Consider the following 54766-nt stretch of genomic DNA (forward strand, 5'->3'; position numbering starts at 1 on the left):
ATGCCGTGCACACGGTGCTTGCCGGAGAAGTAGGGCCGGTCGGCGGCGATCCGGTCGATGTGGATCAGGGTGCCGTCCAGCACCAGGTAGTGCAGGCCGTCCTGCTTGGCCCGGCGCAGCGCCTGCCTGAGTTTGGGCGAGCGTGCCGACAGCAGCGTCACTGTCTCCTCCACATACCGCCAGGCCGTCGCGGTGGAGATCCCGAACCCGGCTCCGAGTTCGGGGAACGTCTCGCCTTTGCGCAGGTAGACCAGTACAAGCAGGGCCTGTTGTTCGGGGTTGAGCAGTCGCCAGGTCGATCCGATGGACTTGCGGTGACGGCGGATGAGGCCGGCGACGTAGTTCAGGGTTCGGCGCGACAAATCGACGGCAGCGCGGTAGAACAGCATCTGAGGCCCCTGGTGGTGGCGGACGTGATTGTGGTGATCAACCCGTCTACCAGGGGTTTCGCCATGTCATCAGGCGAACGTCAACCTCGCGATGATGCTGTGATCAGCAACTCACCGCACGGGGATGAAAACGGCTCACTGAGCCGCGCGGCCAGAAAGTCGATGTCGGTCTGGGTCTGCTCGTCGTCGCGCCATCCCAGCACAACTGGACCCGCTGACTGGCGGTAACACTAAAAATTCACACGATCACATGAACGACATCACGGATGGAGGCTCACGTAGGCACTCTCAGGGACTCGAGGGCGGCTAGGACGAGGTCGAGGCCGAAGGTGAACTCCTCCGCCGGGTCGTAGCCCGCAGCGGCGAGCACCGCGGCGGACTCGTTGAGGTAGGGGAACTCGTCAGGAGGAAGCTGGGGCAGGAAGACGTCCTCGGCCATGTCCGCGAACTCACCGGCGGTGTCGAACGGCAGGCTGGCTTCCTGCAGGGCGAAACCGTAGACATAGCTGTCGAGCAACCAGTGGGCGTGCGTCGCCATCAAGACCGGGAAGCCGGCCCTCCGCAGGCAGGCGGTGACCGCTTCGCGGTGGCGGAGGTTCGCGGGCCCCGGCGATCTACGGCCTCTCCATCGGAATCGAGGTGCTGCTCCTGGCCTTCGTCCTGCGTTCCGCCTGGGCATGGCCTCGAATCCCGCCGTCCCAGCCGCTCCCGCGACGGCCGACCTTCGACAGTAGGCGTCCGTGTAAGGCTCTACGGCGTGCAGCCCGCCGCCACGCACTCTCAGCGGGTGGCACAGTGGGAATCATTGATCGAGGAGGAGTTGAAGGACCATGGGTGACTACTTCGAGCGGATCGTCGATGTCGAGGTGACCGGCCAAGAGGCTGAGTCGCTCGCGCAGCGGGTGGTCGACTGGATGGTCGGCGAAGGGCTGATCACGCGCGAAAGGTCCAGCGACGGCATGTACAGCATGCAAGTGGACGACGGATACGAGCCCGGCCCCAACTGGGAACGGGCAGTGGCCGACTCATCGGACCCGTCGTGGATACCGGGCCCGGTGGCGGTCATCGTCGGGCGGGACTACCACGTCGGAGGCCAGGGGACGAGCGAGGCGGACTGCGCGATCTGCCCGCGATGCGACACGACCACCGTGATCATCGACTACCCGAACGCGTGGGAGGCGGACCAGGCGGCCTGGCAGCCGTTCAGCGACGGCATCGGCACCTGGAAGGAGACCGGTGAAGGGAGTGTCACCTGCTCCTCGTGCGGAGCCTCCGTCCCGGTCACCGAGTGGCAGTTCGGGTCCGGTTTCGACCTCGGGGCCCTCGCCTTCGACTTCTGGGGATGGCCACCTCTCAGCGTCAGCTTCCACACGGAGCTGAGCAGGCAACTGGGACACCGCATAGAGGTACAGACGGGCAAGTTCTGACCCCCACCACAAGCGACGAACCGGGCGACGACGCGAGCAGCCGTGAGCGACCGCGCCCCCGCCCGTCCTGGCACAGATCTGCACAGCTCATACGGAAACCTGCACCGGCCCGAAGTCGCCGCTCGTGGCCTTACGAGCCTCGGCGTAGTGGGCAGGATCCGCCTTGATCCTCGCAGTGGCTCGCCAGCCCGCTATGACCTCTTGGCTGGTGGCGTCGACATCCAGTTCAGCCGCATCCGAGAGCGCCTCGGCCAATTCCAGCGTGAAGGCACGCAGTTCGGTGGACGACAGGTGGCGAACCCACGGGAAGACCTCTGGCATGGCGATGACCAGGGCGCTCGCGGTGGGATCGTGCTTGATCAACGCAAGGAACAAGCGCGAGGCGGTGGCGAGCGTCCGTTCCCTCTCTTCTTCACGACCAGCTGCGGTGAGGTAGAAGTCCGGAGCGTCTCGATGCGTGACACGTACCCGTCCAAGACGTGCGGCCCGTTCCGCGACCGCTCGCGGATTCCTCGACAGATCGGAGAAGGTCACTGCGTCGGAATGACTGGTGCTCACTCCCGCAGTCTATGTCAGAACACAATCTGATGTCCGCGTCGGTCCCGAATATACGCCGGCCAGCCAGCCGCGGCGTCCCTCGGATGAGCGTGATGCTCGACGGTCAGAGAGTGCGCAGGTCGAGGGGGCCGAGGTCGCGGACGGTCTGGGCGAGGGCGCGAATCTGGTCGTTCTCCGCTTCGGTCGACCACACCAGCGCGAACCTCAGCGGATCGTCGTCCCGGAGCGGCAGGTAGGTGATGTCCGGCCGCAGGTAGTACCGCCTCATGTGGTGGGCGACGAGGCTGACCGTCTCTCCGGTGGTGACCAGGGAAAGGATCTCCTCGGTGGTACGCGCCAGAGGGCCGCGCTCGATCCGCTGGCTCACCGGAGTCCGGGCCGGGAGGAAGCCGTTCGCCCAGTAGTCGGGCCTGGACGGAGCGTCCACGTGCGGGAAGTCGGCGAGCATGTCCAGCAGGCCGGCGGTGTGCCGGGTGAGCTCGTGGTCGGCGGCCACGGCCAGCAGGCGCGGGTCCGTGAACAGGACCGGCCCCGTGGTCAGGTCGGGTTCTTCGACGGGCAGCCACGCGACGAGGACGTCGATGTCGCCGCGCCGCAACCCGGCGAACGGATCGGCGAAGGGGGAGATGCGGATCTGCAGCTTCCACTGGGGATGGTTGCTGCGGAACGCGTCCCAGTAGGGCCGCAGGTCGTGCGAATTGTGCGGGATCATGCCGACGCGCAGCACGCCGGTGATGCCCTCGGCGGCCAGCCTGGCCCGGCGCATGCTCTCCTGGAGGCCGCTGTAGATCGGCCAGAGATCGTCGCGGAGCTGCCTGCCGAGTGGCGTGAGTCGTACCGACCGCGGGGTCCGTTCGAAGAGCAGGCCGCCGATCTGACGTTCCTGCTTCTGGATCGCCTTGGTGATCCGGGCCGGGGTGACGTGCAGCCGTTCGGCGGTGCGGGCGAAGTGGAGCTCTTCGGCCAGGGCCAGGAATATCTCGATGTCGCGAAGCTCCACAACGCCCCCTCACGTTGCCTTCGGGGTTAATTCTGCCTTGCGCATTTTGTCATTGTTTCGGGCTATTTAGTGCCCGGATCCTGGTCACCGGACAAGTCAGATGATTCAGGAGTGACGAAATGATGCACCTGGCAGGAAAGACGACGCTGGTGACCGGGGCTTCGCGGGGGATCGGCCGGGCCGTGGCGCGGCGGCTGGCCGCCGCGGGCGCGCTGGTCGCCGTGCACTACGGCAGCAACGAGAACGCGGCCCTGGAGGCCGTGCAGCTGATCGAGAAGGACGGCGGCCGGGCCTTCCCGGTGCGGGCCGAACTGGGCGCGCCCGGCGACGTCGACACCCTGTTCGCCGGACTGGAGGCGGGCCTCACCGCGCGGACCGGGCAGGCACGCCTGGACATCCTGGTCAACAACGCCGCCGTCAACACCGGCGGCCCGGTCGAGGCCATCACCCCCGAGGCGTTCGACCGGCTGATCGCGATCAACACCAAGGCGCCGCTGTTCATCATCCAGCGGGCGCTTCCCCTGCTGAACGACGGCGGCCGGATCGTCAACGTGACCACCGCGGCGACCAGGATCGCGATGCCCGAGGCGCCGTACGCGATGAGCAAGGTCGGCATCGAGGTGCTCAGCCGTTCGCTGGCGCAGCAGGTGGGCGCGCGGGGCATCACGGTCAACGCCGTCGCGCCCGGCCCGACGGTCACCGACATGAACCCGTGGATGCTCGGCAAGCCCGAGGTCCAGCAGATGGTCGGCACCGGCAACGCCATCCCGCGCGTCGGTCAGCCCGACGACATCGCCGACGTGGTCGCCTTCCTCGCCTCCGAGGCCGGGCGGTGGGTGACCGGCCAGGTCATCGACGCCTCCGGCGGCTGCTTCCTCGGCCCCCGGATCTGAGCTGACAACGCCCCGGGCCGCCGTCAGCCGACCTTCAACCGGCTGTCAGCGCTGCCCGGCAGATTCGGACCTGCCCCAACAATCCCCTTCACATATCAGGAAACGTCATGAAGATTCTTGCCCTCAGCTGCCTGGCCGCCGTGACCCTCGCCGGGACCGCCACCCCGGCGTCGGCCGACACCGGCGTGGTGTCCGCGCTCGACAGCGTGGCCAAGCCGCTGGTCTCCACCTCCCCGGGCGCCCGGGGACACGACCTGGACGCCTTCGGCGCCATGGTGGGCCAGGCCGAGGTGGTCGGCGTGGGCGAGGCCACCCACAGCACCGCCGAGTTCTACACCCTCAACCAGCGGCTGTTCCGCTACCTGGTGAGGGAGAAAGGATTCACCACGTTCGCCCGCGAGCTGAGCTGGAGCACCGGCCTGCGCCTGAATGATTATGTTCTGTACGGCCAGGGCGACCCGCAGGCGATCTTCCACGACGAGGTCAAGGGCCCCTACGACCTGTTCGACAACCGCGAGTTCCTCGACCTGGTCCGGTGGATGCGCGCCTACAACGCCGGCCACACCAAGAAGGTCCAGTTCATGGGCGCCGACCTGCTCTACCCCGGCGACGTCCTCTTCGACAAGGTGCTGGCCTACGCCAAGCAGCACCGACCCGCCCTGCTGCCCCAGCTCACCCAGTTGTACGACGGGCTGCGCCCCACCACGAAGAACGCCGGCGAGTACATGGCGCAGGCGCTGGCCGTGCCGCTGGAGACCCGGCAGGACAAGGCCGAGCGGGCCACCCAGGCCCTGAAGCTCCTCCAGAAGGAGGGCGCCGACCGATGGACGGTCCAGCACGCCCGCGCGCTGTCGCAGACCTTCACCGACTTCGCCTTCGACCAGGCCACCGCGGACGGCCGCCGCCAGGCGGCGATCTACCGGGACCAGGTGCTGGCCGACAACGTCACCTGGTGGAACCGTACGACGGGCGCCAAGATCCAGGTGTCCGGGCTGAACGCGCACCTGAGCTACACCGCGATCGACACCACGTTCGTGCCGGCCCCGATGGGCGGCGAGCTGCGCAAGCGGCTCGGCGACCGCTTCGTCACCGTCGGCACCAGCTTCGACCAGGGCGGCTACAACTTCTCCAGCTCCGAGACCGGCTGCCCCGACGACGTCAAGCCCGCCGAACGGCCGGGGACGTGCAAGGGCTGGGTCCCCGCCGCGGGCCCCGACTACAACGAGTACGTCCTGGACCAGGTGCGCTACCGCGACTTCATGCTGGACACGCGTACGGCTCCGCGGACGGCACGGACGTGGCTGGCGCAGGCCCGGCCCACCCGGCTCATCGGCGGCGGCTTCTGGTCACCCGACCAGGCCGTCCAGGCGTCCCTGAGCCGCTCCTTCGACGTGGTGATCCACCTCCACCAGGTCAAGGCCGCCACCCTCACCCGCTGACTGCCCCCGGCCCATGATCGCCCCGGACGTACCAGCCGACCATGGGCCGGCCTCCACCTCGCCAGATGTCGCCCCGACCGGACAAGTAGCCGTTGGGGGCCCTGTACCGCCGCTGCTGGTGGCAGCCGTTCACTTCGTGCTGCAGAACCAGCCCGAAGAGGCTTCATCCAGCTCGCAGGGCAGCGACAGCCTCAACGAGGCCGGCCGCCTCCAAGGCATCGAGGACATCCTCAACGGTCTCCGGCGGGCTGATCCGTGAGTCCGCAATCTGCTGCACACACGCCCAGACGACCCTTCCGTCCAAGTCGATCTGGTCGAGGACGAAGTCGTCGGGCGACTTCGCCTCGATGTCCCATGGAGCCAAGTATTCGGCAGGGAAGTCCTTGAGATTCGACGTGACGATGGCCTTCGCGCCCACCTTGATCGCTGCGGCCAGCACATGTCGATCGTCAGCGTCGGGAAGCTTCAGCCCTTCGATCAGTGGCTCATACCCCTCGACGAGGCAGTCGCGGACAGCGGAGTTCATCAGCCGGCGGAGCTTGTCGAGCTTTTCCGCAGGAATGTCGGGGCGGTTGGCGGCGAGGTTGCGCTGCATCTCGTCGAGGATGCCGTTGGTCCACCTGGCTTGCACCCGTGCTGTCATGGCGAGGCGAATGAGCAGGTCACGGGGGGTGGTTGCCGTACAACACGTTTGCGTCGTAGACCACCACGAATGTCATGGCTCAGATGCCCAACTCTTGCCCCAGCGCAGCGAGTTCGTCGGCCGCGGTCCGGCGCTTGGCGTCATCGCGACGCCTGTACTCCTGGAGGTCCTCGTACTTGATTCGACGGTGCTTGCCAATCAACCGGAACGGAATCTCTCCCGCTTCCAGAAGTTTGATGACGTACGGGCGTGAGACGTTCAGCATGTCCGCCGCTTGCTGTGTCGTCAGCTCAGCATGGGACGGAATCACCGTGACTCCGCGCCCCTCAGCTGCTTGGGCAAGGATGAAGGCGAGCAGCGTCACTGCTTCACGAGGCAGGATCAAGGGGTCCTCTCCCCCGTGCTCACCGACGACCTGCACGGTCGGCTGCTCGGGATATCGCATGAGGTAATCCTTGATCCGGCGGACCGCCCGAGCGGCCACCTCGGCATCGATGCTTCCCGGCTGAACTCGCTTGGCCTGCACGTCAGTCATGACGTCACCCCCACTTCGCAGTATCCGCAACAAACGAAATAAACGCAAGCAGGATCACCTGCATCGAACGGGCGCACATGGCCGAAGGCGGCCCTCATCAGGACCATGGATTCCACCGCTGCCCCAGAGGTCGGGATGAGCGAACGAGGTGCGGACCGCCGCGGCTCGCAAGATCGACCTACACCACAGCCGGCCTGGCGACTTCACGCGCGGGCGAGACGGCCTCCAACCGACGCTGGGAGCCGGCGATGCGGGCCAGCGTGGCGGCCGTGCCGAAATCTCTGCGCTTCGTCGGATCGTGATCCCCTCAGGCTCCCAGATCGGAGCAAGTGATGCGGCACCCCGATCTGGATAGATGTCTCCCGGACCTGGTCCACGTGAGCGGCTGACGACCACGCAACGCCTTGGACACCCAACTCTCCCCGGCTGGCAAATCATTGGGCTCAGGTCTTCTCAGCAGTTGTCACCGGGCGCTGTAGATGCGGATGCGCAACTCTCTTGGCTCACGAGGTCAAGGTGGGGCGCCCCCACTGGACGAACGACCTTGACCCCGTGGCTCTGATCTGCTCGGCTGTCCTGGGTCGATGGCGGGCGGGGCGATGAGGCTTCCACCTCGGCCACTCACCGCCTGACGCGCGGCACAGCGATCATCCTGGAGCGGGAGCACCCCACCGGAGGCATGAAAGGGATCACCCGTGCACCTGTTGAGGCTCTTTGTGAACTGGTACTGGCGAGTAGACGCGTTCCTGGGGGGCGATGTAAAGCCGAATCGAGGTCAGCGGTTCGCTGCGGCTCATCCTGTGCGCCTCGGCTTGATCGCGGGCTCTGCCTTCGGTGGGCTCATGGGCTTCTTCGTGTTGACGAGCGCCGCGCTCGGGGCGGGACACGCCTTGACGCTGACTTCCTTGCTCGCCTGCCTCGGCGGTGCCGTTTTCATGGGCGTCCTATTCGCGGGCCTGGGCTGCTACGGACGCCGGCAGCAGCGGCACTACGGGCATTACCCCCAAGATGCTCAGGATGAGCGCGGCAGCAGTGCATAGCGGCCCACGCAGCACCGCCTTGCCCCTGGGATGAAGGCTGTCGCCGAAAACGACGCTGACCCATGATCTACGCCGGACGTGCCGGCGACCATGGGCCACGATCTAGCCAATTCGGCCGGTCTACGCCTCGCCGGAAGTCAGGCCGACCGGACAAGCCGCGCCCGTGCCGCCGATGCCGCAGTAGCCGGTGGCGGCTTTGTACAGGGCATTGCCCTTGGTAGCGTTCCGCTCCCGGCAACGAATCCTCAGGACTGGAGGTCGTTGGAGAGGTTGATCCGGATCTCCGTGTTGCGGTACCCGGCGCGCAGGAACGCGGCCGCCATCGGCGCGTTGCCCACGTCGGTGGTGGCTGTGATGCGCGACTCTCCGTTGGCCGCATGCATGCGGGTGATCTCGGCGAGTACCTCGTCCACGTATCCGCGCCCCCGGAACTCCGGGACCACCCCGAGATATCCGACGTTCACGCTGTACGGCGTCGCCGAGGGAATCGCCATGCCTGCCACCTCGCCCTCGTACGTGTAGGCGATCCGCCACCACTCCCGCTTGCCCGGCGCGCCGAGATAGAAGTCCATCTCTTCGCGCGCGGTCGCGTCCACGCCTTTGGCCGCTACGTTCGTTCGGGTCTGAAAGTCCAGACTGCCCTCGGCGATTCTCCTGAACACCGCCAGGAACTCCTCATCGGACGCCTCGGCGAACCGCAGCGCCCCGGCCGCTGAGGGCACCCCGTCGGCCGGCGCCCACTCGAACTGCAGCCGCTCGACCTCCCGGGTGAGGCCGGCCGCGTGCGCTGCCGTTCGCCGCCATTCCACGGCCGCCGAGGTGACCGGATCGTCCCGCCAGCCGCCGGACGCCTTGATCGCGTACTGCACCGGCTGCGGGAACACTGCCAGTGCGGCCCTGATCAGTTCGGTGGCGACGACGATGCGATCGCCCACGGCGGGATCCACGTCGAGGCAGTCGAGCGCGACCGGGTGCGCGCCGTCCCTCGGACCCCACCACAGCGCACGTCCCACGACCCGGTCACCGACCTCGGCGATCCACGTCCACTCCGACCGGTACATGTTCTCGGCCAGTTCTGCGAGGTAACGGTCAGCGGAGATCCAACCGACGGGCTCCGTCACGACCCACGAGGTCACACGGTCCAGCTCCGCAGGGACGATCGCACGGCAGGAAATCACCAAATGAGCCTAGTGGACCTTTTGTCCACCCGTGGGCGACCCAGCATGGGGCAGGTCACGCCTCACCGGACGTCAGGCCAACCGGACAGACGACACCCACGCCGCCGATGCCGCAGTAGCCGGTGGTGACTGTGCACAGGCACTGCTGTGGGTAGCGCTTCGGTTCAGGCGTCGGCGCGTCCTGTGGCGTAAGACCGAAGCAGGCGGCACCTTTGACAGTGCTTCGGAGGAGGTTGGGGCGAACAGCTCGCAATCTTGTTCGGCGTCTCCTCCCGCACTTCTGACCGGAGGGGCCGGGCCTCGGCTCGGCAGATCAGCCAGACACCATGCGGCAGATCTGCCAAGATAGATACGGCAAATCTGCCAGCAGGCCATGGCGGCGCGGAGTATTCTCCGCTCCGTGGACACGGATGAACTCACGCTCTTCCCTCGTCGCGCGGAGGCCATGGCGATGGAAGCCCTCACCGACACCCGTGTAGTGGTGATCAATGGCGCCCGGCAGGTCGGCAAGAGCACTCTGGCCGAGGCCATCGTGCGTCAGACGGCAGGAGCCGGCGAGATCTACCTGGATCAGGCAGCCGTACGCGCGGCGGCGAGACAGGATCCCGATGGGGTCGTGCATCATGACGGACTTCTTCTCATCGATGAGATCCAGCGCGTACCGGATCTCCTTCTCTCCATAAAGCGGGAAGTAGACGCCGATCCACGGCCAGGGCGCTTCTTGCTGACGGGATCCGCCCGGCTTCTGGGCCTCCGGGACTTGCCGGACGCGCTTCCCGGTAGATCCGAGACAATCGAACTCTGGCCGCTCTCCCAGGGGGAGATCGAACGGAGCGACGACAGCTTCGTGGACGAGGCATTCCGGCAAGGTCCTGATCTCAAGGTCGCGGCTGCCGGGCTGCGTCGTCCGGACTACTTGCATCGCGCGCTACGCGGGGGCTACCCGGAGGCCGTCCACCGCCCGTCCCATCGCAGAAGAGCCCGTTTCTTCGAGTCCTACATCTCCGATCTGATCAACCGAGACGTCAAGCAGATGTCCGATATCGAGCGACCCGCCGATATGCGGCGTCTGCTCAACATCCTCGCTGGACGGATGGGCGGCTTGACTGTGATCGACAACATCAGCCGCGATCTCGGGCTACCTCGAAACACCGTGAAGCGCTATATCGACCTGCTCGACCTGGTGTACGTCATCAGACGGATTCCGGCCTGGTCATCCAACGCGACCACACGCGCGATCGCGACACCCAAACTGCTGCTGGTCGATTCTGGACTTGGCGCCCATCTGGCAGGCCTGACCCCGTCCCGCGTGTCCGACATAACGGCACCCGTGGGTCCGCTGATCGAGAACTTCGCCCTCGGCGAGCTGGCCCGCCAGCTCACGTGGTCTGAGGAGCCTGTACAGCTCTATCACTACCGAGATCGAGATGGGGTCGAAGTCGACGGCATACTCGAACGAGCCTCTGGCGAGATCATCGGCATCGAAGTCAAGGCGACCGAAACCGTACGTGCCGATGACTTCAGAGGCTTGCAGCATCTGGCCCGCAAACTGGGCGACCGGCTCATTGCCGGGTACGTCCTGTACGCGGGCCAGGAAACGCTTCCTTTCGGGGACCGCATGCGCGCTCTTCCACTATCCGCATTGTGGACCGCGTCTTCCACGACCTGATGGACGGGCTCATGTGTCCCCGAACGCGGGCCGCCCTGGCGGCACGGCCCGCGTTCGACAGGTCAGGCTTCGCCGGAGGTCAGACCGACGGGGCAAGCCACGCCCGTTCCGCCGATGCCGCAGTAGCCGTTGGGGACTTTGTACAGGTATTGCTGGTGATAGTCCTCGGCGTAGTAGAAAGGCTTGGCCTGGGCTATTTCGGTGGTTATGGTGCCGTAGCCGGCCTGGGTGAGGACCTGCTGGTAGGCGGCGCGGGACGTCTCCGCCGCCTTCTCCTGCTCCGGCGAGTGGTAGTAGATCGCCGACCGGTACTGGGTGCCCGTGTCGTTGCCCTGCCGCATGCCCTGGGTCGGGTCGTGGGCCTCCCAGAAGACCTTCAGGAGCTCCTCGTACGACACCTGGGCCGGGTCGAACACCACCCGGACGGCCTCGGTGTGCCCGGTGAGGCCGCTGCAGACCTCCTCGTACGTCGGGTTGGGGGTGTAGCCGCCCTGGTAGCCGACGGCGGTGGTGACCACCCCCGGCGTCTGCCAGAACTTGCGCTCGGCCCCCCAGAAGCAGCCCAGCCCGAAGTCGGCCACCTCCAGGCCCGAGGGGTACGGCGGGGCGAGCGGGGCGTCGAGAACCGCGTGCCGCGCGGGCACGGGCATCGCCTCCGAGCGGCCCGGCAGAGCGTCCTCGGGTCGGACCATCGATGTCTTGTTGCCGCCGAACAGCCAGCCCATCGTGCCACCTCCATCAGGTGTCTCCACCCTACGCAAGCGCCGCGGGCGGCGGCGTGGCGAGGGTGGCGGGATTGCGCCTACACAACGCCCGAACAGTTAAGGATGCCTAAACATTCCCGTATAGTGACACACATTTGTATTTAAGCTGGTAAGGCCCGAAAATAGGTTACATGCCTGACCTTCGGCGCGGTGTACTGTTCGGGATCGCCGCCTACACCATGTGGGGGCTCTTCCCCCTGTACTGGCCGCTGCTCAAACCGTCCGGAGCCGTGGAGATCCTGGCTCATCGGATGGTCTGGTCCCTGGTCGCCGTCGCCGTCGTGCTGGCCGTGCGCCGGCATTGGAGCTGGTTCAGGGAGCTGGCCCGGCAACCGCGCAAGCTCGTCCTGCTGACGATCGCCGCCATCGTCATCACCGTCAACTGGGGCACCTACATCTACGCGGTCAACACCGGCCACGTCGTCGAGAGCGCCCTCGGGTACTTCATCAACCCGCTGGTCAGCGTGCTGTTCGGGGTGCTGGTGCTGCGGGAGCGGCTGCGTCCGCTGCAGTGGACGGCGGTCGGGTTCGCGGCGCTGGCTGTCGTCGTGCTGACCCTGGACTACGGCAGGCTGCCCTGGATCGCGCTCACGCTCGCCGTCAGCTTCGGCGTGTACGGGCTGGTCAAGAAGCAGGCGAACGTGGCCGCCACCGAGAGCCTGGCCGTCGAGACGCTGGTGCTGCTGCTGCCCGCGCTCGGGTACCTGATCTATCTGGAGTTCGCCGGGCAGGCCACGTTCGGCCAGCAGGGCGTCGGGCACGCGCTGCTGCTGGTGGGGGCCGGGATCATCACGGCCGTGCCGCTCATCTTCTTCGGCGCGGCGGCGATCCGGGTGCCGCTGAGCACCGTCGGGGTGCTGCAGTACATCGCGCCGATCCTGCAGTTCGTGGTGGGGGTGACGATCGCCGGCGAGGTCATGCCGCCCAGCCGGTGGATCGGGTTCTCGATCGTGTGGCTGGCCCTGGCCATCTTCACCTACGACAGCTTCCGGGCGGCACGGACGGCCGCCCGGGTCAGGCGGTCAGCCCGAACGCTCGACCACGTAGTCGCAGAGAGCTAGGAACGCCGCCCTGGCCGGGATGTCGGGCAGGGCGGAGAGGTCGACGCGGGCCCGGTCGATCCAGGCGGTCAGCTCGGCGCGGGCCCGCTCCATGGCCGGGTGGGCCCGCAGCAGGGTGAGCGCCTCCTCCACGTGCTCCTCCGGCACCGGGCCGGACAGCAGCTCGGTCAGCCGCGACTGCTCGCCGCTGGTGAGCGCGTAGAGGACCGGCAGGGTACGGACACCCTCGCGCAGGTCCGTGCCGGGGGTCTTGCCCGACTGGGCGCCCGAGGAGGCCACGTCGAGCAGGTCGTCGCCGAGCTGCCAGGCCACGCCGACGGCCTCGCAGGCGCGGCTCAGCCGCTCCTCGACGTCGGCGGGGGCGCCGGACAGCAGCGCGCCGAACCGGCCGGAGGCGGCGATGAGGGAGCCCGTCTTGTCGGCCAGGACGCTCAGGTAGTGGCCGACGGGGTCCTCGCCGTCGCGCGGGCCGACCGTCTCGCGGATCTGCCCCTGGACGAGGCGGGAGAACGTCTGGGCCTGGATGCGGATCAGCTCGGGGCCGAGGTCGGCCAGGAGGTCCGAGGCCTGGGCGAACAGGTAGTCGCCGGTGAGGATCGCCACGGTGTTGTCCCACCGGGCGTTGGCCGAGGGCGATCCCCGGCGCACCGGGGCCTCGTCCATGACGTCGTCGTGGTAGAGCGAGCCCAGGTGGGTCAGTTCGATGACCACCGCGCCGGGCACGACACCCGGCGCGGAGGGATCGCCGAACTGGGCCGCGAGCAGCACCATCAGCGTGCGGAACCGCTTGCCGCCCGCCTCGATGAGGTGCTTGGACGCCTCCGTGACGAAGGCGTCCTCGCTCTCCACCGACGAGCGCAGGAGCTTCTCGACCGCGGCCAATCCGGTGGCCACGTCCTGCGCCAACCGTTCGTCCTCAATGGGAAGGTCAACCACGGGCGGCGCAGACATACGAGATCCCCTTATCTAATGAACAGAGCCGAAGCGGCGTCGTTGGCGACACCGAGGAGGGTCTCCGGGTAGAGCCCCACTCCTACGGTAACCAGCAGGGAAACGGCGATGACGGCCACGGTCCCCATACTGGGCACCGAGATCGCCGGGCCGTCGGCCGCGGGCTCGCTGAAGAACATCAGCACGATCACCCGGACGTAGAAGAACGCGGCGATGGCCGAGGCCACCACGCCCACCACGACCAGGCCGGCCATCCAGCCGCCCATCGAGTCGCCGGGCTGCGTGCCGCTGCTCAGCGCGGCCGCGAACACGGCGTACTTGCCGAAGAAGCCGCTGGTCAGCGGGATTCCGGCGAAGGCGAGCAGGAAGAAGGCGAACACCCCGGCGAGCACCGGCGATCGCTTGCCGAGCCCGGCCCAGCGCGACAGGTGTCCCGCCTCGCCGCCGGGGTCGCGCACGAGCGTGACCACCGCGAACGCGCCGACCGTGGTGATGCCGTAGACCGCCAGGTAGAACAGGATCGACTTGAGCGACTGGGCGTTCTGCCCGGCCGAGCCGAACGTCGCCATCACGCCGACGAGCAGGAAGCCCGCGTGCGCGATGGAGGAGTAGGCCAGCATGCGCTTGATGTCGGTCTGCGTGATCGCCAGGATCGAGCCGACGATCATCGTCAGGGCCGCGACGGCCCAGATGACCGGCCGCCAGTTCCAGTCCAGGTTGCCCAGGCCGACCCAGAACACCCGCAGCAGGGCGCCGACGGCCGCGACGAGCGTGCCGGAGGCCATGAGAGCGGTGATGGGGGTCGGGGCGCCCTGGTAGACGTCGGGCTTCCACGCCTGGAAGGGCGCGGCGCCGATCTTGAACAGCAGGCCGACGCCGAGCAGCGCGAGCCCGGCCATGAGCAGCGGGTCGAGCAGCGCGCCCTTGGCCAGGGCGGCGTTGATCCCGGGCAGCGAGACGGTGCCCGCGTAGCCGTAGATCATGGCGGTGCCGTACAGGAAGAACGCCGAGGAGAACGCGCCGAGCAGGAAGTACTTCATCGAAGCCTCCTGCGACAGCAGGCGGCGCCGGCGGGCCAGGCCGCACAGCAGGTACAGCGGCAGCGACATGACCTCAAGGGCCACGAACATCGTCAGCAGGTCGTGCGAGGCCGGGAAGAGCAGCATGCCGCCGACCGCGAACAGCACCAGCGGGTAGACCTCGGTCTGCCCGGCGCCGTTGTCGGCCGCCTCGGCCTCCTCCTCGTCCGCGCTGCCCGGCACGGCCGCCGCCGAGGCCACGAAGTGGCCCTCGTCGTTGATCAGCAGCACCGACACGAACGACAGGACGATGATCACGCCCCAGATGAACAGCGCGGGACCGTCCACCGCGACCGCGCCCATGGCGGCGGCCTGGGTGGGCACGCCGCGCATGACCTGCAGGATGACCAGCGCGAACGCGCCGATCAGGCTGAGCAGCGTGAGCGGGACGTGGATGGACTTGCGCAGGTAGCGGGGCGCGAACGCCTCGACGAGCACGCCGATGCAGGCAGCGCCGAAGATGATCAGCAACGGCGCCAGCGTGCCGTACTCGATCGTCGGCGCTGGGATGACGTCGTTCACTGACCTGTCCCCTTCTCAGCGATGGTGGCAGTGGGTACGTGCACGTTGGTCAGCGTCTGCTGCACGGACGGGTTGATCACGTCGAGCAGCGGCTTGGGGAAGAAGCCGAACCCGATGATCAGCGCGACCAGCGGCGCCAGCACCCAGATCTCCCGGGCGTTGAGGTCCTTGAACGCCTTGACCGGCTCGGCGGTCGGACCGTTCAGCGTGCGCTGGACCATCCACAGGATGTAGACGGCGGCCAGGATCACGGCCACCGCGGAGATGATCGCGGCCACCGTCAGCGCGCCGGAGCCGTGCGCCTCGCTGGAGTACGTGCCGATCATCACCATGAACTCGCTGACGAAGGACGACAGTCCGGGCAGCGAGAGACCGGCCAGACCGGCGACCAGGAAGAAGCCGGCGAGCACCGGGGCGACCTTCTGGACGCCGCCGTAGTCGGCGATGAACGGCGAGCCGCGCCGGGCGATGAGGAACCCGGCGGCGAGGAACAGCGCGCCCGTGGCGAAACCGTGGTTGACCATGTAGAGGGCCGCGCCGGACTGGGCGACCGACGACATGGCGAAGACGCCGAGCACGATGAAGCCGAAGTGCGAGATCGACGTGTAGGCGATGAGCCGCTTCATGTCGGTCTGGCCGATCGCCACGATCGCGCCGTAGATGATGCTGATGACCGCCAGGACGACGATCGGCATCGTGAACGCCTTGGCCGCGTCGGGGAACAGCTCCAGGCAGAAGCGGAGCATGCCGAACGTGCCGACCTTGTCGAGCACGCCCACGAGCAGCACGGCGGCGCCGGCCGGGGCCTGGGCCGCCGCGTCGGGCAGCCAGGTGTGCACCGGCCAGAGCGGCGCCTTGATGGCGAAGGCGATGAAGAAGCCGCCGAACAGCCACTTCTGCGTCGTCGGGTCCTTGATGGCCCCGACGAGCGGCTCGAACATGAACGTGCCCTTGTTCGCCAGCACGTACAGGCCGATGACCGCGACCAGCATGAGCAGGCCGCCGAAGAGCGAGTACAGCAGGAACTTGACGGCCGCGTACGACCGCTGGGCGCCGCCGTACGACCCGATCATGAAGTACATCGGGATCAGCATGGCTTCGAAGAACACGTAGAAGAGGAAGACGTCGGTCGCCGCGAAGACGCCGATCATCATCGTCTCAAGGACGAGCAGCAGCGAGAAGTACGTCTTGACCGACCGCTTGGGCGTGATCAGCGTGCCGTCCGCGGTCCTGACGCCGTCGGCGTCGTGCCAGGAGGCCAGGACGACGATCGGCACCAGCACGACCGACAGGGCGATCAGCACCAGGGCGACGCCGTCGACGCCGACCCCGAACTTCACGCCGAAGCTCGGGATCCAGTCGTACTCCGCCTTGAACTGGAAGCGCTCGCCACCGGGCTTGAACCCGGCGGCCATGACGCCCGTCAGCACCATCGTCAGCAGCGAGACCGCCAGCGTGACCTGCTTGGCCAGCTTGTCGCCGCCCTTGGGAAGCAGGGCCACCACGATGGCGCCCACAACGGGCACCGCCATGAGTATCGGGAGCCAGGGTGACATCAGATGTTCCCAACGAGGAGCAGGGCGCCGGTCAGCAGGGCGGCACCGATCAGGATGGACAGCGCGTACGTTCGCGCGAAGCCCGTCTGGAGCCTGCGCAGGCGACCCGAGCTCCCGCCGATGCCTGCCGCCAGACCGTTGACCAGCCCGTCGACGCCGCGGTTGTCGAAGAACACCGCGATGCGGGTCAGCCACTGGCCGGGACGCATGAACAGGGACTCGTTGAGGGCGTCGCCGTACAGGTCACGGCGGGCGAACGTGGTGAGGAAGGAGCCGCGCGGCTGCACCGAGGGCACCTCTGCCCGGCCGTACCTCATCCAGGCGAAGACCACACCGACGGCGACGAGCGCGAGGGTGGCCAGCCCCGACGGGGCTGTGGGCTGGAACTCCGGCAGCACTTCCGGCCTGCCGACGGCAGGGGCCAGGAACAGCAGCAGGCGGTTGCTCAGCACCAGGTAGGCACCCAGACCGAGCGCACCCAGCGACAGGATCATCAGCGGCACCGTCATGACGAGCGGCGACTCGTGCGGGTGGGCGTCGTCGGCCCAGCGCTTCTGGCCGAAGAAGGTCATGAAGACCATCCGCGACATGTAGAAGCCGGTGATGCCCGCGCCGAGCACGGCCAGCCAGCCCAGGATCGGCTGGTGGTGGACCGCGGTCTCGATGATGCCGTCCTTGGTGAAGTAGCCGGACAGCAGCGGGAACCCGATGATCGCCAGGTAGCCGATGAAGAACGTGACGAACGTGATCGGCATGTACTTGCGCAGGCCGCCGTACTTCCTCATGTTCACCTCGTCGTTCATGCCGTGCATGACCGATCCGGCGCCGAGGAACATGTCGGCCTTGAAGAAGCCGTGGGTGATCAGGTGGCCGATCGCGAAGGCGTAGCCCGCCGGGCCGAGGCCCGCGCCGAGCATCATGTAGCCGATCTGCGACATCGTCGAGCCGGCCAGGCCCTTCTTGATGTCGTCCTTCGCACAACCGATGATCGCACCGGCGAGCAGCGTGGCCGCGCCGACGATGGCGACGGCGAGCGCCGCGCCCGACCCTTCGGGGAAGAAGAACGCGCCCGAGCGGACGACCAGGTAGACGCCGGCGGTGACCATGGTCGCCGCGTGGATCAGGGCCGACACGGGCGTCGGGCCCTCCATGGCGTCGAGGAGCCAGGACTGCAGCGGGAGCTGCGCCGACTTGCCGCACGCGCCGAGGAGCAGCAGCAGGCCGATGGCGAGCATGGTGCCGTCGGAGGCGCCACCAGCGCCGATCTTCGCGCCGAGGTCCTTGAAGGCCAGGGTGCCGAACGACGTCCAGATGATGAACATGCCGACCAGCAGGCCGAAGTCACCGACGCGGTTGACGACGAACGCCTTCTTCGCCGCGACCGCCGCCGAGGGCTTGAACTGCCAGAACCCGATCAGCAGGTAGGAAGCGAGACCCACGCCCTCCCAGCCGATGAACAGGCCCACGTAGTTGTCGGCCAGCACCAGCAGGAGCATCGCGGCGACGAACAGGTTCAGGTACGCGAAGAACCTGCGCCGGTGCTCGTCGTGCGACATGTAGCCGATGGAGTAGATGTGGATCAGCGATCCGACACCCGTGATGAGCAGCGCGAAGCTGATCGACAGCGGGTCGATGAGCAGGCCCATGTCGACCATGTCCGGGATGAAGGTGTAGAGGTGCACCGCCCGGCGGCGCTCCTCCTCGCCGAACCCGATCAGCTCGAAGAACGCGAGCACCGCCACCACGAACGAGGCCAGCGACATGACCACGCCCAGCAGATGGCCCCAGCGGTTGGTGAACTTGTTGAACACCAGCAGGATGAACGCCCCCACGAGCGGAAGAGCGATCATCAGCCAGGCGTTCCCGATCACACCGCCGACGTGAGGGGTGATCTGAGCGATTTCAGATTGCATCAGTCACCTCTTAGTACTTCAGCAGGTTGGCGTCGTCGACGGACGCTGACCTGCGGGTTCGGAAGATCGTCACGATGATGGCCAGGCCGACGACGACCTCGGCCGCGGCCACCACCATCACGAAGAACGCGATGATCTGGCCCTCCAGGTTGCCGTTCTGCCTGGCGAAGGTGACGAACGCGAGGTTGCAGGCGTTGAGCATGAGCTCGACGCACATGAACACCACGATCGCGTTGCGCCTGATCAGCACGCCGAGCGCGCCGATCGCGAACAGCACACCCGACAGGATCAGGTAGTGGGTCGTCACTTGGTCACCTCGTTGGTCGTCTCCTCGGCGTCATCCTCGGCCGTGTGCTTGATGGCCTCGGCGAGCTTCGGGTCCTCGGGGAGGTGGCCGTGCTCGACGTCGTAGCGGGCGATGTAGCGGTTGACCGACGACTCCGCGACCGAGCCGTCGGGCAGCAGCGCCGGCATGTCGATGGCGTTGTTCCTGGCGTAGGTGCCGGGGCCGGGCAGCGGCGAGGGACGCTCGCCGAGGAACCGGGCGCGCGAGAGGTCCTTCTGCGTGGCCTTCTCGGTGAACTTCTCCCGGTGCGCCAGGACCATCGCGCCCAGGGCGGCGGTGATCAGCAGGGCCGAGGTGACCTCGAACGCGAAGACGTACTTGGTGAACAGCAGCAGCGCGATCGAGCGGACGTAGCCGCCCTGCGCCGTGGCCTGTGCCAGGCCCGCCTCACCGGAGAAGATCGCGTTGCCCACCGCCAGGATGATCAGGACGGCGAAGCCGAGGGCCGCGAGGGCGCCCCAGAAGCGCTGGCCCCTCAGCGTCTCCACGAAGGAGTCGGAGGAGTCCACGCCCACCAGCATGAGCACGAACAGGAACAGCATCATGATGGCGCCGGTGTAGACGATGATCTGCACCGCGGCGAGGAAGGGCGCGTCCTGGACGGCGTACAGCACCGCGAGGCAGAGCATCACGGTGCCGAGCATCAGCGCTGAGTAGACGGCCTTCCTGTTGAAGACCATGCCGAGCGCCGCGCCGACCGATACGACGGCGAGAACCCAGAATGTGATGGTCTCACCCATTGGTTCGTCCCAGCCGGTAGTAGTCCTCTTCGGTCTCGCCGAGACGCATCGGGTGGGGCGGCTGCTCCATGCCCGGCGTCAGGTCCGCGAGGAGCATCTCCTTGGTGTAGATGAGGCTCTCGCGGCTGCTGTCGGCGAGCTCGTACTCGTTGGTCATGGTGAGCGCGCGGGTCGGGCAGGCCTCGATGCACAGGCCGCACAGGATGCACCGCAGATAGTTGATCTGGTACGTGCGCCCGTAACGCTCACCCGGCGAGAAGCGCTCCTCGTCGGTGTTGTCCGCGCCCTCGACGTAGATCGCGTCCGCCGGACACGCCCACGCGCACAGCTCGCACCCGACGCACTTCTCCAGCCCGTCCGGCCAGCGGTTGAGCTGGTGACGACCGTGGAAGCGAGGAGCCGTCGGCTTCTTGACCTCCGGGTAGTTGGTCGTGACGGGCTTCTTGAACATCGTGTGGAAGGTGACCCCGAAGCCCTTGACGGGGTTCAGCCAATCAGTTAGTCCCACTGGGAATCTCCTTGTGCTGCACCCCGTGGTAGTGCGGCAGATCGAGCGGCGGCACAGGGAAGCCGCCGGCCGTCGGCTCGTCGGACAGTTGCTCGAACTCGGCCTCCACCTCGGCCTTGCGCGCCTCCTTGCGCCGCTGGTTGACGGTGTCGAACCGCATCCAGATGGCCAGCGCGCCGACCACGATGACCGCGCCGATCACGATGCCGACCGTCTTGTTGCCCTCGTTGACGACCACGTTGCGAGCCGCGGCGACGAGCAGGATCCAGGCCAGGTTCACCGGGATCAGCACCTTCCAGCCCAGGGACATGAGCTGGTCGTAGCGCACGCGCGGCAGCGAGGCACGCACCCACACGATGAAGCTGAAGGTCAGCACGAACTTGATGAAGAACCACAGCACCGGCCACCAGCCCGTGTTGGCGCCGTCCCACAGGGAGATCGGCCACGGGGCCCGCCAGCCGCCCAGGAACAGGGTGACCGCGATGCCCGAGGCGGTGAAGGTGTGCAGGTACTCGCCCATCATGATGAGGGCGAACTTCAGGGAGGAGGAGTACTCGGTCTGGAAGCCGCCGACCAGCTCGCCCTCGCCCTCGGGGAGGTCGAACGGGATTCGGGCGGCCTCGCCGAACATGCAGATCACGTAGATCACGAACGACGGGATCAGCAGGAAGACGAACCAGCCCTGCTCGCCCTGCGCCTTGACGATCTCGGAGGTGGACAGCGTCCCGGCGAACAGGAAGATCGCCACGAACGACAGGCCCATCGCGATCTCGTACGAGACCACCTGCGCCGCCGACCGCAGACCGCCCAGCAGCGCGTACGGCGAGCGCGACGACCAGCCGGCCAGCACCACGCCGTAGACCGAGATGGCGCCCATGGCCAGCATGAACAGCACCGCCACTGGCAGGTCGACGAGCTGCAGCGGCGTCTGGACGCCGAACAGGTTGACCATCGGCGCGAACGGCACGATCGAGAAGGCCAGGAACGCCGGCACGACCATGATCACGGGGGCCAGCAGGTAGAGCACCTTGTCCACGGTCCGCGGGAAGATGTCCTCCTTCAGACCCATCTTGATGCCGTCGGCCACCGACTGGAGCAGACCGAACTTGCCGGCCCGGTTGGGGCCGTAGCGGTGCTGCATCCGCGAGATCAGCTTGCGCTCGTACCAGACGCCGAACAGGATGCCCAGCATCAGGAAGGCGAACAGCATCACGGCCTTGATGATGGTGATCCACAGCGGGTCCTTGCCGAAGTCGGCAAGGGTGGGATCGGCCGCGAGAACGTGGGTCATGATGCGCTCCCGATCGTGACGATGTCGCCGGCCAGCGCGCGCAGGTCGCGCGTGACCGAGCAGCCGCCGGAGTTCGCCGGCACCCAGACCACCCGGTCGGGCAGGTCGGCGACGCGGACCGGCAGCGTGACCGCGTTGGGGCCGGGGCCGCCGACGACGAGCTTGTCGCCGTCGATGACGCCGATCTCGGCCGCCGTGGCCGCCGACACCAGCGCCTCGGTGGCGCGGGCGGTGCCGGCCAGGTACGGCTCGCCGTCCTGGAGCCTGCCCTCGTCGAGCAGCAGGTGCCAGGTCGCCAGCAGCGCCTCGCCGGCCGCCGGGGCGGCCTGGGCGCGGGTGGCGGTGCTCGGCGCGGCGACGCGGGCCCCGCGCCAGGCGCCGAGGCTGGCCAGCTCGCGCCGGACGGCCTTGGCGTCCGGCAGGCCGAGGTGCACGTCCATGCGGTCGGCCAGGTTGCCGATGACGGCCAGGTCGCTCTGGATGCCGGGCACGCGCAGCGGCGCCTCGAACGAGCGGCCCCTGCCCTCCCAGTTGACGAACGTGCCGCCCTTCTCCTGCACCGCCGCGACCGGCAGCACCACGTCGGCGCGGTCGGTGACGGCGCTGGCGCGGATCTCCAGGCTGACGATGAACGGCGTGTTCTCCAGCGCCTCCAGCGCGGCGGCCGGGTCGGCCAGGTCGTGCGGGTCGACGCCGGCCACGACCAGCGCGTCGATCTCGCCGGCGCGGGCGGCGGCGATGATGCCGTCGGTGTCGCGGCCGGGCACGGCGGGCAGCGAGCCCACGTTCCAGACCCTGGCGACCTCGGTCCTGGCGGCCTCGTCGTCCACGGGACGGCCGATCGGCAGCAGGTTGGGCAGCGCGCCGGCTTCGAGCGCGCCGCGCTCACCGGCCCTGCGCGGCACCCAGGCCACCCGCACGCCGGACCCGGCGCCGAGGCGGACCAGCGCCGACAGCGCGCCCGGCACGGTGGCCAGCCGCTCGCCGGCCAGCACGATCGTGCCCTCGGCCAGCGTGCCGACCAGGTCGCCGATCGCGTCGGCCTCGGCGCCCGGGGCGGTGGCGATGAGCGTGCCGCCCATCTTGGCCAGCCCGGCGGAGGCGAACGGCGCGATCGCGGTGACCTTCAGGCCCTTCTTCTGCCACGCCTTGCGCAGGCGCAGGAAGACGATCGGCGACTCCTCCTCGGGCTCGAACCCGACGAGCAGCACGGCCGGAGCCTTCTCAAGGTCGCTGTAGCTGATCTCGATGCCCTTGCCGGCGACCGCGTGCGCCAGGAACTGCGCCTCCTCGGCGGAGTGCGGGCGGGCGCGGAAGTCGATGTCGTTGCTGCCCAGCGCGACCCGGGCGAACTTGCTGTAGGCGTAGGCGTCCTCGACCGTGACCCGGCCGCCGACCAGCACGCCGGCCCGGCCGCGGGCGGCGGCCAGACCCTCGGCGGCGACCGCCAGCGCCTCCGGCCACGAGGCGGGCACGAGCACGCCTTCCTCGTTGCGCACCAGAGGCGTCTTGAGCCGGTCGGGCTGGGTGGCGTAGGAGAAGGCCCAGCGGCCCTTGTCGCAGTTCCACTCCTCGTTCACCTGCGGGTCGTTGCCCGCCAGGCGGCGGGTCACCCGGCCGCGCCGGTGGTCGGTGCGCAGGGAGCAGCCCGACGCGCAGTGCTCGCACGCGCTGGGCGTGGAGACCAGGTCGAACGGACGCGCCCGGAACCGGTAGGCCGCGCCGGTGAGCGCGCCGACCGGGCAGATCTGCACCGTGTTGCCGGAGAAGTAGGAGTTGAACGGCTTGCCGTCGGCGACCCGGACCTGCTCCTTGGCGCCGCGCTCGAAGAACTCGATGAGCGGGTCGCCGGCGATCTGGTCGGAGAAGCGGATGCAGCGGGCGCACTGGACGCAGCGCTCACGGTCGAGCAGCACCTGCGTGGACAGCGGCAGCGGCTTGGGGAACGTGCGCTTCTGCTCCTGGAACCGCGACTCGCCCTGGCCGTTCGACATGGCCTGGTTCTGCAGGGGGCACTCGCCGCCCTTGTCGCAGACCGGGCAGTCGAGCGGGTGGTTCATCAGCAGCAGCTCCATGGCCCCGCGCTGCGCCTTCTCGGCGACCGGCGAGGTGAGCTGGGTCTGCACGACCATGCCCTCGGCGACCTCGATCGCGCAGGACGGCTGCGGCTTGGGGAAGCCGCGGCCGTTGCCCGCGTCGGGGATGTCGACGAGGCACTGGCGGCAGTTGGCCGCCGGGTCGAGCAGCGGGTGGTCGCAGAACCGGGGGATCTGGATGCCCAGCAGCTCGGCGGCCCTGATGATCAGGGTGCCCTTGGGGACACTGACCTGGAACCCGTCGATGGTGAGGGTCACCAGGGTGGTTTCTGTTTCTACGACGGTCACTGCTCACCCCAGAGAGTGGACTTCTTCGGGTCGAACGGGCAGCCGCCGATCTCGAAGTGCTTGAGGTACTCCTCGCGGAAGTACTTCACCGAGGAGTGGATCGGGCTGGTCGCGCCGTCACCGAGGGCGCAGAACGAGCGGCCGAGGATGTTGTCCGCGATGTCGGTGATCGTGGACAGGTCCTCCTCGTTGCCCTGGCCCTTCTCCAGGCGCTTGAGCACCTGCTTGAGCCAGTACGTGCCCTCGCGGCACGGCGTGCACTTGCCGCAGGACTCGTGGGCGTAGAACTCGGTCCAGCGCAGCACCGTGCGGACCACGCAGGTGGTCTCGTCGAAGATCTGCAGCGCGCGGGTGCCGAGCATCGAGCCCTTGGCGCCGACCGCCTCGAAGTCGAGCGGCACGTCGAGGTGCTCGTCGGTGAAGATCGGCGTGGACGAGCCGCCCGGGGTCCAGAACTTGATCTGGTGCCCCTCGCGGATGCCGCCGGCCATGTCGAGCAGCTCGCGCAGCGTGATGCCGAGCGGGGCCTCGTACTGGCCGGGCCTGGTGACGTGGCCGCTGAGGGAGAAGATGCCGAAGCCCTTGGACTTCTCGGTGCCCATCGAGGCGAACCAGTCGGCGCCGTTGCTGATGATCGAGGGAACACTGGCGATCGACTCGACGTTGTTCACGACAGTCGGCGAGGCGTACAGGCCCGCCACGGCCGGGAACGGGGGCTTGAGTCGCGGTTGACCTCTGAAGCCCTCCAGCGAGTCGAGCAGCGCCGTCTCCTCGCCGCAGATGTACGCGCCGGCGCCGCTGTGCACGACGAGCTCCAGGTTGTACCCGGAGCCGAAGATGTCCTCGCCCAGGAAGCCCTTCTCGTACGCCTCGCGCACGGCCGCGTGCAGCCGGCGGATGACGTGCAGCACCTCGCCGCGCACGTAGATGAAGGCGTAGTTGGCCCTGATCGCGAACGCGGTGATGATGACGCCCTCGACCAGCGAGTGCGGGTTGGCCATCATCAGCGGGATGTCCTTGCAGGTGCCCGGCTCCGACTCGTCGGCGTTGACGACGAGGTAGTGGGGCTTGCCGTCGCCCTGCGGGATGAATCCCCACTTCATGCCGGTGGGGAAGCCCGCGCCGCCGCGGCCGCGCAGGCCGGAGTCCTTGACCGCCTGGATGACGGCGTCGGGGTCCATGCCCAGCGCCTTCTTGGCCGCCTTGTAGTCACCGCCGTAGCCGTCGAGGGTGAAGGAGTCGGCCTGGTCCCAGTTGGCGGTCAGGACCGGGGTCAGTGTGGTGCTCATGCCTCGGGGGCCTTCCATCCGTTGGCCTTGGCCACCTTCAGGCCCTCCAGCGAGGGGCCGGCGGCCGACGGGCCGTCGCCCGCCAGGTCGTCGGGCAGGCCCGCGAGCACGCGCGAGGCCTCCTTGAAGGTGCAGAGCTTCTTCGGTCCGCGGGTCGGCCGCACGTCCTTGCCGTCACGCAGGTCGTCGACGAGCTGCTTGGCCGAGTCGGGGGTCTGGTTGTCGAAGAACTCCCAGTTGACCATCATGACCGGGGCGAAGTCGCAGGCCGCGTTGCACTCCAGGCGCTCCAGCGAGATCTTGCCGTCGCCGGTGGTCTCCTCGTGGCCGACGCCGACGTGCTCGGACAGCTCGTCCCAGATCTGGTCGCCGCCCATGACGGCGCACAGCGCGTTGATGCAGACGCCGACGTGGTAGTCGCCGGCCGGCTTGCGCTTGTACATCGTGTAGAAGGTGGCCACGCCGGTGACCTCGGCCTTGCTCAGGCCCAGCATCTCGGCGCAGAACTCCTTGCCGTCGTCGGAGACGTAGCCGTCGGCCGACTGCACGAGGTGGAGCAGCGGCAGCAGGGCGGACCGCGTCTTGGGGTAGCGGCCGATGATCTCCTTGGCGTCCTGTTCGAGACGCTCGCGGACTTCCGGTGAATAAGTCACCGGTCCACACCTCCCATGACGGGGTCGATAGAAGCCACCGCGGCGATCACGTCGGCGACCTGGCCGCCCTCCGCCATGGCGGGGAAGCCCTGCAGGTTGCAGAAGGAAGGCTCGCGGAAGTGCACGCGGTACGGGCGGGTGCCGCCGTCGCTGACGACGTGCGCCCCGAGCTCGCCCTTGGGCGACTCGATGCTCGCGTACGCCTGGCCGGCCGGGACCCGGAAGCCCTCGGTCACCAGCTTGAAGTGGTGGATCAGGGCCTCCATCGAGCTGCCCATGATGTGCGCGATGTGGTCGGGCGAGTTGCCGAAGCCGTCGGGGCCGAGCGCGAGCTGCGCGGGCCAGCCGATCTTCTTGTCCTCGATCATCACCGGGTCGCCCTTGAGCGGGCCGGCGATGCGGTCGAGAGCCTGCTCGATGATCTTGAGCGACTCCTCCATCTCCCGCATGCGCACGAGGTAGCGCGAGTAGACGTCGCAGCCGCGCTCGGTGGCGACCTCGAACTCGTACGTCTCGTAGCCGGAGTAGGGCTGCGACTTGCGCAGGTCCCAGGGCAGCCCGGCGGCGCGCAGGATCGGGCCGGTGATGCCGAGCGCCATGCAGCCGGTCAGGTCGAGGTAGCCGACGTCCCTGGTGCGGCGCACGTAGACAGGGTTCTCGTCGAGGAGCTTGCGGATGTCCTTGATCCGCTTGGGCATCTCCTTGAGGAACTCGCCCACCTTGTCGACCGCGCCCGCGGGCAGGTCGACGCTGACGCCGCCCGGCCTGACGTAGGCGTGGTTCATGCGCAGACCCGTGATGTACTCGAACAGGTCCATGATCATTTCACGGTCGCGGTAGCCGAACAGGAACGGCGTGGTCGCGCCCAGCTCCATGCCGAACGTGCCCATCGCGACCAGGTGCGAGGCGATGCGGTTGAGCTCCATCATCATCACGCGGATGGCCTGCGCCCGCTCGGGCACGCGGTCGGTGATGCCGAGCAGCTTCTCCACGCCCATGCAGTACGCGGTCTCGTTGAAGATCGGCGAGAGGTAGTCCATGCGGGTCACGAACGTGGTCCCCTGGGTCCACGTCCGGTACTCCATGTTCTTCTCGATGCCGGTGTGCAGGTAGCCGATGACGCTGCGCGCCTCGGTGACCGTCTCACCGTCGAGGGTCAGGACCAGGCGGAGCACGCCGTGCGTGGACGGGTGCTGCGGGCCCATGTTGACGACCAGGCGCTCTTCCTCGGTGTCGCGCGCGCCGCCGACGACCTCGTCCCAGTCTCCGCCGGTGACCGAGTAGACCTTGCCCTCTGTCGCCTCGTCATAAGCGGTGCTCATGAGTAAGACCTCCTCTGGTCCGGCGAGGGGATGGTGGCGCCCCGGTACTCGACCGGGATGCCGCCGAGCGGGTAGTCCTTGCGCTGCGGGTGACCGTCCCAGTCATCCGGCATCATGATCCGGGTGAGCGACGGATGGCCGTCGAAGACGATTCCGAAGAAGTCGTACGTCTCCCGCTCATGCCAGTCATGACCAGGGTAAACGCCCACAGTTGATGGAATGTGCGGGTCGCTGTCCGGTGCGCTGACCTCCAGGCGCACGCGCCTGTTGTGGGTGATCGAGCACAGGTGGTAGACGGCGTGCAGCTCCTCGCCCTTCAGGTGCGGGTAGTGCACCCCGGAGACGCCGAGCGACAGCTCGAACCGCAGGGCCGGGTCGTCGCGCAGCTTCTGGGCGACCTCCACCAGGCGCTCGCGGCGGACGTGCAGGGTCAGCTCGCCGCGGTCGACCACGACGCGCTCGATGGCGTCGTCGAGGGCGAGGGCGTCGACCAGCTCGTCGAAGTAGCCGCCGTACGGGCGGGGCGTGGAGATCTGCGGCGCCCGGCGGACGACGAGACCGCCGTAGCCGGAGGTGTCGCCGGAGTCGTGCGCGCCGAACATGCCGTGCCGGGCGACGGGCGCCTCGGGGACGGCCGGGACCGAGGCGGCCTCGGGGGCCTCCCCGCTCTCCGGGCTCCCGGGAAGGTGGTCGGGCGAGGTCACTTTCCGGCCCCCTGGTCGATCAGCGGCAGCGTGCGCAGCGCCCGCAGTTCGAGGTCCTCGATCTGCTTGGCGCGGTGAGCGCCGAACTTCATGTTCTGGATCTTGTCGTGCAGCTTCACGATCGCGTCGATCAGCATCTCGGGCCGCGGCGGGCAGCCGGGCAGGTAGATGTCGACCGGCACGACGTGGTCGACGCCCTGCACGATGGCGTAGTTGTTGAACATGCCGCCGCTGGAGGCGCACACGCCCATGGCGATGACCCACTTGGGCTCGGCCATCTGGTCGTAGATCTGCCGCAGGACGGGCGCCATCTTCTGCGACACGCGCCCGGCGACGATCATGAGGTCGGCCTGGCGGGGAGACGCCGAAGCGCGCTCCATGCCGAAGCGCGCCAGGTCGTAGTGGGGGCCACCGGTGGCCATCAGCTCGATGGCGCAACATGCGAGGCCGAACGTGGCCGGCCACACCGAGCTCTTGCGCGCCCATCCTGCGGCGGCTTCGACCGTGCTGAGGATGAACCCGCTGGGGAGTTTCTCTTCAAGTCCCATTTTCAGTCCCAGTCCAGACCCTTGCGGCGCCACACGTACGCGTAGGCGACGAGCACGGTGACGATGAACAGCAGCATCTCGACCAGCGCGAACAGCCCGAGGCCGGACGCGATGGTGGTGCCCGCGTCGTTCTTCAGCGGCGCGAAGGAGACCGCCCACGGGTAGAGGAAGATGATCTCGATGTCGAACACGATGAAGAGCATCGCGGTGATCATGTATTTGAGCGGGAACCGTCCGCCACCGACCGGCTGGGGCGTCGGCTCGATGCCGCATTCATAGGCGTCAAGCTTGGCGCGGTTCCAGCGCTTGGGTCCGGTGAAGGGAGCGATGGCGACCGAGAAGATCGCGAAGCCCCCCGCGAGAACGGCGAGCACCAGGATGGGCACGTAAAGGTCCATCGCTACGCCTCCTCTGGAGTCGCCGCGCGCGCGGGCGCGCAGCTTGATGTGTCTGTCGTGGGAATCATGCTGGTGGGGCGACCTTCGAGAGAGCGTTGATGATCATGTCGGACGCATCGCCTCGCCGGTCGGTGAGATTACCAAGGAGCTTGAGCGCGAAGCGCATCAGCCTCGGGTGTGGCAGGCCGTGCCTGGTCCCGAAGCTCATCACACCCGGCTTCCCAATCGCCTCGACGAACAACCTCCCTAGTGTGAAGTAGCCGCCGTAGGCGTCCTTCATCACCTGGGGGTAGGTCCTCAGGATCCGCTCGCGCTGTGCGGGAGTGGTGTCCTTGAGTGCCTTCGCGATGATCTCGGCGGCGATCTCGCCGGTCTCCATGGCGTAGGCGATGCCCTCGCCGTTGAACGGGTTGATGGACCCGCCGGAGTCACCCACGAGGATAAGACCCCGGGTGTAGTGCGGCTGCCTGTTGAAGGCCATCGGGAGAGCGGCGCCGCGGATGGGGGCCGTCATGTTCTCCTCGGTGAAGCCCCAGTCGGCCGGCATGGCCCTGCACCAGCGCTTCAACAGGTCGCGGTAGTCGATGTTGCCGAACTGGGCGCTGGTGTTGAGCAGCCCGAGCCCGACGTTGGCGGTGCCGTCGCCGACCCCGAACACCCAGCCGTAGCCGGGCAGCAGGGTGTCGCCGTCCCACAGCTCCAGCCAGGTCTCCAGGTAGTCGTCGTCGTGGCGGGGGCTCTCGAAGTAGGTGCGGACGGCCACGCCCATGGGCCGGTCCTCCCGCTTGTGCAGGCCCATGCCGATCGCCAGGCGGGTGCTGTTGCCGTCGGCCGCCACGACCACCCGGCTGCGGTACGTCGCGCCGTCCTTGGTGCGCACGCCGACGATGTGCCCGCTGCGGTCGTCGAGCACCGGCCCGGTCACGGTGACGCCCTCCATGAGGCGCACGCCGTTCTTGACCGCGTTGGCCGCGACGATCTGGTCGAAGTCCTTGCGGGTGCGGACCAGGCCGAAGTCGGGGAAGCGCTCCAACTGCGGCCAGTCGAGCTCGAAGCGGAGGCCGCCGCCGACGACGCGCAGGCCCTTGTTCCTGATCCAGCCGGGCGCGTCGATGTCGACGCCCATGTTGAGCAACTGCTTGACGGCACGTGGCGTCAGGCCGTCGCCGCAGACCTTCTCGCGGGGGAACCTGGTCTTCTCCAGGAGCAGCACGTCGAGACCGGCCTGAGCGAGGTAAAAGGCGGTTGCGGAACCGGCGGGACCGGCGCCGACGACGATGACGTCGGCGTCAGCCTGTATGGCTGGTGGCACGGTCACTGGACTGTCCTGTCCTACACGCTCGAAGGCCTCGGGGTGTTACGCCTTCGTTCCTTTGTGAACCCCTTCACAAACTTGTCGGCCCGCAGTCTACTGCTTTTCCTGTACATAGTGGCAGTCGGGGTACGGATCCTGGACACAAGAAGACCCTCCGTCGTCAACGAAGGGCCGGGCACGGGAACGTCAGACTTCGAACTCGGCGTTGCGCACTCCGCCCGAGGGGTCTTTCGAGTCACGCGACAGCACGTCGCCGGTCGTGCTCCGGGCGAACTCGACGCACTCGCCGGCGACCGCGCTGAGACTGCTCCCGCGCCGTCCGCCCGGCGAGACAGTGGGGCCGCTCATCGGACGGACCACCTCCCGAGTCTCATTGGTCTGGACCAATGACGGTAGCCAACAGAAGATCGCCCCAGCCTGCAAGACACGCCACGATAACCATGTCGTTACAATTGATCTGCCGACGACGCGCTGAAATCGCGCGATTCCTCCTCGCCCACGGCGCCGTCGGTGCGGACCGGGGCGAGCAGCAGGCCGCCGCGCCCGCCGCCGACCCCGTGGTGCCGCGGAAGCTTGGAGACGTCCTGCCCGGACGGCGCCTCCGATTTCTCGAAAAATCGAGAGATATGCCCACAAAGGGTGATGGCAATCCTCGCCGGGAAGACCGGGTTTCATCTGGAAAGAGTCCCTGTCGTCATCCCAGCGGGAATTGCACGGGGCTTCCCTCCGGCACATCCTCGGAGCCGCCCGCAAAGGCAAAAACCGGCGGAAGGCGGAAAACGATTCCAGGAACTTTCGCCATGGCCGCCCGCCCGCGGCTCAGGCGGGCTTGAACGCCCGGTGGACGGCGACGATGCCCATCGTCAGGTTGCGCCAGGCGACCCGCTCCCAGCCGGCGTCGCTGATCGTCCGGGCCAGCGTCCGCTGGTCGGGCCAGTCTCTGATGGACTCGGCCAGGTAGTCATAAGAGTCGTCGTTGGAGCCGAACACCTTGGCCACCTTGGGCAGGGCCCTCATCAGGTATTCGCGGTAGACCAGGTCGAACGGCCCGAACGTGACGTGCGAGAACTCCAGGATCACCAGCCGGCCGCCCGGCCTGGTCACGCGGAGCATCTCGCGCAGCGCCTGCGAGGTGTCGTGCACGTTGCGCAGCGCCACCGAGATCGTCACCGCGTCGAAGACGTCGTCGGCGAACGGCAGCCGCATCGCGTCGCCGGCCACGAACGGGATGCCCGGCCCGCTCAGCGCGTTGCCGCCGTGCCGCTGCACGCCCGTGCGCAACATGCCGAGGGAGAAGTCGGAGGCCACCGCGCGGGCGCCGAGCCCGGTGAAGCTGTCGGTGGAGGTGCCGGTGCCGGCCCCCAGGTCGAGCACGACCTCGCCGGGCCCCGCGTCGACGGCGGCGGCCACGGCCTTGCGCCAGAGCCTGACCTGCCACAGCGAGGCCACGTCGTTGACCAGGTCGTAGCGCCGGGCGGTGCGATCGAACATCGCGGCGACCTCGTCCGGCTGCTTGTCCAACTGAGCGCGCGTCATGCGGACAAGAGTACTCAGGCGGCCCGTGCGGTATTCGCCGGGCGTTACGGCCTTTGACCAGCCACCACCGGGCCGCCGGCGAGCCAGGCCCTTGCGGCAATTGACGCAAAGTAGCGGCACCGCTACCGAACGTCTGCTAGTTGTTGGTGAATGCTTGCCCGTGTCGCCCTTGCGGCGATCATCGCTTCGGCCCCCGTCGCGCACTCCCGCGTGGTCTCGGCCGACCCGGTCGACAACACCCCCCACGTCCTCGACGGCATCGTCAACGCCATCGCGCTGGTCGGTGGCACCGTCGTCGTCGGCGGCTCGTTCAGCGAGGTCAGCGACGCCGGGCGCACGTACACGCTGCGCCGGGCCAACCTGTTCGCCTACGACCTGGCGACCGGCCGCATCCTGCGCGGCTTCGCGCCGTCCGTCGCCGGGCCGGTCTACGGGCTGGCCGCCGGCGACCACGGCACGGTCTACGTGGGCGGCGCCTTCCCCGGCGTCAACAACGTCGGCGCCCGCGCGCTCGCCCGGCTCAACGTCGCCGACGGGCAGCTCGTCGACGGCTTCATGCCCCGGATCGAGGGGGGAATGGTCACCACCCTGGTCAGGAACGGCTCCAGGCTCTACGTCGGCGGCGACTTCGTCCGGCCGCGCGTCGCCCTGGCCGGGCTCGACGCCGCGACGGGCGTGGCCGACCCCGGCTTCGCCGTCACGCCGGGCGAGCCGCTGACGCCCAGGGTGAAGGTCCAGGCCCTCGCCCTGTCGGGCGGCCGGCTGGCGGTCGACGGCTCGTTCACCACGCTCGGCGGGCGGTCCCGGCCGCAGCTCGGGCTGATCGACGTCAGCGGGCCCGTGGCCAGGGTCGCCGACTGGCGTACCGAGGTCTACGCCCAGCGCTGCGCGGACGCGTTCCCCTCCTACGTGCGCGGCCTCGACTTCGCCCCCGACGGCCGCTCCTTCGTGGTGGTCACGACCGGGGGCCCGAAGGGCCGCATGTGCGACACGGCCGCCCGGTTCGAGACGTACGCCGCAGGCCCGGACGTCAGGCCGACCTGGACCAACGCCACCGGCGGCGACTCGCTCTACGCGGTGGCGGTCACCGGCTCAGCCGTGTACGTCGGCGGCCACCAGCGCTGGCTGGACAACCCCCAGGGCCGCGACTCGGCCGGCCCGGGAGCGGTGCCCCGCGAGGGCATCGGCGCCATTCATCCGCGCACGGGAAAGGCGCTCGCCTGGAATCCCGGCCGCGAGCGGGGCATCGGCGTGAAGGCATTTCTGGCGCACAAGACCGGCCTACTAGTCGGTAGTGACACAACGCGACTCGGACGGGAGTACCATGCCCGGATTGGCATGTTCCCCCTGCCCTAGTCGTCCTGCGGCTCAGGCCGGTCGATCCGGCCGCTGAGGCGTGCGCTGACGGCGTCACGCTGCCTCGACAGCAGCACGTAGCTGGCTATGCCGCTGATCACGAAAGCGGCAGCGAGCAGGAACAGCGGGTTTTGCAGGCCGACGAGGTACAGAACACCCAGGGTCACGACAAACAGGCCGATCCGCGACGCGGTGTAAACGAGAACGGGATGCACAGGTTCGAGGTTACTCGTCCCTGCGTAGCGGTCGCTCTTCGCATCGGACGCGAGCGCTGCTACTGTTCCCAGTAAGGGTGTTTCGTAAAGAAACACCCACGAGAGCCCCAAAGAGGCTCTATCATATAACAATCGGGCAGTCAGCTGATAACAACCCGTGATCTTTGTCGAAAACCACGGATAAATCAGGCTTCGCTCGACACACTGGTTACCTGTCCGCCCGCTGGCAGGAAGCGGGATGCGAGGGGGAGAGATTGGTGGAGAGTAGCAGCGAGCGTCTGCTGACCCCAGGAGAGGTTGCCGCCCTCTTCCGGGTAGACCCAAAGACGGTTACGCGCTGGGCTGCGGCAGGCCGCATCAGCAGTATCCGCACCCCCGGAGGGCACCGGCGCTTCCGCGAGTCGGAAGTGCACGCCCTTCTTCGAGGCGAGGACGTTCTCACGGCCGACAGGCCAGCAGGTGAGTCCCCGCGCGTCTGACGTTCCGTCTAGTCGGTGATCCTGAGATCCGCCAGGATCACCGCTGGCGGGACCTCAATCCGCCTCACGTCGTGAGGCCGTGGTCGAGCGTGCCTGCGGGCCACACTTCCCGAGGGCAGGCACGGGGCGGCGCCAACCGCCGACCGTGGCTGGCGCCTGTCCTTCTCAGGCGTCCTCCTCCTGGCTGGCCTTGAAGGCCAGGAACTCGCGTTCGAGGTCGTCGTTCTCCTCTTCCCAGCGACTGCGGCGCTCGGCCGCCTCCTCCTCGGTCAGCGACTCGGGCAGCCACTTGTCGTAGTCGGCATCGCCGGGCTGCACGTCCACGTACGCGTTGCCGATCAGACGCCCGTCTTCGCTGGTCAGGGTCTGCGGCACGCGCAGGGTCCCGTCAGCGAGCCGGATGACGTACATGGCTGATCACCTAGATTCCGTAGCGCCGGTTGAAGAAGAGCATGACGTCGAGCGCCATCCGTGTGTCGCCGCCGAGCATGTCGACCAGGGCCGGGCGCTGGCGGGCGGCGATGGCGGCGAAGGCGTCGGCGAAGAACTCCTTGCGGCCCAGGCCGTTGCCCTGCCGGTGGAAGGTCGAGGCCAGCTTCGGGAAGGCGTTCTCGTAGAGCCGGACGAACTCCGGCGAGTCCGACACCCATTCGCCGTGGAACGAGTCCAGGTCGTCGATGGCGTGGCCGACTTCGTGCATCATCACGTCCGGCGTGGGTGAGGGGCGGTCGCCCACCACGATCTTGCGGTCGCCGTACGCGCCGGCGCAGATGTCCCAGGTGGCCCGCCCGGACGGGAGCGGCGCGCCGCGTAAGTAGCCCATGTCGTCGAGGTCGGGGACGCCGCCGGGGCCGACGTAGATGCCTTCGAGGCCGGCGGCCAGCAGTTCCTTCAGCCGGTCGGGCAGCCGGGCCAGGCTTTCCACGGCGCGTACGGCGTCCTTGGAGGGCGGGCCGTGCCGGGCGTCCCACTGGCGGTGGAGGATCTTCTCCAGCTTGCCGCAGTGGCGTAGTCCGTCGCCGATGGAGGGGGCCTCCGGCCTGTTGGGCTGGGCCCTCGGCGGCGTGTCGTCGAGCTCGAAGTCGTACCAGGTGTAGCGGGGGCGTTCGGCGACGGCGGCGGGCAGGCGTGGCGCGCGCTCGCGCAGCGAGAGGCCGTCCCAGGTGACCTCGCGCCGCTGGGGGGCGCCGGGGCGGGCGAACCGCTCCGGCTGCTGCTCCCTGCGCCGCTCGGCGCCCTTGAGCTGCTCTCTCGGGGCCTCCGGGCGGCTCTCCCTCCGCCGGGACCAGAAGGAACGGTCCGCGTCCGGAGGAGCCTCGTCACGCCGCGAGAACAGGTACGACCCGCGGCGCCACCAACGGCCGCGCCGATGTCGGCCCTTGTCGTGAGAAAAGGCCATCGCACCCCTTCACGCCGCGTCCATGGCGAACCGGGTTCCACGGTACGACGCCGATCTTCCCGAGTCATCCGAAACGGGACATCGTCCGACACGATCACGTCGCGGATGGCTTACAGTTCGGGCATGGCAGGTGTTCTGATCGGCCTGGCGTTGCTGGCCTTCTGGCTCTTCTCACTCTTCGACGTCATCACCGCACCCGAGGAAGAGGTCAGGAACGTACCAAAGGCGCTGTGGGTCCTCATCGTCGTGCTGGTCCCGTTGCTCGGCGGCGTGATCTGGATGCTGCGCGGGCGGCCCAGGGCCGAGCGCGACCCGTGGCCGGTGCCGCCGGGCCCGGGCGCGCCGAAGGGCCCGGACGACGACCCCGACTTCCTGCGAGACCTCGACCGGCGGATGCGCGGCGAGGACTAACCGCTGACGTCGGCGTAGCTGTGCAGGCCGGAGATGAAGATGTTGACGCCGACCAGGTTGAAGATCAGGCACCCGAACGCCAGCAGCTGCACGATCATGGCGGCCCTGCCCCGCCAGCCGGCCGTCACCCTGGCGTGCAGGTAGGCCGCGTACGCCACCCAGGTGATGAACGACCAGACCTCCTTGGGGTCCCAGCCCCAGTAGCGGCCCCAGGCGCGGTCGGCCCAGAGCGCGCCGGCGATGACGGCGAACGTCCACAGCGGGAAGGCCAGCACGATCGCGCGGTGGGCCACCCGCTCCAGGTCGTCTCGGCTGGGCAGGCGGGAGAGCCCCTCGCCGCGCACCAGGAACAGCACGCCCGACACGCCGGCCAGCGTGAACAGCCCGCTGGCCAGGATCGCCGCGGTGACGTGGATCGCGATCCAGTACGAGTTCAGCGCCGGCACCACGGGCCCGGCCGCCGTGTAGAGCACCTTGACCGCGAACCCGAGCCCGAGCGTGGCGGCGATCATGACGAACGCGCCCAGGAACCGCACGTTCTGGCGGACCTGGGTGAACAGGAACGCGGTCACGGCGGCGAAGCAGATGGCCACCACGAACTCGTACATGTTGCCCCACGGCCACCGGCCGACCGCCAGGCCGCGGGTGATGATGGCGCCGAGGTTGGCGGCCCAGCCGATCCAGGCCAGCACGAGCGCGACCCGCCCGGCCCTGGCCCCGCCCGCCATGACGGGCGCGGGATCGGCGACGGGCGCCTCGGCCTCGGGCGCGGCGTCGCCCTCCGAGGGGGCGCCGACCGTGACGGGCTGCCGGGCGGCCCGCTTCACGGCCGCCTTGCCCAGGACGGCCCTTCCGAAGGCCAGCTCCATCGCGAAGCCCACCATGGCGATGATGTAGAGCAGGACGGCGCCGACGACGAAGTTGTCGCTCAGCCCGGCCAATTGCTCAGCGGACATGCTGTTCTCCTGCTGATAGAGCCTTGACGATCTCGGCGAACTCCTCGGCGAAGCCCGCCGCGGAGCCCTCGGTACGGGTCAGGCCGCCCACGTCGACCCGCCCTTCCCTGACCCGCACCCAGACCCGCCTGCGGCGGATCATCAATGACAGCGCGATGGCGACCACCGCGACGGCCGCGGCGATCAGCGCGGGCACGCGCCCGGGGTCGTAGGCGGTCTGGAGCGTGATCCACTCCTTGACGCCGGTGAACTCCAGCTTCCCCGCCCCGTCGGGCAGCTCGGTGGACTCCCCCACCGACAGCGGCTTGGTCGCGAACGATCCCCGCACCACGGGCACGACCTTGCCGTCGAGCTCGTCCGGCAGGATCTTGTAGACCGACTGCGGCTTGCCCGACCGCATGCCGAGGTCGCCCACGTAACCGCCGAGGAGCTGCACCTGCGGCTGGAGCTCGCCGGGGAAGGCCGAGGCGTAGGTGCCGTCGGTCAGCGGCACGCTGGTGGGCAGGAACCGCAGCAGGAACCCCAGCTGGGACGGCTGCGCGTCGGGCGCCTTGACGACGCACGACGAGGTCAGCGTGGCCTTCTGGTCGATCAGGCAGGCCACGGGCCCTTCGTAGGCGACCTGGCCCTTGCCGTCGGTGACCTTGAAGACGGGCGCGTAGCCGTGGCCGATCAGGTACGTCTGCGTCCCGTCGACCTCCAGCGGGTCGTTGACCTTGAGCTCGTAGTCGCGGGCGGGCGCGCCGGGCTCGTCGTGCACCTTCAGGTAGGCGGAGTAGTCGAGCTCCTGGCCCTTCTTGTCGCCCTCGACCTGGTAGGTGGCCTTGAAGTCGGTCAGCTCGAACGAGAACGGCTGGAGCGACTCGGCCGAGACCCGGCTGCCGGGGATGAACCTGTCGTAGGCGGCCACGGTGTTGGCGAAGCCGTCGCCCTCGACGACCAGGACGTTGCCGCGGTAGCCGTACAGGGAGCCGAAGCCGACCGCGAGCAGGATGCCGATCAGCGCGACGTGGAAGAACAGGTTGCCGGTCTCGCGCAGGTAGCCCTTCTCGGCGGCCACCCAGCCGTCGCCGGTGACGACGCGGAAGCGCATCTTGCGCAGCCGCCCGGCGGCCTCCTCCACGGTGAGGTCGCCCTCGAAGGAGTCGGAGTGGGGCAGCCGGGACAGGTTCTTGGGCGCGGCGGGCGGCTTGCGGCGCAGCTCGCGCAGGTAGGTGGCGGTGCGCGGGATGATGCAGCCGACGAGCGAGGTGAACAGCAGCAGGTAGACGGCGGCGAACCAGACCGAGGTGAACACCTCGAAGAGCTGGAAGCGGTCGTACCACTCGGCCAGGGTGGGGTTCTGCTGGTAGAGCTGGGCCACCTTGTCGGGTTCGACGCTGCGCTGGGGCACCAGCGAGCCCGGGATCGAGCCGAGCGCCAGCAGGAAGAGCAGGATCAGCGCGGTCTTCATCGAGGTGAGGGTGCGCCAGCCCCACCGGAGCCAGCCGACCGGCCCCATCCCGGCCTGCCGCGGCTCGCGCTGCTCGCGCACCAGCTCGTCGACGCTCATCAGATCACCGGCTCGAACGCGCCGATGAGCCCCTGCATGGCCGCGATCATCGCACCCCACAGTCCGGTGACGAGCAGCAGTCCGACGGCCACCATCATGCCCCCGCCGATCCTGGTGATCAGCCGGGTGTGCCGGCGCACGGCCTGGAACGTGCGCAGGGCCTTGCTGTAGGCCAGGGCGGCGGCCACGAACGGCAGCCCGAGGCCCAGCGCGTAGGCGACGGCCAGCAGCGCGCCGCGCGAGGCGCTGCCCTCGTTGAGCCCGAGCGTGAGCACGACGGCCAGCGTGGGGCCGATGCACGGTGTCCAGCCCAGGCCGAACACCACGCCGAGCAGCGGCGCGCCGGCCAGGCCCGCGGCCGGCAGCTTGTGGATGCGCACGTCGCGCATCAGGCCGGGCAGCACGCCGAGGAAGGCCAGCCCGAGCAGGATCGTCAGGACGCCGAGCACCCGCGTGATGACCTGGGCGTTGCCCAGCATGATCGAGCCGAGCCCGCCGAACAGCGCGCCGCTGAGCACGAACACCAGCGCGAACCCGGCCACGAACAGCACCGTGCCGAGCACCAGCCGCCCCCGCTTGGGGTCGGCGCTCATGCCCGTCACGTACGACAGATAGCCCGGCACCAGCGGCAGCACGCACGGCGACAGGAACGACACCACCCCGGCCAGCAGCGCGATCGGCACCGCGAGCAGCAGCGAGCCCGAGGCGACGACGTCACTCATCGCGCACCTTGGTCACCGTGTTCATCAGGTCGGTGTACTTGACCGCCCCGAGCGCCCTGGCCGCGATGCGGCCCTGCTTGTCGATGACCAGCGTGGACGGGATCGCCGCGGGCGGCACGGTGCCCTGGAAGGACAGCGCGACCTTGCCGGGCTGGTCGAAGATGTGGGAGTAGCCGGTCTGCTCGGTGCGCTCGAAGGCGAGGGCGTCGGCCTGCCGGTCCTTGAAGTCGATGCCGATGAACTGCACGTCGCCCTTGGTCTTGGCGGCGACCTCCTTGAGCACCGGCGCCTCGGCCCGGCACGGGCCGCACCACGAGGCCCAGAAGTTGATCACCACGACCTTGCCCTTGTGGGCGGCCAGCGAGGCCGTGCCGCCGTCGAGCGTGGGGCCCTCGACCGGCGGGGCCGCCTTGCGCTCGGCGGCGTCGAAGACCTGCATCTTGCCGTCGCCCGCGACGAACCGGGTGTCGCCCACCTGGGGCTGCCCGCTCTGGTTTGCCGCGCAGCCCGCGGCCAGCGCGGCCAGGAGAACGAGGGAGATGGACGTCGCGCGCACGGAGGATGATCTCCTTGTACTACAACCGGTAGAGCTTGCAACTCTACCGGCGGGCGGACCCGGCCCGGACATCAGGCCCCTGGTATCGACGGCCCCGAACTCAGCGACCCGGCCGGCTCGCTGTAGCCGACGCTGACCAGGCGGTCGCCCTCGAAGGTGAAGGTGGTGAGGCTGGCCAGCGCGCACTGCCTGCGGCGCGGGTCGTGCCAGAGCCGGCGGCCCTCGGCGGCCATCCTGATCGTCCAGATCGGCAGCTGGTGGCTGACCAGCACGGCCTCGTGCCCGCGCGCGGCCGCCCTGGCGTCGTCGACGGCCGACTTCATGCGCGCCACGATCGCCGGGTACGCCTCGCCCCACGACGGGCGCAGCGGGTTCCAGAAGTAGCGGTAGTTGCGCGGGTTGCGAAGGATGGCCAGCCCCTGGCCGACCGGCCGGCCCTGCAGCATGTTCGCCGCTTCGAGCAGGCGGTCGTCCTTGGTCACGTCGAGGCCGAGCTTGTCGGCGAGCGGGGCCGCGGTCTCCAGCGCGCGTTCGAGCGGCGAGCTGTGGATGGCGACGATGTCGCGGCCGCCGACGGCCTTGGCGACCGTCTCGGCCATGAGCCTGCCGGTGTCGGACAGGTGGTAGCCGGGCAGCCTGCCGTACAGGATGCCGCCGGGATTGTGCACCTCACCGTGGCGCAAAAGGTGGACGACGGTGGTTTCAGCCATGGTGTGCCACAGCCTATCCGTTTCGATGCCGGTCATAGTCAGGGGCTGCCTGGTCCGGCATTTCGCGCGGGGGTATGGTCGGGACGACTGCGCCTAGGGTTCCGCGTCCGGTCCGCCTCCCCCGTCACACAACCAGGGCCGGAAGACAGGTCCGAGCGGCGCCGCGGCCCGCCGGGCCGTACAGCTGACGGGACAAAAGCCTGGAGGCTCCTCTCCGTCACCCCTGGAAGGAGTCGCCCGGATGAGCCCTTGGGCGCTGGTCCTCATTCTCGTCGCCGCCGTCGCGCACGCCACCTGGAACCTGCTGAGCAAGAAGGCGTCCCAGGCGGACGGCATCGTCTTCCTCTGGCTGGTCGGGGTCGTGGCCACGGTGGTGTGGAGCCCGCTGTTCGCCGGGTTCCTGCTGGTCACGGGCGCCCGGCTGTCGTGGGGCGACCTGGCGGTGATCTGCGGCAGCACGGCCCTGCACCTGGGGTACTTCGTGCTGCTCCAGCGCGGCTACGGCGCGGGCGACCTGTCGCTGGTCTACCCCGTCGCCCGCGGGACGGGGCCGATGCTGGCCAGCCTGGTCGCCGTGTTGTTCCTGGACGAGCATCCGGCGCCGGCCGGCGTGGCCGGGATCGTGCTCGTCGGGGTCGGGGTGTTCATGATGAGCGGCGGCGCGGCCGGGCGGGGCGACCTGCGGGGGCTGGTATCGGGGCTGGTCGTGGGGCTGTTCATCGCCGGGTACACGGTGTGGGACTCGCAGGTGGTCAGCGCGTTCGCGGTGGCGCCGATCATGCTGAACTACCTCGGCGAGGTCGGGCGGGCGCTGGCGCTCACGCCGTTCGTCGCCGGGGCCAGGCGGCGGCTGGTCGGGGCCGTGTGGCGGGAGCACCGGTCGCGGATCGTGGGAGCGGCGTTCCTGATCTTCCTGTCGTACCTGCTGGTCCTGATCGCGTTCACGATGGCGCCGGTGAGCGTGGTGGCGCCGGCGCGCGAGGTGAGCGTGCTGATCGCGGTGCTGCTCGGCGGGCGGCTGCTGGCCGAGGGCGACCTGCGGCGGCGGCTGCTGGCGGCGGGCGTGATCCTCGGCGGCGTGGTGGCCATCGCGCTCAGCTGACCGCGGCCAGGTGCACGGCCGGGTGCTCAGCTGACCGCCCAGGCGTTCTCCTGCTCGCGGCTGACGCCGATCAGGGCCTCGACCGTGGCCCTGATCGCGGGACGGCGGGCCGCGTCGGTGCGCCACACCGCGTAGATGCGGCGCGTCTGCCGCGGCATGATCGGGACCAGCCGCACGCCGTCGGGCACGCAGTCGCGGCCCAGGCGCGGCACGATCGCGCAGCCGAGCCCGGCGGCGACCAGCGCCAGCTGGGTGGGGTACTCGTCGGCCATGCACGCGATCTCCGGCTCCAGCGAGGCGTTGCGCAGCGTGAAGACCAGCCAGTCGTGGCAGACCGTGCCGGGCGACGAGCTGATCCACCGCTCGCCGTGCAGCTCGGCCAGCCCCACCTCCCTGCGCCCGGCCAGCGGATGGTCGGCGGGGATGGCGACGTCGGCCACGTCGTCGAGCAGCGTGGCCCTGGACAGGCCCTCGGGCATGGCGATGGGCCGGTTGAGCCAGTCCTGCATCACGCCCAGGTCCAGCTCGCCCCTGGCCACCTCGCGCAGCACCCGTTCGGGCTCGCGCTCGTAGAGCTGCACGTGCAGGTCGGGGTGGTGCCTCTTGAGCTGGACGAGCGCGCCGGGCATCAGGCCGCGGGTCGCGGTGGCGAAGGCGGCGATGCTGAGCCGGCCGACGACCTCGCCGCGCAGCGCCTCGAAGTCCGCCTCCGCGGTCTCGACCAGGGCCAGGATGCGCTCGGCGTGCTCGGCGAGCAGGCCGGCGGCGTCGGTCAGCCGCACGCCCCGGCCGCTGCGCTCCATGAGCCGGGCGCCCGTCTCCCGCTCCAGCTTGGCGATCTGCTGACTGACGGCCGACGGCGTGACCATGAGCGCGTCGGCGGCCGCGCCGACCGACCCGTACACGTGCACGGCGTGAAGTGCCTTGAGCCGGTTCAGGTCCAACATGTAAGCCAGACTAAAGGGTTTAGCGTAGAAAGTCTCGCTTGTCCTTGTATCTGAAGCAGATGAAAATATATGCATGCGAATCATTAAGAGCAGGAAGCCCGAGATCCGTTCCACCTCGTACCTGAAGGTCCTCGCCGAGCAGGCTCGCGAGCAGCGCAACCGGTACCAGAAGACCCGCTCTGCGTGAGCCCCCGCCACCTCGCCCTCGCCGTCGGCCTCGCGGCCGTGTGGGGCTTCAACTTCGTCGTCATGCAGGTCGGCCTGAAGCACTTCCCTCCCCTGCTGTACGCGGGGATCAGGTTCACCCTGGCGGCGTTCCCCGCCCTGCTGCTCGCGGGGCGGCCGGGAGTCCCGTGGCGCTGGGTCGCCGGGGTGGCGGCCACTCTCGGAGTGGGTCAGTTCGGCCTGTTGCTGGTGGGCATGCGAGCGGGCATGCCGGCCGGACTGACCTCTCTCGTCCTGCAGATGCAGGCGTTGTTCACCGTGCTGTTCGCGGTGACGCTGCTCGGGGAGCGGCTCACCGCCCGCCGCGTCCTCGGCCTGGCGGTCGCCTTCGGCGGGCTGGCGCTGGTCGCGTTCGACTTCGGGGTGTCCGGCCCGCTGGGCGCCTTCGCCCTGTGCGTGGCCGCCGCCGCGGCCTGGGGGCTCGGCAACGTGGTGCAGCGCAGGGCCGCGCCGCCGGACTCGCTGCGGTTCATGGTCTGGGTGAGCGCCTTCTCCGCGCCGCCTCTCCTGCTGCTGTCGCTGCTGGTCGAGGGGCCGCCCGTGCTGACGGCCCCCGCCGAGGGCTGGTTGTCGCTGGCCTACGTGGCCTTCGTCTCGACGCTCGGCGGGTTCGGCGTGTGGGGCTGGCTGCTGCGCCGGTACGACGCCTCGACCGTGGCGCCGTACACGCTGCTGGTGCCGGTGTTCGGCATGTCGTCGGCCGCGCTGGTGACCGGCGAGCCCCTCTCCTGGACGAAGCTCCTGGCCGCGGCCCTCATCGTCGCCGGCGTGCTGTACGCCGGCACCAGGCCGCGCCGGGCTACAGAACCGCCGCGGCCGCCTTCGCCGCTGCCGGCAGGGCCTCGGCGATCCGGTTGAGCGCCTCGTCGTCGTGCGCGGCCGACAGGAACCACGCCTCGTACGCCGACGGCGGCAGGTAGACGCCCTGGTCGAGCATCGCGTGGAAGAACGCGGTGAAGGCCGCCGTGTTCTGGGCCTTGGCCTGGTCGAAGTTCGTCACCTCGGCGTCGGCGAAGAAGATGGAGAACAGGCTGCCGGCACGCTGCAACCGGTGGGGCACGCCCGCCTTCGCCAGCGCCTCGGCCGCCGCGTCGCCCACCGCGAGCGCCGCGGCGTCGATGCGCGCGTAGGCGTCGGCGTCGAGGGCACGCAGGGTGGCCAGGCCCGCGGCGCACGCCAGCGGATTGCCGGACAGCGTGCCCGCCTGGTAGACCGGCCCCTCCGGAGCCAGGAAGGCCATCACGTCGGCCCGGCCGCCGAACGCCGCCGCGGGCAGCCCGCCGCCCATGACCTTGCCGAACGTCATCAGGTCGGCGTCGACCGGGTCGAGGCCGTACCAGCCGGCGGACGAGACGCGGAAGCCGGTCAGCACCTCGTCGACGATGAGCAGCGCACCGTTGGCCGTGCACAGCTCGCGCAGCCGGGCGTTGAACCCGTCGAGCGGCGGGACGACCCCCATGTTCGCCGGGCACGCCTCGGTGATCACGCAGGCCACGTCGGCGGCCGCGAACGCCTCCGCCACCGCCTGGATGTCGTTGTACGGCAGCACGATCGTGTCGGCCGCCGACGCCCCGGTCACCCCGGGCGTGTCCGGCAGCCCGAACGTCACCACCCCTGACCCGGCCGAGGCCAGCAGGGCGTCGACGTGCCCGTGGTAGCAGCCGGCGAACTTGATCACCTTGGACCGCCCGGTGAAGCCGCGCGCCAGGCGCACCGCGCTCATCGTCGCCTCGGTGCCGGAGCTGACCAGGCGCACCTTCTCGACCGGCGCCATCCGGGAGACGATCTCCTCGGCCAGCTCGACCTCGCCCGGCGTGGCGGTGCCGTAGGAGAAGCCGTGCGCGACCGCGCCGGAGACGGCCTCGACGACCGCGGGATGCCGGTGGCCGAGGATCATCGGGCCCCAGGAGCAGACCAGGTCGACGTAGCGGTTGCCGTCGACGTCGGTGATGTACGGCCCCTGGCCCGAGGCCATGAAACGCGGCGTGCCGCCCACCGCGCCGAACGCGCGCACGGGCGAGTTGACGCCGCCGGGCACCACTTCCCTGGCGCGGGTGAAAAGGTCTTCGGAGTTCTGTGTACGGCTCACCCGACCCAGGTTAGTCCCGCAGGTCCGTGCCCCCGCCGCGGGGCGTGCTCAGTCGGCGAGCCATTCCAGGATGCGCAGCGGGTCGGGCAGCGGACGGCCGTCCGGGGGCCGCAGCCAGGACACCGGCTGGCCCGAGGGCAGCATGGAGGGCGGCGCGAGCACGTAGCTGTCGCGGCAGTGCCAGCGCAGGCCCGGCGTGTCGTCGATGGTGGCCGGGTCGCAGTCGAGCTGGCAGGACCACCACTCGTCCTCGTCCTCGGGGTTGCCGCGGGTGGCCACATAAAACAAGACCCGGTCGCCTTGAGCGGCGACCGGGCCTGGGTGGGCTCCGGCGGCGTCGATCCTGGTGAGGGCCGACAGGCCGGCGGCGAGCGGTACGTCGAACACGTCGAACACGCGCCCTGTGGGCAGGATCACGTTGGCCTCCGGCTCGCTCTCCCACCAGCGGGTCAGCAGCGTCGTGTCCGTCGTGGCCTGCATGTGCCAGGCGGGCGAGAGCGGATGGGCGCCGGGGTCGGGACAGCCGACGCGGTCGCACGAACACGCGCGCGGGCCGTGCCGCAGCGGAAAGGCTCCCGGCACCACGGGCCAGCCCAGGGACGCGTACTCCAGCACGGAATCGATGCGTGTCGGCCGCGACCGCTTTCTGGTACGCCGAGCCAGTGGTACCCCCACCATGGTGTCTCCCGTCGAGTCAGCGCCTGAGGAGGTCCCGGCTCCGGGCCGTTCGCACACCGCGGGACACACCAGCACTTGTCATCGCACTCTAACGCACACGCCTCAGGAGTTGACGGGAAACCCCTTGGTTAGAGCTGGCGCGCCACTTCCGTCGCCCAGTACGTGAGGATCATGTCGGCGCCGGCGCGCTTGATGGCGACCAGCGACTCCATGATCGTCCGGTCGCGGTCGATCCAGCCGTTGGCCGCCGCCGCCTCGACCATCGCGTACTCGCCGCTCACCTGGTAGGCCGCCACCGGCACGTCGACCGCGTCGCGCACCCGGGTGATGACGTCGAGGTAGGCCAGCGCCGGCTTGACCATGACGGCGTCGGCGCCCTCCGCCAGGTCGAGCCTGACCTCGCGCAGCGCCTCCTCCAGCGGACCGGCCGGGTCCTGCTGGTGGGTGCTGCGGTCGCCGAACTGCGGGGCGCACTCGGCGGCCTCGCGGAACGGGCCGAAGAAGGCGGAGGCGTACTTGACGGAGTAGGACAGGATCGGGACGTCGGCGTGGCCGGCCCCGTCGAGCGCGGCGCGGATGGCGCCGACCTGGCCGTCCATCATGCCGCTCGGCGCGATCATCTGGGAGCCGGCGGCGGCCTGGGCCAGCGCGATGGAGGCGTAACGCTCCAGCGTGGCGTCGTTGTCCACCTCGCCGGACGGCGTCAGGATCCCGCAGTGGCCGTGGTCGGTGAACTCGTCGAGGCAGGTGTCGGCCATGACCACGAGGGCGTCGCCGACCTCGGCGCTCACCTCGCGCAGCGCGACCTGGAGGATGCCGTCGGGGTCGTCGGCCGCCGACCCGGTCGCGTCCTTGACCGCGGGGATGCCGAACAGGATCAGGCCGCCCACGCCCGCCTCGGCCGCGTCGTGCGCGGCCTTGCGCAGCGAGTCGCGGGTGTGCTGGAGCACGCCCGGCATGGACGACACCGGCTGCGGCGCGTCGATGCCCTCCTTGACGAACAGCGGCAGGATCAGGTCCGCGGCGTGCAGCCGCGTGCCCGACACCATCCGGCGCAGCGCCTGGCTGCGACGCAGACGCCGGGGACGTGCGACGGGGTACTGGGCGCTCACTTGGCCCTCCTCCTGGCGCCACGGCGGTTCTGGGACGGCCTGCGCGGGCTGTCACCCGCGGCCACGGCCGCCTGGCGCTGCTTGGCACCGAACTCGGCCAGCGCTGCGGCCAGGGCTGATGCGGATGGCTTGTCGGACATGACGTCGACCCGGAGCCCGAACTCCTCGGCCGTCTTGGCCGTCTGCGGCCCGATCACCGCGATCACGGTGACGTTGTGCGGCTTGCCCGCGATGCCGACCAGGTTGCGCACGGTGGAGGACGAGGTGAACAGCACGGCGTCGAAGCCGCCGCCCTTGATCGCCTCGCGGATGGGCGCGGGCGGCGGCGCGGCGCGCACCGTCCGGTACGCCGTCACGTCGTCGCACTCCCAGCCCAGCTCGGTGAGCCCGGCCACCAGCGTGTCGGTCGAGATGTCGGCCCGGGGCAGCAGTACCCGGTTGATCGGGTCGAGCATCGAGTCGTAGGGCGGCCACTCGGCCACGAGCCCTTCTGAGGACTGCTCCCCCGAGGGCAGCAGGTCGGGCTTGACACCGAACTCGACCAGGGCCCGCGAGGTGGCCTCGCCCACGGCGGCCACCTTGAGCCCGGCGAACGCCCGCGCGTCGAGCCCGTACTCCTCGAACTTCTCGCGCACCGCCTTGACGGCGTTGGCGCTGGTGAAGGCCACCCACTCGTAGCGGCCGGTGACCAGGCCCTTGATGGCGCGGTCCATCTGCTGCGGCGTGCGCGGCGGCTCGACGGAGATGGTCGGCACCTCCTCGGGCACCGCGCCGTAGGCCACGAGCTGCTCGGACAGGCTGCGGGACTGCTCCTTCGTCCGCGGCACCAGCACCCGCCAGCCGAACAGCGGCTTGGTCTCGAACCACGACAGCCGCTCGCGCTGCCCCACGGCCTCGCCGACCACGATCAGCGCGGGCTCGGTGAACCCGGCGTGCTTCAGGTCGGCCTGCAGCCGGCCGAGCGAGGACACGACGGTGTACTGCTCGGTGGTGGTGCCGCCGCTGCTGACGGCGACCGGCGTGGTGTCGGGCTTGCCGCCGGCGATCAGCGCCTTGCCGATGGCGACGGCCTCGCTGATGCCGTTGTAGATCACCAGCGTGCCGCGGGTGGCGGCGTGGGACGACCAGTCCTGCTCCTGAGCGGCGTCGACGACGCGGAACTCGGGCACGGCCGTGGCCGCCGGGATGCCGGCGTAGGTGAGCACCGCGGTCGCGGGCGGCACGCCGGGCACGATCTCGAAGTCCACCTCCGCCGCCACGCAGGCCGCGACCTCGTCGTCGATCGAGGAGAACAACATGGGGTCGCCCGCGCACAGGCGCACCACGAGCTGGCCCGCCTTGGCCCGCTGGACGTAGTCGCCCTCGGCGACCTCGACGCCCTCGCGGCAGTGCTTGAGCAGCGGGCCGGACTGCTCGTCGTCGAGCACGACGGCGTCCGCCTTGCCGAGAAGTTCGGCGGCGCGGAGCGTCAGCAGGTTGGGGTCACCGGGACCCGCCCCCACGAAGGCGACGAATCCGGAGGTTGGACTATCGGAGCTCAATGGGATTGCTCCCCCATCAATCTGTCGGCCCCTTCGGCGATCATCTCGGCCGCCAGGAGGCGGCCCAGCTGTGCAGCCTCCGAAGGAGAACCGGCGGCGGACTTGCGGACCGCTTCGCGGCCGTCGATGGAGACGACCACGGCGGTCAGGTTCAGAGTGTGCCCGTGATCGGCCGCGAAAGCACCCACGGGTGCGGCGCAGCCTGCTTCCAGGGCGGACAGCACGGCGCGTTCGGCGGTCACCGCGCTGCGCGTGCACGGGTCGTCGAGCACGGACAGGGTCTCGATCAGGTCGGTGCGCGCGGCCAGGCACTCCACGGCGAGCGCGCCCTGGCCGGGGGCGGGCAGCAGCTCCTCGACCTCGAAGATCTGCGCGATCTCGCCGCCGCGGCCGAGCCTGGTGAGCCCGGCGCTGGCCAGCACGACGGCGTCGAGCTCGCCCGCGGCGACCTTGCCGATGCGCGTGTCGGCGTTGCCGCGGATCGGGACGTACTCCAGGTCGGGGCGGAGCGCGCTCAGCATGGCGACGCGGCGCGGCGAGCCCGTGCCGACCCTGGCCCCGGCGGGCAGGTCGGCGAACTTGTGCGGGCCGACCAGCGCGTCGCGGTGGTCGTGGCGCTCGGGGAGCGCGGCCAGCGTGAAGCGCGGGTCCTGCTTGGTCGGCAGGTCCTTCAACGAGTGGACGGCGAAGTCGATCTCGCCCTCGACCAGCTTGTCGCGCAACGCGCTGACGAACACGCCGGTGCCGCCGAGCTGCGCCAGGTGCGCCTTGGTCACGTCGCCGAAGGTCGTCACGCCCACCAGCTCGACCGGGTGCCCGGTGCGCGCCGTGAGGGCGTCGGCCACCATCTGGGACTGCGTGGTCGCCAGCAGGCTGCGGCGGGTGCCCAACCGCAGGTTCACAGCTCCACCTCCCTCACGGCCGCGGGCATCTTCGGATCGAGATTGAACAATTCACGCAGGGCTTCCGCATAATGATCGCCCCCTGGACCGGCGGCGAGCTGCTTGACACGCACAGTCGGCTCGTGAAGCAGTTTGTCAACGACCCTCTGCACGGTCATGGCGATTTCGTCCCTGGCCTTGTCGTCGAGATCGGGCATGCGCATCATCAGGCGGCCCAGCTCGGACTCCACCACGCCCGCCGCCTTGCTGCGCAGCGCCACCACGGTCGGGGTGACGCGGGCGGCGCGGGCGGCGTCGAGGTAGGCGTTCAGCTCCTCGGCGACGAGCGCGCGCACAGACTCTACGGCGTCGCCGCCGCGCGAGCCGACGCCGGACTCCTGGATCGTCTCCAGGTCGACCAGCGTGACGCCGGGCACCTCGCGCACGGCCGGGTCGATGTCGTGCGGCAGCGCCAGGTCGAGCAGGAACACGCCCCTGGTCAGCATGTCGGGGGTGATGACGTGCCGCCCGGCGCCGGTGCAGGTGATCACGATGTCGGCGTCCGCCAGCTCCTCGCGCACGGCGGCGAACGCGACGGCCCGGCCGCCGACCGATTCGGCCAGCCGCGCGCCCCGCTCGTACGTGCGGTTGGCCACGACGATGTCGGTGACCCCGGCGCGCTGCAGCGTGACGGCGGCCAGCGAGCTCATCGAGCCCGCGCCCACCACCAGCGCGCGCCGCCCGGCCAGGTCGCCGGCGAGCGCGAGGCCCGCCGAGACCAGCGAGGGGCCGGCCTGGTCGATGCCGGTGTCGGTGTGGGCGCGCTTGCCGACGCGCAGCGCCTGCTGCGTCAGCTCGTTGAGGGTCGCGCCGACCGTGCCGTGCTTCTGGGCGAGCTTGAGCGCCTGGCGGACCTGGCCCAGGATCTGGCCCTCGCCGACGGCCATGGAGTCGAGGCCGCACACCATCGAGAACAGGTGCTCGACGGCCCGCTCCTCGTAGTGCACGTAGAGATGCGGGGTCAGCTCGTCGGCCGGCACGCCGGAGTGGACGGCCAGCAGCCCGCTGATCGAGGTGACCGCGGCGTGGAAGCGGTCGACCGTGACGTAGATCTCGACCCTGTTGCAGGTCGAGATCACCATGGCCTCCGCGACGCTGGTGTCCTGCTGCACGTCGTGCAGCAGCTTGACCAGCGCGTCACCGGTCACCGAGACGCGTTCGAGCAGCGCCACCGGAGCGGTCCGGTGGCTGAGTCCGATCGCCAGAACGCTCATTGACCGTCCACCGCCATGAGTGGCCCCCCAGCCTTGCGCTGCTCGTGGAACGCGAGAATCTGCAGTTCGATTGACAGGTCGACCTTCCGGACGTCGACGGTGTCCGGAACGGTGAGAACGACTGGGGCGAAGTTCAGGATGCTGGTCACGCCCACGGCGACAACACGATCGCACACTTCCTGCGCCGCTGCCGCCGGTGTCGCCAGTACCACGATCGAGACTCCACGCCGCTTGATGACGGCTTCCAGTTCGTCGATGTGCTCCACATTCAACCCCGCGATGGTGTCGCCCACGACTTCGGGGTCGGCGTCGAAGAGCGCGGCCACGCGGAAGCCCCTGGAGACGAAGCCGCCGTAGTTCGCCAGGGCGCGGCCGAGGTTGCCGACCCCGACGATCGCGACCGCCCAGTCCTGGGTCAGGCCGAGTTCGCGGGAGATCTGGTAGACGAGGTACTCCACCTCGTAGCCTACGCCGCGGGTGCCGTACGAGCCGAGGTGCGAAAGGTCCTTGCGGAGCTTGGCCGAGTTCACGCCCGCGGCCACGGCCAGGTCCTCCGAGCTCACGGTCGCGACGCCGCGCTCCGCCATCCCGTGCAGCGCCCGCAGGTACAACGGAAGCCTGGCGACCGTCGCCTCGGGGATGCCGCGGTCACGGGACTGGGACGGGCTCTTCACGTGCCGGAGCTCCAGGGAACGGGCGGTGGGGACCGCTGAACGGATTAGAACCGTCTTTCAGGTTAATCCCTTTGTGAACCGATGCACAAAGTAGGGGCGCTACGGTTGGGGACATGCATCGCATCACCTTGCTCGGCAAACCCGGCTGCCACCTCTGTGACGACGCCCGCGCGGTCATCGCCAGGGTGGCCGGAGAGCTGGGCGTGCCGTGGGAGGAGGTCAGCATCGACTCCTCCGAGGAGCTCAGGGAGAAGTACTGGGAGATGATCCCGGTGACGCTGATCGACGGCGTGCAGCACGACTTCTGGCGGGTCGACGAGGCCCGCCTGCGCGCCGCCCTCGCCTCTAGGACGTGACGGTCAGAACATGACGGTGGGCAGCGGCACCACCTTCGCGGCGTTGACGTTGAGCTCGATGACGTTGGTGGCCAGCACCATCGCCTGACGCTCGCTCAGGAACCGCTCGACGTGCGGCTGGCGCTGGTGGTCGCGGTAGGCGACCTCGTCGCGGTAGAGCTCGTAGACGATGCGCTGCAGGGGGGCCGACTTGACGGCGTGGCAGGCGTAGACGAGCGTGTCGGGCTCGCCGCGGCGCACGGCCTCGACGGTGGCCTCGGCCAGGCGGTCGAACGCGTCGCCGGCGCCGTCCATGATGGTGAAGACGGTGAGCAGGCCGTAGATGCTGGGCGAGGGCCTGCCGCCGGCCTGCTGGGGCTGCGACGGGCTGAACAGCTCGGCGCCCGGGTAGGCCACGCCGGTGCCGGGCATCGCGTAGTCGGGCCGGGGCGGCTGGGCGTCCATGCGCGGGGAGGTGTCCATGCGCGGGGGCGGGGAGCCGTTCATGATGTAGCCGGTCGCGGGGCCCGATTCGGGCGCGGCCCCCATCCGGGCGGCGTAGTCGACCTGCTGGTCGCCCGCCCGGTATTCGGCCACCAGGTCGCCCAGGCCGGGCGAGCGGCGCGGGGGCGCCACGGGAGGCGGCTCGGCGGCCGGCACCGGGACCGGCATGGGCTCGGGCGCGACCCTGCGGCCCGGCCGGCGCTCCACGTCGTCGTGCGGCGTCTCCAGGTCGTCCTCGTCGTCCTCGTACGGCGCCAGCGGGCGCAGCACGGTGTACCAGATCGCCGCCGCGCCCACCGCGAGCAGCGCGGTGGTGAACAGCGGCGGCACCGAGAACCGCATGGCCCCCACCAGGGCGATGCTGGACGGCGCGATGACCAGGACCGCGTGGAGGTTGTCGGTGTCGTACTCGTCGCCGCCGCGCCACTTGAGCCCGGCCACCACCACGCACGCCAGCAGGACGAGCACGTCGATCGCGTGCACGCCGATGAGCAGCTTGTCCGGGATGAGCCCCCACATGGCCGAGCCGGACGGCAGCGTCTTGCCCAGGTCGGTGGACCTGAGCGGGTCGAAGGTCAGGATCGCGACGGAGACGACGGTGAGCGCGATGCCGAACAGCCAGGCCAGGAACCTCGGCGGCACCTTGTCGGACAGCAGCTGGATCAGGCCCACGGCCAGCCAGAGCGGCGCGAGCAGCGACCCGGTCACCTGGTAGAGGCGGAACGTGACCGGCCCGAACCCCAGGACGTGACCGACGCCGATCGCGGCCAGCGACAGGCACAGGGCTCCAGCTGCAACGGTCCAGGCGATCAACCACCCCTCGGGCTCGTCGCGCAGCCGGCGGATCAGGGCTCCGGTCGCGACGGCGGCCAGGAGCGCACCGGCAAGGGCTATGACAGCAACGAGGATCTCCATGGTGACTCCAATGCTGCCGGACGATGCCTCCCGGCCGGTAGCCGAAGAGGAAACAGGCGCTCCATGAGGGGCTTCGCCGCAGGCTGTGGGGTATGCGCCTATACGGTATAGGGCGAATACTCGTAGCCAGGCCAACAGGCGCGGATTGTGGAATTTCCAGTTGATTTCTAGAGTATTCGAGCACGCCGCACCCCTTACCCCTAGGGATACCGGATGCCTGATTCGTGGCCGTTCGCCGGGCTGCTTGCTCCAGCGGTCGCTGGACCTGCCCGGACGGGCGAGCTTGGCGTGCGCGAAGAAGTGCCCGACGACATCCGCACGCTGGTGCTGCACGCCAAGAACGGATGCACGGACTCCTTTGGCACGCTCTACGACCGCTATGTGGACCTCGTCTACCGCTACATCTATTTCCGGGTCGGCTCCCACCAGCTCGCCGAGGACCTGACCAGCGAGACCTTCCTGCGCGCTCTGCGCAGGATCGGCGACTTCACCTGGCAGGGCCGCGACTTCGGCGCCTGGCTCGTCACCATCGCGAGGAACCTGGTGGCCGACCACTTCAAGTCCGGCCGCTACCGACTGGAGATCCCGACGGGAGAGCTGATCGACGTGCCGCTCGAAGGCGCGCACATCCCGGAGAACGCGGTGGTCACGGCCATCATCAACGACCGGGTGCTGCGCGCCGTCCGCGATCTCAATCCCGACCAGCAGGAATGCGTGGTGCTGCGCTTCCTGCACGGCCTCTCGCTCGCGGAAACCGCGTTGATCATGGGGAAGAAGAGTGGAGCGATCAAAGCGCTGCAGTTTCGGGCCATTCGAACGCTTGCCAGGGCACTCAAGCACGACCTGGCGTAACCTCTCCCACCCGCACCTCGTTAGGCCAGTTGACACGGCTGGATCCCTCAGGGAGCTGTCATGAGTAGGGCGCGCAGGCGGCGGGAGCTCGTCATCGAGCGTCTCACGGAGCTGCACGGCCCGTCTCTGGGCGGCGGGCCCGGGCCGGCGTTCCGCGAGCGCCTGCGCGAGGACCTGGTCTCCGGCCGCCTGCTGCTGACGGCCCCCGACGAGGAGCGCGCGCCGGGCCCGGCCGTCCCGCCCGTCCCGTCCGTACGCCGCCGGCGCCGTCCGCTGCTGTCCCAGGTCGCCACGCTCGGCTTGGCGGCGGCCGTGATGGTGGCGTCGTTCGCCACGTACCAGGCGGTCCCGGGCGACACGCTCTACCCGCTCAAGAGGGCCGCGGAGAGCACGCTCGTGCACCTGAGCACCGACGACGCCCAGCGCGGCGAGCGCGAGCTGGCCTCGGCCGAGACCCGCGCCAAGGAGGTCGCCAGCCTGCTCGGCTCGTCCACCGACAGCCCGCTGGTCGGCCAGACGCTCAAGGACATGGAGGACTCCACCCGCTCCGGGATCAGCAGGCTGACGCGTACGCAGCCCCGCTCGTCCAAGATCAAGAAGTTCGCCCAGAAGCAGCGTGAGACGGTCGAGCCGATGCTGGACCACCTCAACGAGGCACAGAAGGGACAGGCCGCCGGCTACCTCGACTACATCGAGGGGCTCGTGGCACCGGCTAGGTAAGCTGAACCGCATGTGGCGGCTAATGCGACGACGACACGAGGTTGAGGCCGAGGCCGCCGGCGAGGCCGCGGCGCGGGCGGCGGTCACCGTCGCGCCTACCGAGCCGGTTGAGCCGGACCTGGAGGCGGCGGCCTTCTTCGACGTCGACAACACCATGATGCGCGGCGCGTCCATCTACCACTTCGCCCGCGGGCTGGCCACGCGCGGCATGTTCACCACATCCGATCTGCTGAAGTTCGCCGTCGGCCAGGCCGTGTTCCGGCTGCGCGGCAACGAGAACCCGGAGCACATCGCGGTCGCCAGGGAGACCGCGCTCGCCTTCGTCGCGGGCGCCAAGGTCGACGACGTCGTCCGCCTCGGCGAGGAGATCTACGACGAGGTCATGGCCGACCGCATCTGGGGCGGCACCCGCGCGCTCGCGCAGAGCCACCTCGACGCCGGCCAGCGCGTCTGGCTCGTCACGGCCACGCCCGTCGAGCTGGCCCGGGTCATCGCCCAGCGGCTCGGCCTCACCGGCGCGCTCGGCACGGTCGCCGAGACCGCCGGCGGCGTCTACACCGGCCACCTGGTGGGCGACCTGCTGCACGGCCCGGCCAAGGCGGAGGCGGTGCGCGCGCTGGCCCGCCGCGAAGGGCTCGACCTGACCCGCTGCACGGCCTACAGCGACTCGGCCAACGACCTGCCGATGTTGTCGCTGGTCGGCAGCGCGGTGGCGATCAACCCCGACAGCGAGCTGCGCGAGCACGCCAGGAAGCACGACTGGCCGGTCAAAGACTTCCGCACCGGCCGCAAGGCCACCTTGACCGCCCTGCCGATCGCGGCCGGGGTCGGCGCGATCGCGGGCGGCGTGGCGGCGGGCATCGCCCTGCGCAGGCACTACCGCTCCCACTAGCCGCCCGCGGACGAGGCC

Annotated in this window: 57 protein-coding genes and 1 pseudogene; 15 read left to right on the plus strand and 43 right to left on the minus strand. The window is 69.3% G+C overall.

Features of this window, described 5'->3' with window-relative positions:
- Together ABT158_RS25010 and ABT158_RS25015 are read right to left on the minus strand one after the other, a co-directional pair.
- Window positions 1-389 (minus strand): helix-turn-helix domain-containing protein (locus tag ABT158_RS25010; RefSeq protein ID WP_352357210.1); only part of this gene is annotated, 389 nt, incomplete at its 3' end.
- 274 nt (window positions 390-663) lie between these two features.
- A complete protein-coding gene (locus ABT158_RS25015) occupies window positions 664-1068 on the minus strand; it encodes a TetR/AcrR family transcriptional regulator C-terminal domain-containing protein (protein WP_352357212.1) in 405 nt (134 codons plus the stop codon).
- A 151-nt stretch (window positions 1069-1219) separates the two neighbouring features.
- On the opposite strand from ABT158_RS25015, the gene ABT158_RS25020 reads away from it, so the two are divergent.
- Window positions 1220-1816 carry a hypothetical protein gene (locus tag ABT158_RS25020; RefSeq protein WP_352357214.1) on the plus strand — a complete coding sequence of 199 codons (597 nt, stop codon included), beginning with the start codon at window positions 1220-1222 and terminating at the stop codon, window positions 1814-1816.
- 87 nt (window positions 1817-1903) lie between these two features.
- Here the strand turns inward: ABT158_RS25020 and ABT158_RS25025 are convergent, their stop codons facing one another.
- Window positions 1904-2374 carry a hypothetical protein gene (locus ABT158_RS25025; protein WP_352357216.1) on the minus strand — a complete coding sequence of 157 codons (471 nt, stop codon included), beginning with the start codon at window positions 2372-2374 and terminating at the stop codon, window positions 1904-1906.
- A 103-nt stretch (window positions 2375-2477) separates the two neighbouring features.
- Complete coding sequence (locus tag ABT158_RS25030; protein ID WP_352357218.1) at window positions 2478-3374, minus strand: LysR family transcriptional regulator; 897 nt, start codon at window positions 3372-3374, stop codon at window positions 2478-2480.
- 119 nt (window positions 3375-3493) lie between these two features.
- Between ABT158_RS25030 and ABT158_RS25035 the strand changes: the two genes are divergently transcribed.
- The gene (locus ABT158_RS25035) at window positions 3494-4267 is read left to right on the plus strand and encodes an SDR family oxidoreductase (RefSeq protein WP_352357220.1); all 774 of its coding nucleotides are present in this window, start codon (window positions 3494-3496) and stop codon (window positions 4265-4267) included.
- A gap of 107 nt (window positions 4268-4374) precedes the next feature.
- Window positions 4375-5706 (plus strand): erythromycin esterase family protein, encoded by a 1332-nt coding sequence (locus ABT158_RS25040; RefSeq protein WP_352357222.1) that lies wholly within the window; start codon window positions 4375-4377, stop codon window positions 5704-5706.
- A 163-nt stretch (window positions 5707-5869) separates the two neighbouring features.
- On the opposite strand, the gene ABT158_RS25045 is transcribed toward ABT158_RS25040, so the two are convergent.
- The 3 genes from ABT158_RS25045 to ABT158_RS25055 form a co-directional block, all read right to left on the minus strand.
- Window positions 5870-6349 carry a PIN domain-containing protein gene (locus tag ABT158_RS25045; protein ID WP_352357224.1) on the minus strand — a complete coding sequence of 160 codons (480 nt, stop codon included), beginning with the start codon at window positions 6347-6349 and terminating at the stop codon, window positions 5870-5872.
- Window positions 6350-6428: 79 nt separating this feature from the next.
- A complete protein-coding gene (locus tag ABT158_RS25050; RefSeq protein ID WP_352357226.1) occupies window positions 6429-6884 on the minus strand; it encodes a helix-turn-helix domain-containing protein in 456 nt (151 codons plus the stop codon).
- A 1285-nt stretch (window positions 6885-8169) separates the two neighbouring features.
- Window positions 8170-9045: a GNAT family N-acetyltransferase gene (locus tag ABT158_RS25055; RefSeq protein ID WP_352357228.1), complete on the minus strand. Its 876-nt coding sequence runs from the start codon at window positions 9043-9045 to the stop codon at window positions 8170-8172.
- A gap of 508 nt (window positions 9046-9553) precedes the next feature.
- On the opposite strand from ABT158_RS25055, the pseudogene ABT158_RS25060 reads away from it, so the two are divergent.
- Together ABT158_RS25060 and ABT158_RS51305 are read left to right on the plus strand one after the other, a co-directional pair.
- Window positions 9554-10396, plus strand: a pseudogene (locus tag ABT158_RS25060) (ATP-binding protein); the annotation flags it as partial.
- Between the two features lie 36 nt (window positions 10397-10432).
- Complete coding sequence (locus ABT158_RS51305) at window positions 10433-10771, plus strand: DUF4143 domain-containing protein (RefSeq protein ID WP_502911566.1); 339 nt, start codon at window positions 10433-10435, stop codon at window positions 10769-10771.
- 62 nt (window positions 10772-10833) lie between these two features.
- On the opposite strand, the gene msrA is transcribed toward ABT158_RS51305, so the two are convergent.
- Window positions 10834-11496, minus strand: a complete 663-nt coding sequence (gene msrA, locus ABT158_RS25065; protein ID WP_352357232.1) for a peptide-methionine (S)-S-oxide reductase MsrA — start codon at window positions 11494-11496, stop codon at window positions 10834-10836.
- A 170-nt stretch (window positions 11497-11666) separates the two neighbouring features.
- Between msrA and rarD the strand changes: the two genes are divergently transcribed.
- Entirely contained in the window at window positions 11667-12596 is a 930-nt protein-coding gene (rarD, locus tag ABT158_RS25070; RefSeq protein WP_352357234.1) for an EamA family transporter RarD, read from the plus strand.
- Here the strand turns inward: rarD and ABT158_RS25075 are convergent.
- From ABT158_RS25075 to ABT158_RS25160, 18 genes are all read right to left on the minus strand, one after another.
- Complete coding sequence (locus tag ABT158_RS25075; protein ID WP_352357236.1) at window positions 12558-13547, minus strand: polyprenyl synthetase family protein; 990 nt, start codon at window positions 13545-13547, stop codon at window positions 12558-12560. The genes rarD and ABT158_RS25075 overlap by 39 nt on opposite strands.
- Window positions 13548-13558: 11 nt before the next feature.
- Window positions 13559-15148, minus strand: a complete 1590-nt coding sequence (nuoN, locus tag ABT158_RS25080; RefSeq protein WP_352357238.1) for an NADH-quinone oxidoreductase subunit NuoN — start codon at window positions 15146-15148, stop codon at window positions 13559-13561.
- On the minus strand, window positions 15145-16704 hold the full coding sequence (locus ABT158_RS25085) for an NADH-quinone oxidoreductase subunit M (protein WP_352322502.1): 1560 nt from the start codon (window positions 16702-16704) through the stop codon (window positions 15145-15147). Before ABT158_RS25085 ends, nuoN begins: the two co-directional genes overlap by 4 nt.
- Window positions 16704-18617: an NADH-quinone oxidoreductase subunit L gene (nuoL, locus tag ABT158_RS25090; RefSeq protein WP_352357241.1), complete on the minus strand. Its 1914-nt coding sequence runs from the start codon at window positions 18615-18617 to the stop codon at window positions 16704-16706. Before nuoL ends, ABT158_RS25085 begins: the two co-directional genes overlap by 1 nt.
- 10 nt (window positions 18618-18627) lie before the next feature.
- Window positions 18628-18924: an NADH-quinone oxidoreductase subunit NuoK gene (nuoK, locus tag ABT158_RS25095; protein ID WP_352322504.1), complete on the minus strand. Its 297-nt coding sequence runs from the start codon at window positions 18922-18924 to the stop codon at window positions 18628-18630.
- Complete coding sequence (locus ABT158_RS25100; RefSeq protein WP_352357243.1) at window positions 18921-19703, minus strand: NADH-quinone oxidoreductase subunit J; 783 nt, start codon at window positions 19701-19703, stop codon at window positions 18921-18923. The genes nuoK and ABT158_RS25100 overlap by 4 nt, the downstream gene beginning before the upstream one ends.
- Window positions 19696-20211, minus strand: coding sequence for an NADH-quinone oxidoreductase subunit NuoI (nuoI, locus tag ABT158_RS25105; RefSeq protein ID WP_352357245.1), 516 nt, complete (start codon window positions 20209-20211; stop codon window positions 19696-19698). Before nuoI ends, ABT158_RS25100 begins: the two co-directional genes overlap by 8 nt.
- Window positions 20198-21502 (minus strand): NADH-quinone oxidoreductase subunit NuoH, encoded by a 1305-nt coding sequence (nuoH, locus tag ABT158_RS25110; RefSeq protein WP_352322507.1) that lies wholly within the window; start codon window positions 21500-21502, stop codon window positions 20198-20200. The genes nuoI and nuoH overlap by 14 nt, the downstream gene beginning before the upstream one ends.
- Entirely contained in the window at window positions 21499-23886 is a 2388-nt protein-coding gene (locus tag ABT158_RS25115) for an NADH-quinone oxidoreductase subunit G (protein WP_352357248.1), read from the minus strand. The genes nuoH and ABT158_RS25115 overlap by 4 nt, the downstream gene beginning before the upstream one ends.
- Window positions 23883-25175, minus strand: coding sequence for an NADH-quinone oxidoreductase subunit NuoF (gene nuoF, locus ABT158_RS25120; protein ID WP_352357250.1), 1293 nt, complete (start codon window positions 25173-25175; stop codon window positions 23883-23885). The genes ABT158_RS25115 and nuoF overlap by 4 nt, the downstream gene beginning before the upstream one ends.
- Entirely contained in the window at window positions 25172-25828 is a 657-nt protein-coding gene (nuoE, locus tag ABT158_RS25125) for an NADH-quinone oxidoreductase subunit NuoE (RefSeq protein WP_352357252.1), read from the minus strand. The genes nuoF and nuoE overlap by 4 nt, the downstream gene beginning before the upstream one ends.
- Complete coding sequence (locus ABT158_RS25130) at window positions 25825-27150, minus strand: NADH-quinone oxidoreductase subunit D (RefSeq protein WP_352357254.1); 1326 nt, start codon at window positions 27148-27150, stop codon at window positions 25825-25827. Before ABT158_RS25130 ends, nuoE begins: the two co-directional genes overlap by 4 nt.
- Window positions 27147-27752, minus strand: coding sequence for an NADH-quinone oxidoreductase subunit C (locus ABT158_RS25135; protein ID WP_352357630.1), 606 nt, complete (start codon window positions 27750-27752; stop codon window positions 27147-27149). Before ABT158_RS25135 ends, ABT158_RS25130 begins: the two co-directional genes overlap by 4 nt.
- A 98-nt stretch (window positions 27753-27850) precedes the next feature.
- Window positions 27851-28402 carry a NuoB/complex I 20 kDa subunit family protein gene (locus ABT158_RS25140; protein ID WP_352322512.1) on the minus strand — a complete coding sequence of 184 codons (552 nt, stop codon included), beginning with the start codon at window positions 28400-28402 and terminating at the stop codon, window positions 27851-27853.
- A gap of 2 nt (window positions 28403-28404) precedes the next feature.
- Entirely contained in the window at window positions 28405-28800 is a 396-nt protein-coding gene (locus tag ABT158_RS25145; RefSeq protein ID WP_352322513.1) for an NADH-quinone oxidoreductase subunit A, read from the minus strand.
- A gap of 64 nt (window positions 28801-28864) precedes the next feature.
- Window positions 28865-30118 (minus strand): geranylgeranyl reductase family protein, encoded by a 1254-nt coding sequence (locus ABT158_RS25150; protein ID WP_352322514.1) that lies wholly within the window; start codon window positions 30116-30118, stop codon window positions 28865-28867.
- Between the two features lie 183 nt (window positions 30119-30301).
- On the minus strand, window positions 30302-30463 hold the full coding sequence (locus ABT158_RS25155) for a DUF397 domain-containing protein (RefSeq protein ID WP_352357257.1): 162 nt from the start codon (window positions 30461-30463) through the stop codon (window positions 30302-30304).
- 471 nt (window positions 30464-30934) lie between these two features.
- Window positions 30935-31651, minus strand: a complete 717-nt coding sequence (locus ABT158_RS25160; RefSeq protein WP_352357259.1) for a demethylmenaquinone methyltransferase — start codon at window positions 31649-31651, stop codon at window positions 30935-30937.
- Window positions 31652-31801: 150 nt separating this feature from the next.
- Here ABT158_RS25160 and ABT158_RS25165 point away from each other — a divergent pair, with 150 nt between their 5' ends.
- Complete coding sequence (locus ABT158_RS25165) at window positions 31802-33007, plus strand: hypothetical protein (protein ID WP_352357261.1); 1206 nt, start codon at window positions 31802-31804, stop codon at window positions 33005-33007.
- Here ABT158_RS25165 and ABT158_RS25170 read toward each other — a convergent pair.
- Window positions 33004-33222, minus strand: coding sequence for a DUF4229 domain-containing protein (locus ABT158_RS25170; RefSeq protein WP_352357263.1), 219 nt, complete (start codon window positions 33220-33222; stop codon window positions 33004-33006). The genes ABT158_RS25165 and ABT158_RS25170 overlap by 4 nt on opposite strands.
- Window positions 33223-33479: 257 nt before the next feature.
- On the opposite strand from ABT158_RS25170, the gene ABT158_RS25175 reads away from it, so the two are divergent.
- Window positions 33480-33701, plus strand: a complete 222-nt coding sequence (locus tag ABT158_RS25175) for a BldC family transcriptional regulator (RefSeq protein WP_026214226.1) — start codon at window positions 33480-33482, stop codon at window positions 33699-33701.
- A gap of 165 nt (window positions 33702-33866) precedes the next feature.
- Here the strand turns inward: ABT158_RS25175 and ABT158_RS25180 are convergent, their stop codons facing one another.
- Window positions 33867-34112: a hypothetical protein gene (locus ABT158_RS25180; protein ID WP_352357266.1), complete on the minus strand. Its 246-nt coding sequence runs from the start codon at window positions 34110-34112 to the stop codon at window positions 33867-33869.
- Between the two features lie 10 nt (window positions 34113-34122).
- Window positions 34123-35100, minus strand: coding sequence for a hypothetical protein (locus ABT158_RS25185; RefSeq protein WP_352357268.1), 978 nt, complete (start codon window positions 35098-35100; stop codon window positions 34123-34125).
- Window positions 35101-35223: 123 nt separating this feature from the next.
- Between ABT158_RS25185 and ABT158_RS25190 the strand changes: the two genes are divergently transcribed.
- Window positions 35224-35511 carry a PLDc N-terminal domain-containing protein gene (locus ABT158_RS25190; RefSeq protein ID WP_352322521.1) on the plus strand — a complete coding sequence of 96 codons (288 nt, stop codon included), beginning with the start codon at window positions 35224-35226 and terminating at the stop codon, window positions 35509-35511.
- Here the strand turns inward: ABT158_RS25190 and ccsA are convergent.
- From ccsA to ABT158_RS25215, 5 genes are all read right to left on the minus strand, one after another.
- Complete coding sequence (ccsA, locus tag ABT158_RS25195) at window positions 35508-36467, minus strand: cytochrome c biogenesis protein CcsA (protein WP_352357270.1); 960 nt, start codon at window positions 36465-36467, stop codon at window positions 35508-35510. The two genes, ABT158_RS25190 and ccsA, sit on opposite strands and share 4 nt — an antisense overlap.
- Window positions 36457-38019, minus strand: coding sequence for a cytochrome c biogenesis protein ResB (gene resB, locus ABT158_RS25200; RefSeq protein WP_352357272.1), 1563 nt, complete (start codon window positions 38017-38019; stop codon window positions 36457-36459). Before resB ends, ccsA begins: the two co-directional genes overlap by 11 nt.
- Complete coding sequence (locus ABT158_RS25205) at window positions 38019-38741, minus strand: cytochrome c biogenesis CcdA family protein (protein ID WP_352322524.1); 723 nt, start codon at window positions 38739-38741, stop codon at window positions 38019-38021. Before ABT158_RS25205 ends, resB begins: the two co-directional genes overlap by 1 nt.
- Window positions 38734-39297, minus strand: a complete 564-nt coding sequence (locus tag ABT158_RS25210) for a TlpA family protein disulfide reductase (protein ID WP_352357275.1) — start codon at window positions 39295-39297, stop codon at window positions 38734-38736. Before ABT158_RS25210 ends, ABT158_RS25205 begins: the two co-directional genes overlap by 8 nt.
- A gap of 71 nt (window positions 39298-39368) precedes the next feature.
- Window positions 39369-40007, minus strand: coding sequence for a histidine phosphatase family protein (locus ABT158_RS25215; protein ID WP_352357277.1), 639 nt, complete (start codon window positions 40005-40007; stop codon window positions 39369-39371).
- A 241-nt stretch (window positions 40008-40248) separates the two neighbouring features.
- On the opposite strand from ABT158_RS25215, the gene ABT158_RS25220 reads away from it, so the two are divergent.
- Entirely contained in the window at window positions 40249-41109 is an 861-nt protein-coding gene (locus ABT158_RS25220; protein ID WP_352357279.1) for an EamA family transporter, read from the plus strand.
- 26 nt (window positions 41110-41135) lie between these two features.
- Here ABT158_RS25220 and ABT158_RS25225 read toward each other — a convergent pair whose 3' ends face one another.
- Complete coding sequence (locus tag ABT158_RS25225; RefSeq protein ID WP_352357281.1) at window positions 41136-42056, minus strand: LysR family transcriptional regulator; 921 nt, start codon at window positions 42054-42056, stop codon at window positions 41136-41138.
- Between the two features lie 183 nt (window positions 42057-42239).
- Between ABT158_RS25225 and ABT158_RS25230 the strand changes: the two genes are divergently transcribed.
- Window positions 42240-43139 (plus strand): EamA family transporter, encoded by a 900-nt coding sequence (locus tag ABT158_RS25230; RefSeq protein WP_352357283.1) that lies wholly within the window; start codon window positions 42240-42242, stop codon window positions 43137-43139.
- Here ABT158_RS25230 and hemL read toward each other — a convergent pair.
- From hemL to ABT158_RS25265, 7 genes are all read right to left on the minus strand, one after another.
- Window positions 43081-44370 carry a glutamate-1-semialdehyde 2,1-aminomutase gene (gene hemL, locus ABT158_RS25235; RefSeq protein ID WP_352357285.1) on the minus strand — a complete coding sequence of 430 codons (1290 nt, stop codon included), beginning with the start codon at window positions 44368-44370 and terminating at the stop codon, window positions 43081-43083. The genes ABT158_RS25230 and hemL overlap by 59 nt on opposite strands.
- Before the next feature lie 48 nt (window positions 44371-44418).
- A complete protein-coding gene (locus ABT158_RS25240) occupies window positions 44419-45048 on the minus strand; it encodes a bifunctional DNA primase/polymerase (protein ID WP_352357287.1) in 630 nt (209 codons plus the stop codon).
- A 128-nt stretch (window positions 45049-45176) separates the two neighbouring features.
- Window positions 45177-46160 (minus strand): porphobilinogen synthase, encoded by a 984-nt coding sequence (gene hemB, locus ABT158_RS25245; protein ID WP_352357289.1) that lies wholly within the window; start codon window positions 46158-46160, stop codon window positions 45177-45179.
- On the minus strand, window positions 46157-47707 hold the full coding sequence (locus ABT158_RS25250) for a bifunctional uroporphyrinogen-III C-methyltransferase/uroporphyrinogen-III synthase (protein WP_502911567.1): 1551 nt from the start codon (window positions 47705-47707) through the stop codon (window positions 46157-46159). Before ABT158_RS25250 ends, hemB begins: the two co-directional genes overlap by 4 nt.
- The gene (hemC, locus tag ABT158_RS25255; RefSeq protein WP_352357293.1) at window positions 47698-48603 is read right to left on the minus strand and encodes a hydroxymethylbilane synthase; all 906 of its coding nucleotides are present in this window, start codon (window positions 48601-48603) and stop codon (window positions 47698-47700) included. The genes ABT158_RS25250 and hemC overlap by 10 nt, the downstream gene beginning before the upstream one ends.
- Window positions 48600-49856 (minus strand): glutamyl-tRNA reductase, encoded by a 1257-nt coding sequence (locus ABT158_RS25260; RefSeq protein ID WP_352357295.1) that lies wholly within the window; start codon window positions 49854-49856, stop codon window positions 48600-48602. The genes hemC and ABT158_RS25260 overlap by 4 nt, the downstream gene beginning before the upstream one ends.
- The gene (locus tag ABT158_RS25265; RefSeq protein WP_352357297.1) at window positions 49853-50530 is read right to left on the minus strand and encodes a redox-sensing transcriptional repressor Rex; all 678 of its coding nucleotides are present in this window, start codon (window positions 50528-50530) and stop codon (window positions 49853-49855) included. The genes ABT158_RS25260 and ABT158_RS25265 overlap by 4 nt, the downstream gene beginning before the upstream one ends.
- A gap of 113 nt (window positions 50531-50643) precedes the next feature.
- On the opposite strand from ABT158_RS25265, the gene ABT158_RS25270 reads away from it, so the two are divergent.
- The gene (locus ABT158_RS25270) at window positions 50644-50886 is read left to right on the plus strand and encodes a glutaredoxin family protein (protein WP_352357299.1); all 243 of its coding nucleotides are present in this window, start codon (window positions 50644-50646) and stop codon (window positions 50884-50886) included.
- 3 nt (window positions 50887-50889) lie between these two features.
- On the opposite strand, the gene ABT158_RS25275 is transcribed toward ABT158_RS25270, so the two are convergent.
- Entirely contained in the window at window positions 50890-52284 is a 1395-nt protein-coding gene (locus ABT158_RS25275) for a putative quinol monooxygenase (RefSeq protein WP_352357300.1), read from the minus strand.
- A 213-nt stretch (window positions 52285-52497) separates the two neighbouring features.
- Here ABT158_RS25275 and ABT158_RS25280 point away from each other — a divergent pair, with 213 nt between their 5' ends.
- From ABT158_RS25280 to ABT158_RS25290, 3 genes are read left to right on the plus strand one after another with little or no spacing between them, the layout of a single operon-like run.
- On the plus strand, window positions 52498-53136 hold the full coding sequence (locus ABT158_RS25280) for a sigma-70 family RNA polymerase sigma factor (RefSeq protein WP_352357302.1): 639 nt from the start codon (window positions 52498-52500) through the stop codon (window positions 53134-53136).
- Between the two features lie 60 nt (window positions 53137-53196).
- On the plus strand, window positions 53197-53856 hold the full coding sequence (locus tag ABT158_RS25285) for a DUF5667 domain-containing protein (RefSeq protein WP_352357304.1): 660 nt from the start codon (window positions 53197-53199) through the stop codon (window positions 53854-53856).
- 22 nt (window positions 53857-53878) lie between these two features.
- Window positions 53879-54748 carry an HAD family hydrolase gene (locus ABT158_RS25290; protein ID WP_352357306.1) on the plus strand — a complete coding sequence of 290 codons (870 nt, stop codon included), beginning with the start codon at window positions 53879-53881 and terminating at the stop codon, window positions 54746-54748.
- Window positions 54749-54766: the final 18 nt, after the last annotated feature.

This window comes from Nonomuraea sp. NPDC001636 (assembly GCF_040298265.1).
GTDB lineage: Bacteria > Actinomycetota > Actinomycetes > Streptosporangiales > Streptosporangiaceae > Nonomuraea.

What these genes read in the sequence shown, in the direction of transcription:
- ABT158_RS25015 (WP_352357212.1), bottom strand. Translation starts at nt 1,068, where the DNA reads ATGCCCAGGCGGAACGCAGGACGAAGGCCAGGAGCAGCACCTCGATTC.
- ABT158_RS25020 (WP_352357214.1), top strand. Translation starts at nt 1,220, where the DNA reads ATGGGTGACTACTTCGAGCGGATCGTCGATGTCGAGGTGACCGGCCAA.
- ABT158_RS25035 (WP_352357220.1), top strand. Translation starts at nt 3,494, where the DNA reads ATGATGCACCTGGCAGGAAAGACGACGCTGGTGACCGGGGCTTCGCGG.
- ABT158_RS25040 (WP_352357222.1), top strand. Translation starts at nt 4,375, where the DNA reads ATGAAGATTCTTGCCCTCAGCTGCCTGGCCGCCGTGACCCTCGCCGGG.
- ABT158_RS25045 (WP_352357224.1), bottom strand. Translation starts at nt 6,349, where the DNA reads ATGACAGCACGGGTGCAAGCCAGGTGGACCAACGGCATCCTCGACGAG.
- ABT158_RS25050 (WP_352357226.1), bottom strand. Translation starts at nt 6,884, where the DNA reads ATGACTGACGTGCAGGCCAAGCGAGTTCAGCCGGGAAGCATCGATGCC.
- msrA (WP_352357232.1), bottom strand. Translation starts at nt 11,496, where the DNA reads ATGGGCTGGCTGTTCGGCGGCAACAAGACATCGATGGTCCGACCCGAG.
- rarD (WP_352357234.1), top strand. Translation starts at nt 11,667, where the DNA reads ATGCCTGACCTTCGGCGCGGTGTACTGTTCGGGATCGCCGCCTACACC.
- ABT158_RS25075 (WP_352357236.1), bottom strand. Translation starts at nt 13,547, where the DNA reads ATGTCTGCGCCGCCCGTGGTTGACCTTCCCATTGAGGACGAACGGTTG.
- ABT158_RS25085 (WP_352322502.1), bottom strand. Translation starts at nt 16,704, where the DNA reads ATGTCACCCTGGCTCCCGATACTCATGGCGGTGCCCGTTGTGGGCGCC.
- nuoL (WP_352357241.1), bottom strand. Translation starts at nt 18,617, where the DNA reads ATGCAATCTGAAATCGCTCAGATCACCCCTCACGTCGGCGGTGTGATC.
- ABT158_RS25100 (WP_352357243.1), bottom strand. Translation starts at nt 19,703, where the DNA reads ATGGGTGAGACCATCACATTCTGGGTTCTCGCCGTCGTATCGGTCGGC.
- nuoH (WP_352322507.1), bottom strand. Translation starts at nt 21,502, where the DNA reads ATGACCCACGTTCTCGCGGCCGATCCCACCCTTGCCGACTTCGGCAAG.
- nuoF (WP_352357250.1), bottom strand. Translation starts at nt 25,175, where the DNA reads ATGAGCACCACACTGACCCCGGTCCTGACCGCCAACTGGGACCAGGCC.
- ABT158_RS25130 (WP_352357254.1), bottom strand. Translation starts at nt 27,150, where the DNA reads ATGAGCACCGCTTATGACGAGGCGACAGAGGGCAAGGTCTACTCGGTC.
- ABT158_RS25135 (WP_352357630.1), bottom strand. Translation starts at nt 27,752, where the DNA reads ATGTTCGGCGCGCACGACTCCGGCGACACCTCCGGCTACGGCGGTCTC.
- ABT158_RS25140 (WP_352322512.1), bottom strand. Translation starts at nt 28,402, where the DNA reads ATGGGACTTGAAGAGAAACTCCCCAGCGGGTTCATCCTCAGCACGGTC.
- ABT158_RS25145 (WP_352322513.1), bottom strand. Translation starts at nt 28,800, where the DNA reads ATGGACCTTTACGTGCCCATCCTGGTGCTCGCCGTTCTCGCGGGGGGC.
- ABT158_RS25155 (WP_352357257.1), bottom strand. Translation starts at nt 30,463, where the DNA reads ATGAGCGGCCCCACTGTCTCGCCGGGCGGACGGCGCGGGAGCAGTCTC.
- ABT158_RS25160 (WP_352357259.1), bottom strand. Translation starts at nt 31,651, where the DNA reads ATGACGCGCGCTCAGTTGGACAAGCAGCCGGACGAGGTCGCCGCGATG.
- ABT158_RS25165 (WP_352357261.1), top strand. Translation starts at nt 31,802, where the DNA reads ATGCTTGCCCGTGTCGCCCTTGCGGCGATCATCGCTTCGGCCCCCGTC.
- ABT158_RS25180 (WP_352357266.1), bottom strand. Translation starts at nt 34,112, where the DNA reads ATGTACGTCATCCGGCTCGCTGACGGGACCCTGCGCGTGCCGCAGACC.
- ABT158_RS25185 (WP_352357268.1), bottom strand. Translation starts at nt 35,100, where the DNA reads ATGGCCTTTTCTCACGACAAGGGCCGACATCGGCGCGGCCGTTGGTGG.
- ABT158_RS25190 (WP_352322521.1), top strand. Translation starts at nt 35,224, where the DNA reads ATGGCAGGTGTTCTGATCGGCCTGGCGTTGCTGGCCTTCTGGCTCTTC.
- ccsA (WP_352357270.1), bottom strand. Translation starts at nt 36,467, where the DNA reads ATGTCCGCTGAGCAATTGGCCGGGCTGAGCGACAACTTCGTCGTCGGC.
- resB (WP_352357272.1), bottom strand. Translation starts at nt 38,019, where the DNA reads ATGAGCGTCGACGAGCTGGTGCGCGAGCAGCGCGAGCCGCGGCAGGCC.
- ABT158_RS25205 (WP_352322524.1), bottom strand. Translation starts at nt 38,741, where the DNA reads ATGAGTGACGTCGTCGCCTCGGGCTCGCTGCTGCTCGCGGTGCCGATC.
- ABT158_RS25215 (WP_352357277.1), bottom strand. Translation starts at nt 40,007, where the DNA reads ATGGCTGAAACCACCGTCGTCCACCTTTTGCGCCACGGTGAGGTGCAC.
- ABT158_RS25220 (WP_352357279.1), top strand. Translation starts at nt 40,249, where the DNA reads ATGAGCCCTTGGGCGCTGGTCCTCATTCTCGTCGCCGCCGTCGCGCAC.
- ABT158_RS25225 (WP_352357281.1), bottom strand. Translation starts at nt 42,056, where the DNA reads ATGTTGGACCTGAACCGGCTCAAGGCACTTCACGCCGTGCACGTGTAC.
- ABT158_RS25240 (WP_352357287.1), bottom strand. Translation starts at nt 45,048, where the DNA reads ATGGTGGGGGTACCACTGGCTCGGCGTACCAGAAAGCGGTCGCGGCCG.
- ABT158_RS25260 (WP_352357295.1), bottom strand. Translation starts at nt 49,856, where the DNA reads ATGAGCGTTCTGGCGATCGGACTCAGCCACCGGACCGCTCCGGTGGCG.
- ABT158_RS25270 (WP_352357299.1), top strand. Translation starts at nt 50,644, where the DNA reads ATGCATCGCATCACCTTGCTCGGCAAACCCGGCTGCCACCTCTGTGAC.
- ABT158_RS25275 (WP_352357300.1), bottom strand. Translation starts at nt 52,284, where the DNA reads ATGGAGATCCTCGTTGCTGTCATAGCCCTTGCCGGTGCGCTCCTGGCC.
- ABT158_RS25280 (WP_352357302.1), top strand. Translation starts at nt 52,498, where the DNA reads ATGCCTGATTCGTGGCCGTTCGCCGGGCTGCTTGCTCCAGCGGTCGCT.
- ABT158_RS25285 (WP_352357304.1), top strand. Translation starts at nt 53,197, where the DNA reads ATGAGTAGGGCGCGCAGGCGGCGGGAGCTCGTCATCGAGCGTCTCACG.
- ABT158_RS25290 (WP_352357306.1), top strand. Translation starts at nt 53,879, where the DNA reads ATGCGACGACGACACGAGGTTGAGGCCGAGGCCGCCGGCGAGGCCGCG.